Source organism: Kitasatospora sp. NEAU-69 (assembly GCF_057158765.1).
This window is the reverse complement of record NZ_JBWXUE010000019.1, coordinates 1-57,671: the sequence shown is the minus strand read 5'-3', so window position 1 is coordinate 57,671 and position 57,671 is coordinate 1. Positions and strand designations below refer to the sequence as shown.

Sequence of the window (57,671 nt, the reverse complement as noted above, 5' to 3'; positions counted from 1 at the left end):
GCCGACCTGCGGCCGGTGGTGAAGGTGAAGCAGAAGGCCTTCGCGGAGGACGCACGCTTCGACGGCGCACGCCCCTACCTGCCCCCGCTCCAGGGAGCAGCCGGGGTCCCCGCCTGGCTGCTGCTCCGGGCATCGGCGCTCCTCACCCCCACCCGCGCGGCCGCCGCGGTCAGCAAGCTCGGACCCCGCACTCCCCCGGACGCCGTGGCGGAGGAGATCGCCCAGGACGTGGCGGAGGAACTCGCCCAAGCCCTCGGAGGGCTGGACGACGAAACCCTGCACGCCCTGGCACGTGCCCTCGCACCCGGCGCCCGCACGCTGGCGGCGTTCGACGCCGAGGACCGCCGCACCCGCGCGTGACGGCTGCTCAGGCGCGGGGGAAGGTCTTCAGGACCTTGCCCTTGGGGTCGGCGGCGAGGTAGCCGCCGTCGTAGTCGTCGGCGAGGTAGACGCGAATGGCCGGCGTGCTGTCAAACACGTCATAGGTGATCGTGATGTAGCGCGTGGTCGGGTTCGGCACGTTCAGGGTGTCCTGTGCCTTCTGCAACAGCGCCGGCAGGGCGTCCCAGTCGTAGTCCTGGAGGTCGACCGGTACGGCGTTGGGTGCGACGGGGCCGCCGGGCGTACGGATGGCCGCGCCGTTGCTGTAGATGGTCTGGTCGTACTCGTTCGGGTCGGCGGCGGTGGGCACCTGGGCGCTCGCGTGGTCGGGGTAGACGGTCAGGTCGATGACCTTGCCGGACAGGCCCATCGCCTGGATCACCGCGCGGATGCCGGCGGGTGTCAGGAGGTTCTGTGCTGCGGCGGGCGCCGCGGCATCGGCACCGGCACCGGCACCGGCGCTGGAACCCGAACCGGCACCGGCCCGGCTGGGGGTGGCGGAGGCTCCCGCGAGCGGCGTGCCGACGGGCGCGATCGAGACCGCGGGCGTGGTCGCGGCGCCGCTGGTGCCGCTGGTGGCGGTGATGACGGCCCGGTGCTGGAGCCAGAGCACGGAGCCGACCGTGAAGAGCGCGCAGAGGTAGACGACGCCCATCAGGGTCCGCCGTCGGCGGAGCGCGGGCTCGGGGAAGGCGCGCGAACGCGGCGGGGCGGGCGGCGCTGCGGCGCCCGGAGCGGCGCGGCCGGCCGGTGCGGGCGGGGGCAGGGGCATGCTCGGGACGGTCAGGACGTATGGGGTGCCCGGCAGTTCGGCGGCGGCGAGCGCCCGCTCCAGGTGGTCGGCGTCCGGGCGCTGCGCCGGATCCTTGGTGAGCAGGGCGGACAGCAGCGGGGCGAGCGGCCCGGCGTGCTGCGGGGGTGGCAGCGGCTCGTCGAGCACGGCGGCGAGGGTGGCCAGCACGGTGCCGCGGCGCAGCGGGTGGTGTCCCTCGATCGCGACGTAGAGCATCATGCCGAGCGACCACAGGTCGGAGGAGGCGTTGCCCTCCTCGCCGCGGACGCGCTCGGGGGCGATGTACTCCGGCGAACCGATGAGCGCGCCGGTCGCGGTCAGCGCGGTTGCGCCGTGCATCGCGGCGATGCCGAAGTCGGTCAGCACCGGGGTGCCGTCGGTGCGCAGCAGGACGTTGCCGGGCTTCACGTCCCGGTGCTGGATGCCGGCGCCGTGGGCCGCGCGCAGGGCGGCGAGCACCCCGCGGCCGATCCGGGCCGCCTCGGGCACGGTGAGCGGGCCCTGCGTCAGGCGGTCGTGCAGGCTGCCGCCGGTGACCAGCTCCATGACGATCCAGGGATGGGGATGCTCAGCGGTGTCGACGATGTGATAGACGGTCACGACGTTCGGATGCTGCAGACGGGCCAGCGCCTGGGCCTCGCGCAGCACGCGCTCACGCATCTCGCGGGCGGCCTGCGGATCCGCCGCGGCCGCCGCGGGGTCGAGCGGGCGGACCTCCTTGATCGCGACCTCGCGCTGCAGGGCGGTGTCACGGGCGAGCCAGACCAGCCCCATGCCGCCACCGCCGAGGCGTCTGAGCAGTTCGAAGCGGCCGTCTATGAGCCGTGCCTGCGGCCCCCCAGTGTTCATGGCGGTCATAGTAGGAGAAGCCGCCGACGACGGGTGCAGCACCACCTCCCCCGGCGCCGGTGCCTGACGGGCGGGCGGATGGACGGACGCGGCCATGACAGTCGAGTTGATGTGACGTCAAATGCCCATGTCAAAGCCCGCGTTGCAACGACTCGCACGTACGCGCTAACGTCTGCCACCTGGCTGGACCGGCTCGACCGCCTGAGTCCGCGTACTCAGGAGGGGTCTTGGAAGCCGACGGCTGGATCGCGCCGACCGACGAGGAGCAGCGCCTCTTCGAGGCGAAGCGCAACGACGACCTCGGGTCGTACCTCACCGTGCTCGCCGCCGCCGACGTGTTCGTCCCGTGCCGGCTCGACCACGCCGACGCCCGCTTGGCCGGCCAGTCGGTGCGCGGTACGTCGCTGGTGAAGAACAAGCGGTGGACCCGCATCTCGCTCGACGTCCACACCCGCGGGATGCTGCCCGCGCGGCGTCCTGACGGGGTCTTCTTCGACAAGATGATGTGGTCCGCCCTCGTCCCGTGGGTGGCCGAGACCAGCCCGGACTGGACGCTCGTCGTCAACCGCGGCAGCCGACTCGAGATGCGGCTGAAGGTGGGCGAGGTCGCGGCCTGGCTGAAGCGGAACCCGGATGCCATCGGCACCTGGCAGGACCTGCTCGGCACGGTCCGCACCATCAGGTCCGAACCGCTGGACGGCGACCTGGCCCGCGCGCTGGCCTGCGGCGCACAGCTGGCCGTGCTGGGCGCCCGGCCGTGGAACACGATGGGCGCCGACCGGCTCGACTACGAGCAGACGCGCGAGATGCTGCGCAAGTGGTGGAGCATCGAGACCGCCGCGCAGTGGCGCGCCCAGGTCGACCAGCTGCTCGACGCTGGGCGGCTCACCTCGGTAGACCGGGTGCTGGCGCTGCGACTGCAGTACGCCGGCCCGGCGGCGCCCTCCGCCGACCCGGCCGCCCTGACCGGGGCGGTCGCTGCCTGGTGCCGGCAGCACGGCACTTCGGACAGGGCCCGGGACGAACTGCTCGACGTGGCAGGCCTGGTCGGGCGCTGCGAGGGCTGGCTGCGCCGCGACGGCTTGCTCGCGCACGACGGCGTCATCCACACACAGGCCGCCTGGAACCTCGGCCGCGCGGTGAACATGGGCCTCTGGGGCCAGTCGGGCGGCTTCTGCGACCGTGACGGTGCCGAACGGATCGTCCGGCAGGCCGGCAGCGGGTGCGCGCAGAGCTACCCCAACTGGTTCGGCCTGTCCGCCGCTTACATCCTCGGCCGGGTGCTGACGATGGGCCGGAACGCGCCGGAGAAGATCTACCAGGAGTCGCTGGACGCCCACAACGCCCTGGTGCGGGCGCCGAACAGCCCGTGGCGCACACTGACCCTGCACTGACCGTCCGCGATGACGTAGTAGTTGGTGCCGGTCTCCTTCAAGGTGTGCGTGACGGCGAGGTTCCACAGGCCCATGTTCTGGTCGGAGCCGTTGGCGTAGGTGTAGCCGCCGCTCTGGTGGGCCCGGCCGGCCACGGTCTGGTCGTAGTTGTCGTCGGTGAAGCAGAGCGCGGCGGTACCGGTCGTGGTGGCAGTGACCGCGGCGGACTGCACGCCGATGCCGCCCGAGGCGTCGACGGAGGCCACGGTGTAGCTGTAACCGGTGCCGGCCGTCAGGCCGTTGTCGGTGTAGGTGGTGCCCGTGACAGCCGAGGTGTTGACCAACGTGCCGTTGCGGTACACGTCGTAGGACACCGCACCGGAGACCGCACTCCAACTCAGCGACACCGAGCTGTCGGTGGTGCCGGTCACCGCGAGCCCGGTCGGCGCGGGAAGCGTGGGAGTGGTCCGGTCCAGGCCGAAGAACCCGGCGGTGTAGTAGCTGGAGCAGATGGCGGCCAGGTAGTACGTGCCGGTGGTGCCGCACTGGTCGGCGCCCGAGCCGGGATCGACGGCCAGGCCGTGCGTCATGCCGGAGACCGAGTAGGTCTGCACGGCGGGCTTGCCGCTGGAGTCGTCGTAGCTGCTCTCGGTGGTGCCGCCGGTCAGGGACCGGGTGCTGGAGGGGGTCTGGCTGATGCCCCAGACGTTGGTCCAGCCGTCCGTGTTGTAGGTCAGCTCGGCCGGGTTGACCGTCGTGTCCGAGCTGCCCTGCCAGATCGCCACCCGCGGGTACGGACCGGTGTAGCCGGGGTCGGAGTTGCGGATCAGGTCGCCCCACTGCTGGGGAGTGTGACTCACGCTGCCCGAGGTGCAGTTGCTGTCGGTGACCCCGCTGGTGGAACACTGCGCGGCCGGCCCGGAGTCGATCGAGCCCGCGGCGAAGACGTCCGGGTAGTCGGCCAGCAGATCGGCGGTCATGCCGGCACCTGCGGACAGGCCGGTGATGTAGATCCGGCTCGGGTTGACGTGGTAGGCGGTCTCGGCGTACTGCACCATCTGGTAGATGGAGAGTGCCTCGCCCTGGCCGCGGCTGTCGTTCGACGGGGTGCCCCAGTCGAAGCAGTCGTCGATGGGGTTCGACAGGGAGGGCTGCTCGGGGAAGACGACCGCGAACTCGTCCGCGTCCGCGACCTTCGGCCAACCGGAGTGGCTGTAGTAGTCGTTGGCGCTCTGCGTGCAGCCGTGCAGCGCGAGCACCAGCGGCGCGTCGGACGGCAGGTTGGCAGGCAGGTAGCTGTACATGTTCAGGCTGCCCGGGTTCGAGCCGAAGCCGGTGACCTGCGTCAGCCCGGCGGCGCCGGCGGGGGTGGCCGCGCTGGCAGGGGTGGACGCGCCGGTGGCCCCGGCGGGGGTGGCCGCGACCACCCCCGAGGCCAGCAGCAGGGCCCCGGCGAGCAGGGCGCCGGACCGCCGCGCAATGCGGGCTCTGATGTCGTGCCTTCTCGATGAACTCACCATCGGGTACTCCTGGGTGGGAGAGTCGAGCACGCGTCGGTGAGGCGTCCGCGCACCCTGAATCGGATCAGGAACCGGTACCGGAGGCGGCGACGTCCTGCCCGGTGCCCGCCACGGCGGCGGCGCTGCCGGAGGAGGGTGCGACCTCTGCCAGGTCGCGGTGGCGGGTCTCCTTGGCGAAGAGCATCGCGACCACCGTGATCACCGCGGCGATCCCCACGTACACCGAGATCGGGGACGAGTTGCCGTACGAGGCGAGCAGCGCCACGGCGATCAGCGGGGCCGGGGCGCCGGCCGCGACCGAGGCGAACTGGGCGCCGATGGAGGCACCCGAGTACCGCATCCGGGTGCCGAACATCTCGGAGAAGAACGCGGCCTGCGGGGCGTACATCGCACTGTGGAACACCAGCGCGACGGTCACCGCGACGGTGATCATCGCGAAGCTCCTGGTGTCCACGAGGGCGAAGAAGGGCCAGATCCAGATGCCCACGCCCACCGCCCCGGCCAGGTAGACGGGCTTGCGGCCGACGCGGTCGGAGAGTGCGCCGAACAGCGGGATGAGACAGAACTGGATCGCCGAACCGATCAGCACCGCGTTGAGGGCGGTCTGCTTCTCGACCTTCAGGTGGTCGACGCAGTAGGCCAGGATGAAGGTGGTGACGACGTAGTAGGAGATGTTCTCCGCCATCCGGGCACCCATCGCGACCAGGACGTCGCGCCAGTGGTGGCGCAGCACCGCGACCACCGGCGGCTGCTCCCTGCCCTGCTCGGCCGTGCGGGTTTCGTCGTTCGCGAGGGCCTGCCGGAAGAGCGGGGACTCCTCCACCGAGAGACGGATCCACAGGCCGATCCCGACCAGCACGGCCGAGAGCAGGAACGGGATGCGCCAGCCCCAGGCGAGGGTGGTGGCATCGGTCTGCACGTTGGCCAGCAGGGTGAGGGCGCCCACCGCGAGCAGGTTGCCGAGCGGCGCGCCGCCCTGCGGCCAGGAGGCCCAGAAGCCGCGGCGCTCGGGATCGCCGTGCTCGGAGACGAGCAGCACGGCGCCGCCCCACTCGCCGCCCAGCGCGAAGCCCTGGATCACCCGAAGCGTGGTGAGCAGGATCGGCGCGGCGATGCCGATCGAGTGGTAGGTCGGCAGGCAGCCGATCAGCGCCGTGGCGGTGCCCATCATCAGCAGGCTGACGACCAGCAGTTTCTTGCGGCCGAGGCGGTCACCGAAGTGGCCGAAGACCAGGGCGCCGATCGGACGGGCGGCGAAGCCGATGGCGTAGGTGAGGAAGGCGAGCAGCGTGCCGGTCAGCGGGTCGGACTCGGGGAAGAAGAGCTTCCCGAAGACCAGGGCGGCGGCGGAGCCGTAGAGGAAGTAGTCGTACCACTCGATCGTGGTACCGATGAGGCTTGCGCCGACTACGCGGGCCAGGCCCTTCGGCCTGCCGGGCGCGTTCGCGGCACTGGGAGCGCTGGCCATGGGTTCACCGTCTCGGGGGGAGGGTGGGAAGGGTGCTGTCCATGGCGGTCACGGTAGAGACGACGGCGAGGGTCTCCCATGTGGCGGACGACCACAGCGACCAGGCCGGATTGGAGCGGTCTCCCATATCGCCAGGCCTCCGTGCGCCTCCCCTGCCGGCGGTGACGCCGGAGCGGGCGTCAGCGCCGGAGTGCTTCGAGGGGTTCGATGCGCGCTGCCCTGAGGGCTGGGTAGAGGCCGGCCAGGAGGCCGGCCAGGAGGCCGATCAGCGGAGCGGGCAGCACGGTGGCCGGCTCGACGATGGCCGTCCAGTTCTTTGGGTACTGAGTCTGCGCTTCACGGTTCCTGCTTCACGCACACGTCGGCCGAGGCCCCTCACCGGGCCTCGGCCGCTGCCCGAAAGGCACTTGATGAGTACGTTCGGACGGGGCGGCGTGTTCGTCCTCACGGTGGTGCCCCTGGTCGCCGCCATCATCGGCGGCGCCCTGTTCGACCTGCGTGCGAAGGCGGACCACAACCGCCGGCAGGCCTTGGCCGCCGCCGAGGAAAGCGCCCGTCGTTACGCGCCGAAGCTGCTGCCGGCCTTCAACGCCGGTCCGCAGACGACCGGCTCGCTGTCGCCGATCCCGTGCGCCGCGATGATGCCTCCCACCGCACCGAACACGCCGCTCACGGTGCGCTGAGACGTCAGCCGTGCTGCTGGGTCCGCAGGTTGTCCAGGAGCTCCTCGAAGCCGCCGATCAGGATGGTGAGGCCGGTTTCGAAGGCCAGGTCACTGATGTGGAGCGGGTCGATGGGGGCGGGGTCCGGGCCCTGGGCCAGGCCCTCGCTCTGCACCTGGCGGGGCAGGCCGAAGTCGAGGGCCGCACCGGCGAGGAAGTACTCGAGGCACTGCACGATCGACGCCAGGCGGTCCTCCGGCCAGCCCGCCTCGCGCAACACCGCGAAGGTGTTGGTGTAGCTCTGGAACGCGGCGATGGACTGCGTCGGGCGCATCACCAGCAGGGGAACCATGTTCGGGTGGGCGGCGAACGTGGCGCGGTAGGCGCGCGACCAGCTGTCGAGAGCGGCGGTCCAGGGGCGGATGGCGGGGTCCAGCTCCATCTCGGCGACGATGAGCTCGCTGACCCCGTCGACGATCTCGGCGCGACTCGAGACGTAGTTGTAGAGGGACGGGCCCTTGACGCCCAGCCGGGCCGCGAGGCGGGTGGTCGACAGAGCCTCGGCGCCCTCCTCGTCGACCAGGGCGAGAGCGGCTCGCATGATCCCGTCCCGGGTCAGCAGCGGCCGTGACGGCCTGCCCATCGCACCCTCCTCCCGCCGTCCTGGTCCGTCCACCCCGATGTTGGGCTGCGAACACGGACTAGTGTACGTTCTCGCCAGGCGAAACTACTGGCTCTAGTTTTAGCGGGCGCCAGGTGGATGCTTGGCCGACGGCGGACTTCGGCCACCACCCACATGCTCCCCCGACTTGCCGGAAGCCACTACGGGTTGACTCGTGGTGGACCTTCGCCGACGCCGTATCTGGCATGCCCCTGACACTTCGTCCGCATGCCAACCGTCCCCTTGTCCGCCTTTCGCCGAAGGTGACCCTCCGTATGTCCATACGCACCCTCGCGCTGCCCGCGCTCGCCGCATCCGTTGTGCTCTCGCTCAGCGCCTGCGACCCGACCGCGCCGGCCGCGCAGCCCGCCAACCCCTCCAACGCGGCCGCCCTGGCCGCGCCCGCCACGACCGACGGGAACCCGTCGGACGCGGCCGCCGCCTCCGGAAGCCAGCGGGTGACCCTGGTGACCCCGGTCGCCGACCGGACGCCGGTCGGGTCGGCAGCCGGCGCGCCGAGCGGATCAGCCGTCGCCACGCCGTCGAGCGGCCCGACCGCCGCCGGAACGACCGCCGCCGGCACGTCCACGCCCACCCCGACACCTCCACCGACGCCGACCGGCCCGGCCCTGGCCGGGGCACCCACGCCGACCTCGGCACCGACCGGCTCGACCCCGTCCGGGGCGCCCACCGCGGCCACCACCCCCGACCTCAAGCTGGACTCCTACGACCAGCAGAGCGGCAAGGCCGTCCTCGCCGTCGCCGACACCGGCGGCTCGGGCAGCCCGAGCCCGGCGGCCTCGGCCGCAGCGGCTGCCGCCGCCGTCCGGCCCGGTGAGCTGATCGACAGCCCGCCGTCCGCAGCCGCACCGCACGGAGCGCTGCTCGCCGTCACCGGCGTCGAGCCGGCCGCCGACGGCAAGGTGACGGCCACCACCCGCCCGGCCACCATCTCCGAACTCCTCGGCCAGACCTGGGCCGACATCAAGAGCGCCCTCGACCCGCACAAGATCCAGGTCACCCCCAAGCTCAAGGACCTCAAGGCCTCCTACGTGCCGAACCCCGACGGTGGCAACGGCTCCGCCTCGGGCGCCCTGGAGCTGGACGCCAACGACAGCATCCCGCTGCCCGGCGGGGCCACGGCCACGCTCAACGGCTCGTTGGAACTCGACCCCAGCGTCACCTTCTCGTACCACGGCACCACCGGGATCCTCGGTGCCGACCAGGCCAAGGTCGGCTTCGACCTCGGCGCGCACGCCAACTGGCACCTCACCGCGAGCCTTTCCGGCTCCACCGGCCAGGTGAAGATCCCGATCGCCACCCTCACCGCCACCCCGACCGTGATGGTCGGTTCGGTGCCCGTCGTGATCACCCTCAACCTGACCGTCTACGCCGAGGTCAGCGCCGACGGCACCGTCACCGTCGACACCACGCAGCAGGTCGACGGCGACTGGGCGATCCACGCCGACTACACCAAGGCGGCCGGCTGGACCTCCGCGACCGAACCCGTCACCACCAAGGTCTCCCCGGTCAAGGCGACCTTCACCGGCACCGCCGACGTGCGCAGTGGCCTGGTCGCGGACGGTTCCGTCGCGCTCTACGACAGCCTGGGCGTCAAGGCCACCATCGAGCCCTACCTGCGGGCGGCCGTGGACGGCAAGGTCAGCGTCGACAGCAGCGGCGCCGCCCCGGTCGTCACCGGCACCGCCGGCCTCTACGGCGGCCTCGACGTGAACGGGGACGTGATGGCGCGCATCGCCATCCTGGGCACCCCGCTGCTGGAGAAGGACCTGCCGTTCAAGCAGTACCACGACGAGTGGCCCATCATCACCCGCTCGGCGGGCAACACGACGCCGAACACCACTGCCACTCCCGTCGGCTGACGGTCAGTCAGATCGGTCATATCCGTCGAGCCCGGGCGCAGGAAACCGCGCCCGGGCTCGGCTGCAAAAGCTCTGACAGCGCCGGCCTGCACACCCGTCATCGCTAGGCGCCCGTCATCGCCGCCGTCGGATCCTGGTACACGGCGTCCAGTGCCAGCAGCGCGCCGCCCCGCGCCGTGCTCGCCAGGCCGAGCCGGGAGAGGACGATCTCGCTGCCACCGGCGTCGGGGGCCATCACCTGCTGGTGCACCTGGGCGGTCACCGCGTCGATCAGGTGCTCGCCGAAGTAGGCGAAGTGGCCGCCCAGGATCAGGAGTCGGGGGTTGAGGATGTCCGCCAGCAGTGCGAGGCCGGGCGCCAGGTGGTCGGCGATCAAGCTGAGCGCCTCCAGGGTGCGCGGGTCACCGGCGTGCGCGCGGTTGCGCAGCTCGGCGAGGCGCCGGCCGAGGTCGATCGTCGGATCGCGGACCAGGTCCGCCGGGTCGGCCGCGTAGCGCAGCAGCGCCTCCCGCCCCACCGTGGTCTCCCAGCAGCCGCGGCGCCCGCAGGCGCAGAGTTCGTCCGAGGGGACCAGGCGCAGGTGTCCGACCTCGCCCGCGTATCCGCCGGTACCGCGCAGGAGTTGACCACCGGCGATGATGCCGACGCCCACGCCGGTCTGGCCGGTGACGTAGACCAGGTCGCGCACGTTGCCGGCGGCGGCCGACACGTACTCGGCCAGGGCGCCGAGCTTGGCGTCGTTCTCCAGGTGCAGCTGCGGGGTGTCGGGGCCGAGCCGGTCGTGCAGGCCGGCCAGCGCCGGGACTTCTCGCCACCCGATGTTGGAGGCGTACTTGACGACCCCCGCGTCCATGTCGACGGCACCGGGGGTGGCCAGGGTGATGCCGACGATGTGGCCGCCCGCACCGCGCACGGCGGCCATCCCCTGCGCGGTCAGCCGGGCCACTGCGTCCAGCGCCGCCTCGGGGCCGACTGCGCGTACGTCCAGCGGCGTGCGGCGCTCGAACGTGACCTCGCCGCGCAGGTTGAGGGCGAGCAGGCTGATGTAGTCGACGTTGATCTCGGCGCCCAGGCCGTGGACTCCGCCGCCGTCCACGTCAACCGCCTGGCCGGGCCGGCCCACGGTGCTCCGGTCGCGTTCGGCCTCGCCCTCGCGGACCAGGCCGCCGTCGACCAGTTCGGCGATCAGGTGGGAGACCGTGGCTTTGGGCAGGCCGGTGTCCTCGGCGATCCGGGCCCGGGAGCGCGGGCCCTCGTCGCGCAGCAGCCTCAGCACCATGCTCAGGTTCGCCCGTCTGGACGCGGACCGGTCCCGCGCGACGGCCGGGCGCGCCATGGCCAGCTCACGGACGCCCGTGCCCTGCAGTGCCTGCTTCACCAGGGTCTCCTCTCCTCTGTGCAGACCAGCCTATTGACTTGACCAGTATTAGTTCGAACAATAGCCGAACGAATCCCCCGTGCTCGTTTTTGTTCAGACATGATCGAAACTTCGCCGTTCCCACCACGAAACTTCAGGAGAGCCCCGTGCACGCAAGATCCCGCTCCCTGGCCGCCGCCACCGTGGCCCTCACTGCTGTGCTGCTCGCCGCCGGCTGCTCCTCCGGCGGCTCCGGCACGAAGGGCTCGGCGGCTGCGGCCGGCTCCGCCGGCGGTGTGGTGAAGCTGGACTTCTGGGGCTGGGCCCCGGGGTACGACCAGTCGGTGGCCGCGTTCAACCGGACCCACCCGGACATCCAGGTCACCTTCGACAAGACCGCCTCCGGCTCCAAGGGCGGCTACACGAAGATGCTCACCGCTGCCAAGGCGGGCAACGCCCCCTGCCTGGCGCAGGTCGGCTACGAGACGCTGCCCAGCTTCGCCGCCGCGGGCGCGCTGACGGACGTCACCAGGTTCGCCGCCACCGCCAAGGCACAGTTCGCCGACTGGACCTGGAAGCAGGTGACGATCGGCGGCCAGACCTACGGCATCCCGGTCGACACCGCACCGATGGCGCTGATGTACCGCAAGGACCTGTTCGCCAAGTACGGCATCACCACCGCGCCGGCCACCTGGGACGAGTACGCGGCCGACGCCGCCAAGGTGCACGCCGCCGACCCGAGCGTCTACCTGGGCGACTTCGGCAACGACGCCTACAACTACGCGGGCCTGGCCTGGCAGGCCGGCGCGGGCTGGTTCGGCACGTCCGGCGACCAGTGGCAGGTGAACGTCAACAGTGCCGGCAACCAGAAAGTGGCCGGCTACTGGCAGGGCCTGCTGGACAAGAAGCTGCTCAAGACCGACCCGAGCTACGACCCCTCGCTCTACAGCGACATGGCCGGCGGCAAGGTGCTCTCCGACGTCAACGCGGTCTGGGACGCGCCGATCATCGCCAGCAGCGTCAAGGACGGCTCGGGCCAGTGGGCCGTCGCGCCGATGCCGGTGTGGGACGCCGCCAACCCGGTCTACGGCAACGACGGCGGCTCGGCCACCGCGATCCTCAAGGGCTGCGGCCACGCCAAGGAGGCCACCGAGTTCGCCACCTGGATGAGCACCGACGCGGACAGCGTCAGCAACCTGATCAAGGTCACCGGCATCTACCCGGCCGCCACCTCCAGCCTGTCCAACGCGGCGCTCTCCGCACCGGACGCCTTCTACGGCGGCCAGGCCATCTTCGACGTGTTCAAGGCCGAGACCGCACACATCAACACCGACTGGCAGTGGGGCCCGACCATGACCCAGACCTCCACCGACCTCGGTGATGGTCTCGGCCAGGCCGGCACCGGCGGCACCACGCTCCCCGACATGCTCGCCACCGTGCAGACAAAGACGGTGGCCGGGATGAAGCAGCAGGGCCTGAGCGTCTCGGGCAACTGACCGGCCGTCGCACCAACCGCGCCCGACCCCGCGCCCGACACCGCGCCCGCCCCCCGCGTCCGCCCCCCGGAAAGGCAGCACATCCATGACCACCGCTCTGCGCGAGCGGGCAGCCGGCAGGAGCAAGGCCACCGGCGCCACCCGCCCCGGTCGCCGCAGGCGAGGGCGTCCCGTCGCCCTCTTCCTCGCCCCGTTCCTGGTGCCGTTCGCGGCGCTCTACCTGGCCCCGATCGGCTACACGACCTACCAGAGCCTGTTCCGGATGCACCGCTCGGGCCTGGGTCTGACCGCACCCACCCAGGTCTTCGCCGGGCTGTCCAACTACGCCACCGCACTGGGCGACGCGGACTTCCGCGGCTCGCTGCTGCGGGTGCTGCTGATCGGCCTGGTGCAGGTGCCGCTGATGCTGCTGTTCGCACTCGGCCTGGCCCTGCTGCTGGACGCCAAGTCGACGCTCTTCAAGCGCTTCTTCCGACTGGCCTTCTTCCTGCCCTACGCGCTGCCCGGCGTGGTCGGCGCCATCATGTGGTCCTACCTCGTCGCGCCCGGGCTGAGCCCGATCAGCGCCGCCGCCCGCCACCTGGGCCTGCACCTCGACCTGACCTCGAACGCCATGCTGGCGCCCACCATCGGCAACATGCTGACCTGGGGCTGGACCGGCTACAACATGCTGATCATCTACTCCGCCCTGCAGGCCATCCCCGCCGAACTCAGCGAGGCCGCCACCATGGACGGCTGCTCGGCCTTCGGCATCGCCTGGCGGATCAAGGTGCCGCTGGTCCGCCCGGCGCTCGTGCTGACCACGGTCTTCTCCATCATCGGCACCGCCCAGCTCTACAACGAGCCCGCCATCCTGCACAACGTCGCCCCCAACCTGTCCAGCACCTACACCCCCATCTACACCGCCTACGACGCCGTGAACGCCAACAACTTCAACGCCGCCGCGGCCGAATCGGTGATCCTCGCGCTGCTCGCCTTCGTCCTCTCCTTCGGCTTCCTCAAGCTGGTCCAGCGCAAGGGAGCCGCGCTGTGAGCGCCACCTCGACCCGCCCCGCAGACAGGCCGGCGGCCCGGCCCGCGCCCCGGCCGGCGCTCGCCCGATGGCTGAGCCTGGGCGTCCTGCTGGTCACCTCGGTCTACTTCCTGGCACCGGTCTGGTGGCTGCTGGTCTCCTCCACCAAGACCAACACCGACCTGTTCAGCGGCAACGGATTCTGGTTCGCCCGCTTCGCGCTCTTCGACAACGTCCACCAGGTCTTCGCCCAGCAGGGCGGCATCTACTGGCAGTGGCTGGGCAACAGCGCGCTCTACGCCGTCGGCGGCGCGACGGTCAGCACCCTGATCTCCGCACTGGCCGGCTACGCCCTGGCCAAGTACCGGTTCCGCGGACGGGAGTTCACCTTCAGCTCGATCCTCGCCGCCGTGCTGGTCCCGCAGCCGCTGCTCGCCGTCCCGCTCTACCTGATGTTCTCCCAGATCCACCTGGTCAACACCTACTGGGCCGTGCTGCTGCCCAGCATGGTCAGCCCGTTCGGCGTCTACCTGGCCCGGATCTACGCCGGCTCCTCGGTCCCCGACGAGATCATCGAGGCCGGACGGATCGACGGCGCCGGCGAGTTCCGCATCTTCGCCACCATCGCGCTGCGGGTGATGTCCCCGGCCCTGGTGACCATCTTCCTCTTCCAGTTCGTCGCGATCTGGACCAACTACCTGCTGCCGGTGCTGATGCTGGCCAACGACCACCTGCAGCCGGTCACCGTCGGCATCGTCGGCTGGCAGGCCCAGCGTGGGATCGGCCCCAGCGCCGTGCCGTTCAACATCGTGATCACCGCAGCCGCGATCTCCGCGATACCGCTGGTCGTCCTCTTCCTGTCCCTGCAACGCTTCTGGCGTTCCGGCCTGACCGCCGGCAGCACCAAGTGAGGAGCCCCCGCGTGTCCGCGAGGTACCACCTTCGCTTCCAGCTCCACCCCACCCCGCAAGCCGCCCAACACGCGCGGGAGCTGGCCAGGTTCTGCGGCGATGCCGGCATCGACGAGGTGGTGCTGCTGCTCGGCGCCGAGGAGCTCTACACGGGCCACCCGACCGGCCCGGCCGAGAACCTGCTGTTCGAGACCGCGGCGACCGCGACCACGATCCTGCGCGAGTCCGGGCTCGACGTCAGCCTCAACCCCTGGGTGACCACCGGCCACGCCGACCGCGGCCGCGCCGACCGGCTCGGCTTCGCGCCCATGGTCGACCCCGAGGGCACCGCCGCCACCGCCCAGGCGTCCTTCGCCTGCCCGCGCTGGCGCAGCTGGCTGGCCGGCCAGTACGCCCGCTACGCCACCCTGGACCTGCGGGTCCTGTGGCTGGAGGACGACTTCCGCTACCACAACCACTCCCCCCTGCACTGGGGCGGCGGCTTCGAACCCCTGATGCTGGACCGGTTCGCGGCAGTGGCCGGAAAGCCGGTCACCCGTGAGCGGCTGGTGACCGCCATCACCTCGCCGGGGGAACCCCACCCGTGGCGCGCTCTGCTGCAACAGGTCTGGCGCACAGCCCAGTTGGAGACCGCCGAGCTGGTCGCCAACGCGGTCGCCAAACAGTCCGGCGGGCGCGTCCAGCTCGGCCTGATGAGCTCCGAGCCGGGCGTCCACTCGGTGGAGGGGCGCGACTGGCCGGCCCTGTTCCAGGCGCTGAGCGTCGAAGGCCGGGTCGCCCACCGCCCGCACTTCGCCCGCTACGGTGACGCACCCGGACGCGAACTCAGCTTCTCCGTCTGGATGCTGGAGACCCAGCGGGCCCTGCGACCGGCGCACGCCACCAGCGAACCCGAGATCGAGAACTGGCCGCACACCGCCTGGTCCAAGTCCGACACCCAGACCTGGTCCGAGCTGGTCGCCGCCCAACTCGCCGGATCCGACGCGATGTTCCTCAACGTCCACCCGATGCAGTCCGGCCGGGCCCAGCGTTTCCCGCGGGTCGCCGACCTGCTGCGCCGCAGCCGCCCCGCCCTCGACTGGGTCGCCGAACGCCAACCACGCTCACCGCGCACCCACGGGGTCGGCCTGCCGGTCCCCCAGGACGCGGCCGCGCACGTGCGCACCAGGACCGGTGGCGAGCTCGCCGAACTCGCCGTCGACGCCGGCCCCGCCGCCGACCACCTGCTGCGCTACGGCGTCCCGGTCACCGCCGGCCACGCCCCCGTGCAGGCGGTCTTCGGTCAACTCGCCTGGGCCTTCGAGGACTCCGAGGTCGAGCGGATGCTGGCGGGCGGACTGCTGCTGGACGGAACGGCCGCCGAGGTGCTCACCCGGCGAGGCTTCGGCCACCTGCTCGGGATCACCGGGTGCGAGCTCGTCGAGCGCGAGAACACCGACCCGGCCGGTCCGTACGCCCTGGAGTACGTACTCGACGAGGACGCGTACCTGAGCGTCAACGTCCAACCGGCGATGGCCCTGCTGACCCTCGCCCCCGAGGCCGAGGCCTGGACCGGCATCCGGACGCCCGGTCAGGAGCACTGGGGCCCGGGCAGATTCGTGTTCCGCAACGCACTCGGCGGCCGCGTCGCGGTGCTGGCCGCGACCGCACCCCAGCTGCTGCCGTACGACGATGACGGCCAGCGCCTGCTGCACGCCATGGTCCGCTTCCTGGAGGGCGAGCGACCCAGCCTGCCCCTGGTGAGCGGCGGCCCCCACCTGATCCCGCACCTGTCCCACACCGAGCGCGGCTGGCTGCTCGCCGTGGCCAACGGCAGCGCCGACCCGGCCCGGCCGCGGATCGCGTTCCCCGTACCCCCCGGGGCGCCCGGCGCCACCCTGCTGGCCCCGCTCACCCCACCGACCTCGGCCCGTATCACCGCGCACCGCAGCGGGCTGAGCCTCGACCAGGACCTGCCGCACCGCGGCTGGCTGGTCGTGGACTGGCACTGACTCCACCCTAAGGAGAATCCGTGTTCCCCCCACCCCGCACCACCCTGGTCGCGCTCCTCACCAGCGCGGCCCTGAGCCTGGCCGGCCTCGCCGCCGTCCCGGCAGCCGCCGCTCCCACCACCACTCCCACTGGCGGGTACAGCGTCAGCGTCGGCGCCCCGGTGCCGTTCGGCCAGGTGATGGACAGCCCGGCCTCGCCGTACATCGACAAGGACGGCACCTTCCACTACCAGGAGTCCCAGGCCATCTACGGCGTCAAGGACCCGCGCAGCTGGAACTTCTTCACCGGCACCGACTTCGACTCCGCCGTCGCGGACAGCGCGCTGGACAACGCGGTCAACCCCGCCAACTCCAGCGACAAGAACAACGACACCACCTGGCGCTGCAACAACAGCCCCACCGGGCTGACCGCGACCTACGCCCCCGCAGGATCGAGCTACGCCCAGAAGAACTACTGCGACCTGATCGGCACCTGGGTCGACCCCGACACCGGCGACTGGTACGGCCTGGTGCACAACGAGTTCACCCCCTCACCGTTCAACGACGGCCTGCACTACGACGCCATCGACTACGCGGTCTCCACCGACCAGGGCCACACCTGGACCATCAAGGACCACGCCGTCACCTCGCCGTACAGCACCCAGCGCGGCGACACCACCCAGTTCCCCGGCCAGACCTACTACTACGGCGACGGCGACCAGCGGCTCTTCGTCGACACCGCCTCCGGCTACTTCTACGTCTTCTACGGCTCCCGCGTGATCGACAAGAACGGCAGCTGGACGGCATTCTACGAGCACGCCGCGCGGGCGCCGATGAGCGCCAAGATGGCGTCCGGCTCCTGGCAGAAGTGGTACGACGGCTCCTGGTCCCAGCCCGGGCAGGGCGGGCTGGAGAGCAACATGGTGCCGGTCGACTCGACCAACAGCACCGGCTACACCCCGCCCTCGGCGGAGTACAACCCAGCCAACACCGGGAATTCCGCGCAGCAGATCGCCGCCGGCCTGATGCCGCCGACCTCCCCGCTGTTCGTCATGAACGTCAGCTACGACGCCTACCTTGGCCTGTACATCGGCGAGCCACAGGCCGTCGACCAGAGCGGAAACGCCCCGCAGCAGTTCTACGCCACCAAGGACCTGGCCACCCAGAAGTGGAGCCTGCTCGGCGACACCGGCAGCTACCACACCGCCTCCTGGTACCGCTCCTTCCTGGACGGGGTCAGCCGCACCAGCGGCAGCATCGTCGGCAAGACCTTCCGCTCCTACTGCTCGTTCGGCTGCTCCAACGGCTCCAGCGGCGAGTACACCGACGTCACCGTCGACACGCCGTCCCCGGCGGCGCCGGTGGACACCACCAAGACCTACCGGATCGCCAACGCCGACGGCCGGGTCCTCGCCCAGTCCTCCGGCGGCTCCGCCACCACCTCGCTCGCCGCACCCACCGGATCCGCTCTGGAGGGCTGGAACTTCACAGCGAACGGCGACGGCTCCTACCAGATCGTCAACTCCGGTACGGGCAAGCTGCTCGGCGTCGACTCCGCCCACACCGCCGGCCGCGCCTGGGGCGCCAAGCCGACTGTCACGGCGGCGGGTTCGGGCGGCCCGTCGGTGGGCCAGCAGTGGTTCCTGATCCCCGGCAGCCCGACGGCCGGCGGCCTGCACCTGGTCAACCGGTACAGCGGCCTGGTGCTCGGACTCTCGTCGAACGGCGGGCGCCTCGCCGAGACCACTCCCACCCGCAGCTGGACCGACACCACGGGCAGCGCGGTCGGCGGTGCGCGCACAGCCGCCGAGCAGACCCTGACGTTGACCCCGACCGGCTCGGCGGCCCTGAACGGCACCCACACGCTGACCATCGCGGGCCAGGCGCTGGACGACCCCAACCACTCCGTCACCGCCGGCACCCAGCTCATCACCTGGGCCGCCAACGGCGGCAGCAACCAGAACTGGGTCTTCACCCAGCAGTCCGACGGCTCCTACCAGATCACCAACGGCCAGTCGAAGCTCTGCCTGGATGTCAGCGGCGGCTCCACCGCCGCCGGTGCCCAGGTGATCCAGTGGACCTGCACCGGTGGCAGCAACCAGCGCTGGCTGGTGACCGCGGTGAGCGGCGGGTACGCCCTCGCCTCCCAGAAGAGCGGTCTGCTGCTGACCACCGCCTCCACCGCCGACGGCTCGCTGGTCACCCAGCAGGCCGACACCGGCTCGGCACTGCAGCACTGGAGCATCAGCTGACCCTGCTCCCCGGATAGTCGAGGAAGTCTGACGCGCCCGGCGGGATTCACTCCCGCCGGGCGCGTGGCAGCGGCTGCTCGGCCCAGATGGTCTTGCCGGTGCCGGTGTGCCGCGTGCCCCAGCGCTCGGTGAGCTGGGCGACCATCATCAGGCCGCGTCCGCCCTCGTCGAAGATCCGGGCGCGACGCGGGTGCGGTGCGGTGCTGCTGGCGTCGGAGACCTCGCAGATCAGCGTCCGGTCCTTGATGAGCCGCAGCTGAATGGGCACGGCGCCGTAGCGGATCGCGTTGGTCACCAGCTCACTCACGGCGAGTTCGGTGACGAAGGCCAGCTCGTCCAGCTCCCACGCGTGGAGCTGCGCGGTCGTCCGCGCCCGGACCTCGGCGACGACGGCCGGATCGGCGGGCAGGTCCCAGCAGGCGACGTGCCCGGCGTCCAGAGCATGGGTGCGGGCGACGAGCAGCGCGACGTCGTCGGCGCACCGCTCGTCGAGCATCGCCTCCAGGACGGCATCGCAGAGGATGTCCAGGTCGGGGGTGGTGTCCAGGCCGGGGGTGGTGTCGAGGTCGGGGGTGCTGTCGTGTGGGGGGACCGGGCCCGAGAGGGCCGTGCGCAGCGCGTTCAGGCCGGTGTCGATGTCGCGGCCGCGGGCTTCGATCAGCCCGTCGGTGTACAGCGCGAGGAGGCTTCCCGCGGGAAGCTCGGTTTCGACCGACTCGAACGGCAGCCCGCCCAGGCCCAGCGGCGGGCCGGTGGGGAGTTCGATGAAGTCCACGGTGCCGTCAGGGGTCACCAGGGCGGGCCAGGGGTGGCCGGCACTGGCGAGCGAGCACCTGCGGGAGATGGGGTCGTAGACCGCGTACAGGCAGGTGGCGCCGAGTTCTCCGGGTGGCAGGTCAGCGCACTCCTGCCCCGTGCCGAGCCGGACGACCAGGTCGTCCAGGTGGGCGAGCAACTCGTCCGGGGCCAGATCGACGTCGGCGAGGGTGCGTACGGCCGTGCGCAGACGCCCCATCGCAGCGGAGGCGTGGATGCCGTGGCCGACGACATCGCCGACGACCAGCGCGACCCGGGCGCCGGAGAGCGGGATCACGTCGAACCAGTCACCGCCGACACCGGCCTTCGAGCCGGCGGGCAGGTAGCGGCCCGCGACGTCGACGGCGGCCTGCTCGGGCACCCCCTGCGGCAGCAGGCTGTGCTGGAGGGTGAGGGCGGTGGTGTGCTCGCGGGTGTAGCGGCGGGCGTTGTCGATGCAGACCGCTGCCCGCGCCGCCAGTTCCTCGGCGATCTCCAGGTCATCCTGCCCGTAGGGCGCGGCGGATGCGGCCAAACGGGTGAACAGGACGACGCCGAGGTTCACCCCACGCGCCCGCAGTGGAACCGTGAGCAGCGAGTGCGGCTGGTGCCGACGTATCCAGGCCGCCCGGTCCGGGTCGTGGGCGAGCCAGTGGGCGATCTCGGGGTCGGTGATCCGGTGGGCGGTGCCGCGGCCGCCGGCCAGGCAGCGGGCATGCGGTGAGGACTCCGGATAGCGGGCCGGCTCGCCGACAGAGACAACACCCGGCACCTCGGAGCGGACGGCGACCCGGCGCAGCACCAGGCCCCCACCGGTAGGGATCGGCGCCGGCTCGTCCCCCTGCAGCACGGCGTCGAGCAGATCCACCGAGACGAAGTCCGCGCAGGCGGGCACGGCCACGTCGGCCAGCTCCTGGGCGGTCCGGGCCACGTCCAGGCTGCTGCCGATCCGCCTGCTGGCCTCGTCGAGCAGCGCCAGACGTTCCCGAGCCGCCTGCTGCTCGGAGAAGTCGAGCACGGTCTGCTGCACGGCCTGCACCAGCCCTGCCTGGTCCTTGACCGGGGTGAAGTGGACGGTCCAGGCATGCGGGAAGGCATCTCCCGGCACCTGCACGCAGTTCTCGATCTGCTCCGGCCTGCCCGTCCCCGCCACTCGCTCGACGCTGCGCTGCGGAACCTCGAACAGGGGATCCGGCAGGTGGTCCGTGATCCGGAGCCCGCGAAGCTCCCCCTCGGTGGCCGCGAGCTGCTGCGACATAACCGTGTTGACGCGCAGGAACCTGCCGTCGGTGTCGTAGATCGCCACCGCGAACGGGGACTGGTCGAACGCCCAGTGGACCAGCGGGTCACTGTCGCGGTCGTCCCCCTGCCCCAGCGGGGCGGCCTCGAACAGCCAGCCGACCCGCCCGTCACCGGCGGACAGCGGACGCACACAGAGTCGGCAGTCCACCGGCTCCCCGTCGCGGTGGCGCAGAACCACCCGGCCGACCCAGCGTTCCTGTTCCCGGTCGGCCAGCCGCTCGCGGGCCGAGCGCGGCAGCGGCGACGCGAGCAGGTCCGCTGCCGGCCGGCCCGCAGCCTCGGACGCGGAGTACCCGAGCAGCCACTGCGCGCCGGCGCTCCAGCCCGTCAGCACTCCGTCCGGAGCCGCCGTCGCCACGGCCGCACCCGTGAGGAGAGAGCCACTGGGCCGGCTGCCGCCCACCGTCGGTGGGGCCATGGTGATCATCTCGCTTCGCCCGTCCGTCGACTCAAGGATTCCCCGGGCACGGCGCAACTTCACCTCGGAGCCACCGGCGCTCGACCTCCGGCGCGATCCCGTTCGATATGACGCCGCTCACACCGCACCCTCACCCTCCGCGATCATTACTGGTCAGTAGGGTGCGCCATCTCCCTGCGACCACCGGTGGCCGAATTCGTCAGTAGACCGTCATTGTTGCCATCCAGCGCCGGATACAGACTGTGACCGTGCAGCAGCGACGGGTTGTGGTGGTGGTCTATCCAGGTGCGCAGGCACTGGACATAGCGGGGCCGATCGAGGTGTTCGACACCGTGAATCGCAGGCTCCCCGAGGCGGGTGTCCGCTATCGGATCGAGTTCGTCTCCGCCGATGCGCCGCTCGTGCGGACCTGTTCGGGCATGGTGATCGCGGCGGAGCCGCTCGACGCGGGAGACGGCCCGATCGACACCCTCCTCGTCCCGGGCGGCTGGAGCCTGCGGGACGCCTTGGCGGACCGGGAGCTGGTCGCCTGGATCCGGCAGGCGGCCGCCCGGTCGCGCCGGGTCGCCTCGGTGTGCGGCGGGGCGTTCCTGCTCGCCGAGGCGGGCCTGCTCAAGGGGCGGCGCGCCACGACCCATTGGGCCTTCTGCGAGGAGATGGCCCAGCGGTACCCGGACGTGACGGTGGACAGCGAGCCGATCTTCGTCTGGGACGGCCGGTTCGTCACCTCGGCCGGGGTGTCCACCGGGATCGACATGGCCCTGTCGCTGGTGGAGGCCGATCACGGCGCGGCCTTCGCGCTGGAGGTGGCGCGCTACCTGGTCCTCTTCTTCAAGCGCAACGGCGGGCAGTCGCAGTTCAGCGCCATCCTCGATGCCCAACTCGCCGATCGCGCACCGATCCGAGCCGCGCAGGAGTGGATCCTCGAGCACCTCGAGGATCCACTGCCGGTACCCGAGATCGCCGAGCGGGCCAATATGAGCGTGCGGAACTTCGCCCGGGTGTTCCGGCGCGAGGTGGGCACGCCGCCGGGCCAGTACATCGAACAGATGCGGATCGCCCGGGCCCGCAAGCTGCTGGAGACCACCGAGCTGCCGGTCGCTCAGATCGCCCGCCGCTGCGGGTTCCCGGCCCCCGAGACGTTCTTCCGCTCCTTCGGCCGGGCCCTGGAACTGACGCCGAACGAGTACCGCCACCGCTTCCAGACCATCTCGCCGTCCGGCCACATCGTCCGGCCCGGCCCGTCCGACAGGAGCACCGCATGACTGCCGAGGTCCGGCTCGTCGACTACCTGGCGAGGGAGCTGGCCAGGGCCGGCGTCAGGCACGTGTTCGGCGTCGGTGGCGCGAACATCGAGGACCTGTACGACGCCCTGCACGCCACCGGCGACGTGATCCGCACCGTCGTGGCCAAGCACGAGTTCTCCGCCGCCACCATGGCGGACGGGCAGGCCCGGGCGACCGGGCGCCTCGGCGTCGTCGCCGTGACGTCGGGGGGCGGAGCGGTGAACCTGATACCGGGGCTGGCGGAGGCGCACGCCTCGCGCGTGCCGGTGCTGGCGTTCGTGGGGCAACCGCCCACCGACTCGGAGGGGCGCGGAGCGTTCCAGGACTCCAGCGGCAAGGCGGGCTCCTTCGACGCGCGGGAGCTGTTCGCCCCCGTGACCCGGTTCTGCGCCCGGGTCGATGACGCGAACGCGATTCCGGAGCTGCTGGCCCGGGCCATCACGGCAGCCCACAGCGACCCCAAGGGGCCGGCCGTGCTGCTGCTGCCCAAGGACGTGCAGCAGGCGCTGGTCGAGCTGCGGGACCCGGCGCCGGCCGCGCCGCGGGCCCGTGCCGGTGCCGGTGCCGGTGTGCAACCGCACGTCGAGGACGGCACGGTGGAGGTGCTGCGCAGCGCGGGGCGCGTCCTGGTCATCGCGGGCGAGGGCGTCGCCTCGGCCGGCGCGCGGGCGGAGCTGGCCGAGCTGGCACGGCGGCTCGGCGCCTGGGTGGCGGTCACCCCGGACGCCAAGGACGTGTTCGACAACCACGACGCCCGGTTCGCCGGAGTGGCCGGGGTGATGGGTCACGAGAACGTCCGGCAGTGCCTGCGGCAGGCCGATGTCTGCCTGCTCGTGGGCACCCGGCTGCCGGCCATGGCCCGCGGCGGACTGGAGCAGGAGCTGGCCGGGGCCTCGGTGATCTGCGTCGATCCCGAGCCGCCGTTCGTGCCCGGGGTCTCCGTTCGCGGGGATCTGCGGGAGGCCCTGCGGCTGCTGGCCGCCCGCCTGGGCCCCGGTGCGCGCCCGGCTCCCGAACACACCGGCCCCTCCCCGCTGCCGACCCCGCGACCCCCTCGCAGTCCTGTCCCCCTGGAGGTCCCGCGCACCTCCTACGCCGCGGCGGTGGCCTCGGTCGAGGCCGCTCTGCCACCTGACGCACACGTCTTCGTGGACGCCGGAAACGCCGGGGCCAGCGCGATCCACCTGCTCCCCGCCCCGCGCGAGGGCCGCTTCGTGGTGGCCGTCGGCATGGGCGGCATGGGCTACACCTTCGGTGCCGGTATCGGCGCGGCGCTGGCCACCGGGCAGCGCACCTACGTGATCGCCGGTGACGGTGCGTTCTTCATGCACGGCATGGAGGTCCACACCGCGGTCGAGCACGCCGCGCCCGTCACCTTCGTGATCTTCAACAACAACGCCCACGCCATGTGCGCCACGCGTGAGCAGCTGTTCCTCGGGGCGGCGAACCCCGTCAATCTGTTCCGCCCGGCGGACATCGCCGCGGGCGTGGCACACATGTTCCCCGGCCTGGACGTGACGCGGGCCGAGGACGCCGCACAACTGCGCCAGGCGCTGCTGCGGAGCAACGCGGGCAACGGTCCCGCCTTCGTCACGCTGGATTTCGACCCCGCCGAGATACCACCGTTCCTTCCCTTCCTGACCACCGCCGGCCGGCTGCCGGCCGAGAACGAGGAGACCACCCATGAGCGCGGACCAGTCCGTGTTGGCTGACATACCCGGCCTGACCAGGGTCGAGAACACCGGTCTGGACCAGCTGATGGCCCGCTGCGCCGAGCTGACCCGGCCCGCCTACCCGCACGGCGAGGTCTACGGGAAGTACTGCACGATCCAGGAGTACGTCGACTGCCCGCCGGAGCAGGCCTACGAGTACCTGAAGCAGGGCCACCACCTGGAGGAGTGGACGTTCAGCCTGCGGAACTTCGGGCCCACCGACACCCCGGGGCTCTGGGTCGGTGACGACCGCCTGGAGGAGCAGACCCGGATCTTCTGCCGGGTGGAGACCAGCGCCGAGGCCATGACGGTGGATTTCCACTGCTCCTGGGACCAGGGTGACGAGCTCTGGATGGTCTACCTGATGCGGGTCCTGCCGGCCCAGCTGGTGTTCGGCAAGCCCGGCTCCGTGATCACCTGGACCAACTGCCGGCACCCGTACTACGACGCGAACCCCCACCCCGGCCTGGCGCCGCGGGTCGACCGCCCGTGGGTCGGCGACTACTGGGACCTCTTCTACGCGGGCCACACGGTGGAGATGGGCAACCTCAAGGCGATCCTGGAGCACCGCCACCGCAACGGCCTGCCGATCAGCTCCTCCCCCGCCACGGCGGTGGTGCGGTGACCACGGTCAGCCTCACCGACGTCGCCGGCTACCTGCCCGGCGAGCCGGTCCCGGCCGAGTTCTACACCGAGTACCCCGGCGCGGAGGAGAAGCTCCGCGACAACCCCATGTTCCGGGTGCCCCCGATGCGGCACCACGTGGCCGCGGACGAGAGCAACGTGGACATGGTCGAGCGCGCGGTCGCGCCCCTGATCGAGCGGCACGGCGCGGCCGAGATCCGCTCCGTGGACGTCCTGCTGATGCACAGCCAGCTGCCGGACACGCCGTTCGTCGGCGCCGGGACCGAGGTGGCACGCCGGCTCGGGCTGAAGCCGCAGTGGCTGATCGACGTGGCCAACGCGGGCTGCGCGTCCTTCGTCCACATGCTCGAACTGGCCCGGCAGATCCTCACCACCACCGACGCCAGGACCGCGCTGATCTGCAACGCGCAGAGCGCCGCCGGTCAGCTGTTCACCCAGCCGGACGTACGGCGGCTCGCCCAGGCCGCGATCCCCGGGGACGGCTGCGGGGTGGGGTACGTGACCACGTCGGGAGCGTCCCCGGTCCTCGACCTGGTCACCCGCCACATCAGCGACTACGGCGGCGACATGACGGCCGTGCTGGACGACGGCCGCAAGTACTGGGAGCCCGGCGAGTCCCAGCTGCGGATCGGCTTCACCGAGGCCGCCATCGCCAGGGTCCTGGAGCGTGGCAACCGCCTGGTGCCGGAAGTGGTCACCGACCTGTGCCGGCGGCTCGGGGTCGGCACCACCGAGATCGACCTGCTGGTGACCAACCAGCCCAACCGCACCTTCCTCCACAACTGGCGGGAGGCTCTGCGGCTGCCGGTGGATCGCCACGCCGACACCTTCGACAGCTGCGGGAACCTGTTCGGTGCGGCGATACCCATCACCCTCGACCGCGCCATCCGCTCCGGGCGGCTCAAGGACGGCGACCTGGTGGTGCTGGGCGGCTTCGCCCACGCGGGCGACTACGCGGGCGCAGCCGCGATCCGCTGGGGCACCGGCTGACGCGGACTCGCGTTTCGCCCGCTGTGGAACCGGGGCGGCGGCCCGGAGCTGGGTGCTCCGGGCCGCCGCCGCTGCTGCTGCTGGTGCTGCTGCGAGTCGTGACTGGGGCGTCGTGCTCAGTACTGGGTGCTCACGGTGACACCGCTGAACGCGGTCTCGCCGTAGAGGCTGATGTAGCGGTAGCCGGCGGTGGTGTTGGTGACGGTCAGGCTCTGGTCGGTGGTGCCGTAGGTGACCGAGCCGTTGGTGTAGGCGTTCGGCGTGGCCCAGGTGCTGGGGTTGTAGAGCAGGTAGGCCGTGCCGGTGCCGCCGGAGCTGTTGATCTTCAGCGTGGTGGTGCCGGCCGGCAGGTAGATGTAGTAGTAGTCCAGGTTCCCGGCGGTCGCGGACTGGTTGGCCCGGAAGCAGTTCTGGCCCAGGACCCGGGTGTCGGCGGCCGTGCAGGCGGTGAGGCTGCTGACGGTGACGGACTGGGTGATGCTGCTGGTCTTGCCATTGCTGTCGGTCACCGTGAGGCTGACGGTGTAGCTGCCGGCCGCGCTGTAGGTGTGCGACGGGTTCTGGCTGGTGGAGCCGGTGCCGTCACCGAAGTTCCAGGCCCAGGACGAGATGCTGCCGCTGCCGGCCTCGGTGGACTGGTCGGTGAACTGGACGGTCTGGGCCGCGGGAGTGGCGGTGAAGGCGGCGGTCGGGCTGCCGCCCACCACGCAGGCGCCGGCGGCGCAGGCGTCCAGCCAGGTGTTGAAGTCGGCGTCGTAGGCGGTGCCGATGGAGTTGTAGGCCGCGTAGCCGCCGGTGTAGTCACCGGTGCGGAAGTGGCTCAGCATGCTCTGGATGACGTCCGGGTGCTTCTCGAACATGTACCGGACCGCCAGGTAGCCCCACGGGTAGGTGCGGGTCTGGTCACTGTTCTGGTACGTGTTCTGGAAGAGCGTGCTGAGCGCATAGGTGTGCAGCGGGGCCACGGCCACCGCGCCGGTGTCGGTCATGTTCCGGTAGCTGTACGAGACGTACTCGGCCACACCCTCGATCCACCACACGTCCGGGACGACGGTCTGCTGGGTGAAGTTGCCCTTCATGTCCAGCCGGCCGTCGAGCGCGTGGGTGTACTCGTGGTTGAGGTTCCAGACGCCGGCGGTGAAGCCGTCGTTGCCGTTCTGGTAGGTGATCGAGATCGGCTGGTTGGCGGGGTTGGTCGGGTCGCCGATCAGGGTGATGCCGCCGTTGTTGGTGGCGATCCCGTAGATGCCGCCCGCGTAGATCTGGTAGTCCTGCGGGGAGGCGAAGACCACCATCTGCAGTGAGTTCTCGTACTGGCCGGGGATCGGGCCGTTGTCCTTGACCAGGTTGTGGACGAAGCCGTCCTCGTTCTCCAGGCTGGTGCAGACGGCCGACAGGTCGGCTGCGGTCAGGCTCTGGGCGAGGATGCTGTGGGTCGCGTCGCAGGTGTGACTGATCGGCAGCGCCGCGGCCTTGAGCTGCTGCGGCAGATTGCAGACGCCGTAGAAGGAGCAGTCGGTCGGGTCGTAGTAGGCGGCCATCCCGGCGACGCCGACCCAGAGCGCGGAGGTCGGGCCGGTGATCGAGGAGATGCCCATCAGGCCCTTGATCAACGGACGGACGGTGGCCACCAGCGCCGGGTGCTCGATGAACCGGGCGGTCTCCAGACCGGCGTTGGACGCCAGGAAGGAGTTGCCGGTGCCCAGCAGGTCCCTGTGGTTCAGCGCGAAGCCGTCCAGCGTGTTGATCAGGCTCGGGTCCGCGGTCACCGCGGCGACGTAGGCCGGGTTCTGGTGGCCGCGGAAGATCGGGGTGTACACGGAGTTGACGAAGTTCACCATGTACCAGGAGGAGTTGTACGAGCTGTTGTAGCCGTTCAGCACCTGCTTGTACGTGTTGATGTAGCGGGCCTGCAGGTTGGCGCTGTCGCTGAGGATCATCGCCTCGCCGCCGACCTGGCCGTTGCCGTCGCTCACGTCGGCGAGGTGCGGGCTGGCGACGAGGGTGTCGAGGCCGGCCTGCACCGCGTTGGTGAGCGAGGCGTCGTAGCTGCCGACGTCCGCGGAGTCGTAGTACTGCACGTAGTAGCCGGCCTGCAGGAAGTACTCCAGCTGGAACAGGCCGGTGGAGTTGTCGCCGGCGTAGGACGAGGCGGCGCCCTGGAAGCCGTTGGCCACCGCGATCATCTGGCTCTCCTTGAACACACCGGCGGCGGTACTGCCGGTGGTGAGGAAGAGCGAGCTGATGCAGTCCTGGCTGGAGCCCTCGATGAAGCCGACCAGAGCGGAGCCGGTCCGACCGCTGAAGTCGGCCGGGGTACAGGAGGTGGTGGCGGCCGCAGCGCCCGCCCGGGACCCGGCGAGCCTGGCCGCAGGCGCCTTGGGGGCGGCGGACTGCGGTGCACGCGGCGGGAGTTGGGCGGGGGCGAGCCCGCCGTTCTGCACGGTGGAGCGGTCGTTGGTGCTTGCTATGCCGCCGGTCGGCGGCAGACCACGATTGGGGTTCGCGGCCTGGGTGACCTGCCGGCCGGGCTTCACCGTCGCGTCGGCAAAGCTCGGGACGGCGGCGAACCCGGCGACGGCCGTACTCGCCGCGGCGAGTACGGCCATGATTGCGGGCAGCCGAAATAACTGACGCATCGTCACTCCATGGTGGGGGACCAGTGGATGCGGCCTCGGGCACAGATCGTGGAGGCGTTGTCAGGGACGGTCTCACGCGCCATGCAGCAAATCAATAAGATGTGACATGTTATGTGTCTATCTTGGCGCTGTTCTCGGCTTCAGATCGCCCATATCCGTCCGAACCAGGATTTGTCCGACTCGGCCGAGCCCGGGTTCCGGAGCCCGCCGCATCCTCGCCGGCCGCCCGCATGAGGCGTGGGGAAGCCGCGAATTTGTGAGATCAGCGATCGGTCGTCTAATGTTTCTGCACGGCAAGGGCCTATAGCTCAGACGGTTAGAGCGCTTCCCTGATAAGGAAGAGGCCACAGGTTCAAGTCCTGTTAGGCCCACCTGTAGAGACCGCAAGGTCAACGGCCCGGTCCCCCTCCTGGGGGGCCGGGCCTTCTGCATGCCCCACTCGAACTGTTGCGCAAGGGGCTTCTGAGGTCATTGCCCCCATGGACCTGACGTCATCTCCACGCAAGGACACATCCGTCCACGCAGACCGCACATCTCGGCCATAGGATTCCGGGTGACCCGCACCTGACATCGGCCGTGGGTCCATGCCCTCGCGCCGAGCAGTGCCCGAACGTCGACCCCATTTCATCGACACGAAAGGCAACACGATGCGTCTCCGCAAGGCACTGTCCGCGACGATCGCGGCGGCTGCCGCCGCCGCTGCACTTCTCGCCCCGACCTCAGCCAGCGCCGCTCCGACCGATGCATGGCGCCCGTGCAACGGTGGCTCGCCGACCAACCAGATCTTCCGAGGCGGCACGACCATCTCGTCCGGCGAGCGGGTCTGCGTGGCCGCGTACCAGCTGGTCATGCAGTACGACGGCAACCTCGTCATCTACGACAACGCCGGCAACGCGCTGTGGGACAGCCAGACCGAGGGCTTCCCGGGCGCCTACGCCATCATGCAGAACGACGGCAACTTCGTCGTCTACCAAGGCAGTCAGTGGCTCTGGAACTCGCGTACGGGTGGCAACACCGGGCGGTACTACTACCTGTGCTTCCAGACCGACGGCAACCTCGTGGTGTACGCGCCGCTGCCCAACCTGATCAACTGCAACTCCGACCGGATGTGGTGGAGCGGCACCTGATGCGGTAGCTCGTCACGCCGAGGCGCTCCTCTCCCACTGTCGGGGAGGAGCGCCTCGCGCTGTGGCCGGCGGGACGCGGCGTTCACTGGGGACGGACGATCACGACCGGGCACTCTGCGTGCTGAGCGCACTGCTGGCTCACCGAGCCCAGCAGCGCGCGGACGAAGCCGCCGTGCCCCCGGTTGCCGATGACCAGGAGTTCGGCGCCCTTCGACAGGTCCAGCAGCACGCTGGCGGGGTCGCCGAGCAGCAGTTGCTCGTTCACCTCCGCCGGCCGGTCCGGTCCCAGCACCTCATCCAGCTCCTGGGCGAAGCGCCGCTGGGCCATCACCTGGTCGAAGGAGGTATCGACCACGGGCGCCGACCATCCATACCGTGACGGGGGCTCCCACACCCCCACCGCATCGATGCTCGCGCCGATCAGCTGCGCCTGCCGGACCGCCCATCGCAGCGCCGCGTGCGAGGAGGGCGAGCCGTCGATGCCCACCACGACGCGGCGGGCCGAGCCGTTTCCGTCCACGCCCGTTCACCCCTTCGTTCCGGTTCCGCTCCGCTCCTTCCACGCTGCGCCTTCTGCGCCGAGTCCGCCAGCAGACGGGGGCGCGGGTGGGTTACCGGGCGCTTTTCCGGGCGGGTTACCGGGCGGGTTCTCCGGGTGGTTTTCCCCACCCCGGGACGCCGGGCAGCTCCATCGTTCCCGGCCGGCCGCGCCGGAAGTATTGGGGGCACCGGGAAGCCCCCGGGAGCGCAGCCGAGCGAGGGAAGACTTCGATGACGAACCTGCAGTCGCGCCGCCGCACCACCCACCGGCTCTCCGCAGCCGCCGCCATGCTCTGCCTCGCGGTGGTGGCCGGCACCGCCACCGCGACGGCGGCCGACCAGGAGACGGCACGAGCACAGCGCGGCAGCGTGGTCTCCGTGACGCCGCTGGCCTCGCTGGACGCCGGGCAGGCCACCGCCTACGTCCAGGGCATCGGCTTCGCCACCCCGGCCGAGCAGGACGGGGTCGAGGTGGACCGGGTGGTCTACCGGACCATCACCCCCGAGGGGCGGCCCACCACCGCGAGCGGGGTGCTCGCGCTGCCGCGCGATCCGGGGCCGCGCGCACTGGCCACCGTCGAGTACACACACGGCACCATGGCCTACCGGGGCGAGGCACCGTCGGTGGCGGACGGACCCGACCGGGCGGCGGCGGTGATGTTCGCCGGGGACGGCTTCGCCGCGGTGGCGCCGGACTACCTCGGACTGGGGGTCGGGCCGGGCACGCACCCGTACCTGGACGTGCGCTCGGAGACCACGGCCTCGGTGGACCTGCTGACCGCCGCCCGCGCGGTCGAGGCCGGACGCGGCACGAGAGCCGACGGCCGAGTCCTGGTGACCGGGTTCTCGGAGGGCGGGGCGGCCGCGATGAGCGTGGGCCGGGCGCTGCAGGAGGGCAGCGTCCCGGGGTACCGGCTGACCGCGCTGGCCCCGGTCAGCGGGCCCTACGACCTGGCGGGCAGCGAGCTGCCGGCCGCGTTGAACGGTGGCCTGCTCGGCTCGCACGCCGCGTTCTACGCAGCCGACCTGGTGGTCGCGTGGAACCGGCTGCACCCGCTCTACGCCTCCCCCGCCGAGGCCTTCAAGGCGCCGTACGACCGGACGGTCACCGCCCTGTTCGACGGAGACCACACCGACGAGCAGGTGGCCGCCGCCCTCCCGGACAGCCTGCAGCAGCTCTTCACCCCGGCCTTCCTCGCACAACTCCAGCACCCCACCGGCGAGTTCGCGCGGATGTTCCAGGCGGCGGACAGCGTCTGCCGGTGGTCCCCGCAGGCACCGGTCCGCCTCTACGACGCGGACGGCGACCGTGACGTGGCGCCCGCCAACACCCACACCTGCCAGACCGAGCTGGCGTCCGCCGGGGTGTACGCACCGGTACTGGACGCCGGCGCCACCGACCACAACGGATCGGCGCTGGCCTCCTACCCCCGCATCCGCACCTGGTTCGCCACCCTCGCCGGGCACTGAACCGCAAGCCGCAAGCCGCAGGCGCGCGTGCGCCTGCGGCTTGCGGGTTGCCACGTGTGGGTTGGTCAGGACTTCAGGAGAGGACGGTCCAACTCTGGCCGGCGGCGGACGAGTTGGACGGGTTGGTCATGCCCGTGGAGCCCGCGGTGGTGCCGGCGACGTCCAGGGTCAGGCCGTTGCCCACGTTGGTGATGGTGAGGGCACCGCTGCTGTTCTGGGCGACCTTCCACTTCTGCCAGGGGTTGTTGGCCGAGGGGTTGAGCAGGTAGGCGGCGCCCACTCCGCCGCCGGCGGCGAGCACGGTGTGCGACTGGGCGGCGGTGTAGCAGTTGCTGGTGATCGTCACCGTGCCGTCCGAGTTCGGGCTGAACTGCCACTGCTGCGCGGCGTTGCCGCTCTGGTAGGCGTTGATGTCGGAGTTGCCGCCCACGTTGGCGTAGCAGCCGCCCTGGACCTCGAGCGCCTGGCCGCCGGTGCCACCCGCGCTGATCGCGTGGTACTTGCCGTCGCCGACGATGCTCGCCTGGCCGGTGCCGCCGCCGGTGCCACCGCCCGTGGTGTTGCCCGCGCCGGCGATGATGTAGAGCGCGGTGCCGTGCGCGGGGATCCAGTTGCCGCCGATGGTGCCGGTGGTGGTGCCGGTGGCGCCGCTCCAGATCTCCCGGTAGTTGTAGCTGGAGCCGGTCAGGCCGAGGGCGGCGAAGCTGGCGCTGGGCATGGCCCAGTTGTTCGGGTCCTGGTTGACCAGGGCGACGGCCAGGTTGCCGTTGGCCAGGGTGCGCTTGAGGATCACCGGCGCGGTGGCGGAGGCCGGCGGGCTGCCGACCAGGGTGGCGGGCTTGGCCAGGCTGTCCTGGTCGATGGCGATCACGTCGGGGTTCTTCATGATGGCCAGGGCGGAGGAGTTGATGCCGGTGGACCAGGTGTAGCCGTTCGCGCTGTGCTGGGCGTCGGCGGCGTTGCGCAGGTCGGCGCCGGAGATGAGCGGGGCGGCCATCATCGAGAGGATGGACATCTCGGTCTGCGACTCGGTGTCGGTGAACGGCTTGTTGCCGGGATAGGTGTCGGTGACGCCCCAGACGCCGTTCACGTCCTGCCAGCCAGTGAACATCATGTCCATGTCGTTCCAGCTGCCCTGGCGCACGTTGCCCGGGTACTGCAGGGCGGCCCGGAGCTGGCCGTTGTAGAGCACGCCGCTCAGGTCACTGTCGCGGTCGCCGCCGATCCGGCACATGTTGGCGACCTGGCCGCACCAGACGCCGGTGGGCGCGTAGCCGGGGGCCTGGTGCGCAGGGGTGGGTCCGGCGGCCTGGATCACCGGGTCGGTGCGCGCCGGGTCGTTGGCGTTCAGCAGGTAGGGGATGCCGGTGTGGGCGGGCTGCGCGGACAGGCTGAGGGTGACCTTCGGCTTGCCCTGGGCCGCGGTGGCGGCGTCCAGCGCGCGCTGGAAGGTCTGGGTGCGGGCGTAGATGGACTCGGTGAGCTCCTTGCCCTCGCCCTGCGGGTAGTAGGCGTAGCCGTCGGGCCCGGTGATGGTGGGGCCGTACGGACAGTCGTCGTACTTGACGAAGTCGACGCCCCAGGAGACGAAGTCGGTGGCGTCGGTGCTCTCGTGGCCCAGGCTGCCGGGGTGGCCCTGACAGGTGGTGTACGTGTCGGTGGCGTACAGGCCGAACTTCATGCCCTTGCTGTGCGCGTACCAGGCCAGGTACTGGATCCCGTTGAGGCTCTGGCCGTTGACGGTCTGCGAGGGGAAGTTGGTCGGGTCGGGCGTCAGGTGTCCGCTGGTGGTGTCGTTCCCGGTACCGTCGGTGCCGGAGACCGGGTTGCCGTTGTTGTCGTAGAGCTGCATGGCGTTGTCGGCGGTCTTGGCGAAGTCCGTGGTCTGGCCGTCGCGGTGACGCACCGACCAGCCGTCGTCGATGGTGACGGTGTTGTAGCCGGACTGCACCAGGCCGTTGGCGGACATGAAGTCGATGGTCTGCTTGACCTGCTGCTCGTTGACCTGGGTGCCCAGGCTGTTCCACGAGTTCCAGCCCATCGGCGGGGTGAGGGCGTTGCCGTTGTTCAGGGCGGCCGCGGTGGTGGCGCCGCTCAGGGTGAGGGCGCCGAGGCCGGAGGCGGCCAGGGCCAGCGAGGCCAGGGCGCCGGCAAGGCGGTGGACGGGAGTGCGCATGCGGGACTCCAACATGGGGGATCTGGCCGGACGCCGGCGGGTGGGTGGACCCGGGGGCATGGCGGCGTGCTCGGTGAGCGCGCGTCGCCGGCGCGGCACAGCGTGGGGGGGGTGACGTGCCGTCGGATCTGAACAGCAGTGCCATACGATATTGCACCTATCAAGGTCCGACAAGAGTCAACGCATTCACTCATTTCCGATCAGATTGCGATGCCGTCAGGCGGGCGCAGCGGGCGGGTGGCGGGCCGGGCCCGGTACTAACGTGGATAGGACGATGACCGGAGCGGTCCCGGAGGAGCCATGACCGATGCCGAGAAGCCGCCGCACGATCCGGGCCCAGATCACGACCCCGACGCGGGTCCCGGCCCCGACGCGGGTCCCGGCCCGGACGCGGGTCCCGGTCCGGACGCAACCCGGCGCTGGCTCGCCCGGCTGGCATACGCGGCCGCGCTCGGCGCCTTGGCGCTGCTGGTCCTGGGCGGCCGCAGCAGTCTCGCCGTGCTGGCCACGGGTCTGCTCGGGCTCGTGGTGGCCCTCGCCTCGCTCTGGTGGTTCCTGAGCAATCGAGGCGCGCTGCGCTGGGTCTGCGCCGGCGTCGCGGTCGCCGCACCGGTCGCCGTCATCGTCGTCTACATCGCCCACAGCCGGCTGACGGACATCATGCTGGTCCTGCTGCTGGCGGCGATCGCGGTTGCCGCCGCGAGGGCCGCCCTGACACCGGCCCGGCCCTCCGGCATGCCCGAACGCGAGATGCCGCCCCCGGCCCGACCGTTTCTGATCATGAATCCCCGCTCGGGCGGGGGCAAGGTCGAGCGGTTCGCCCTGGACGTCAAGGCGGCCGCCCTGGGCGCCGAGCTGGCCCTGCTCGACGGCCCCGGACAGGTCGATGTCGACGCGCTGGCACGCAGGGCGGTGGCGGACGGGGCCGACCTGCTCGGGGTCGCGGGCGGCGACGGCACCCAGGCGCTGGTCGCGGGCATCGCGGCCGAGCACGACCTCCCGTTCCTCGTCGTCTCGGCGGGCACCCGCAACCACTTCGCGATGGACCTCGGGCTGGACCGGGACCGGCCCGACACCGGCCTCGACGCCCTGCGCGACGGCGTCGAGCTCTGCCTGGACCTGGGACTGATCGGCGGGCGGACCTTCGTCAACAACGCCTCCTTCGGTGCCTACGCGGAGGTCGTCCGGAGTCCGGACTACCGGGACGACAAGCGGGGCACGACGCTCCGGCTGCTTCCCGACATGCTCTCGGGTCGGCGCGGACCGCAGCTGCGCGTCCGGATCGACGACGAGGTGGTCATCGACGCCCCGACGGCGCTGCTCGTCAGCAACAACCCGTACGGGCTCGGGGATCCGATCGGACTGGGTCAGCGGGCCCGGCTCGACACCGGCGTGCTCGGCGTCATCGCGATCACGGTCGACAGCGCCGCGCAGGCGGTCGAGCTGCTCCGCGGCCGCCACGCCGGCGGACTGCGCACGATGGTCGCCCACGAGGTGGTCGTCGAGTCGGACACCCCCGAGGTCGCGGTCGGCATCGACGGTGAGGCCGTGCTCATGCCCACGCCGGTACGGCTCACCATCAGACCGCTGGCGCTGCGGGTCCGGGTGCCCCGGGAGCGGCCGGGCGTGCCGCGCGTCAAGCCGCCGATCGACCTGGCGGTGCTGCGCCACCAGGCGCTGACCATGGCACGTCTGGCCGGCACCGGCGCGTCCCCGACGGGGCTCAGCGGTTCATGACGGCGGACACCGCAGACACCGCAGGTACCGAGGACAACGCGGACACCGCGGCGGCGCTCGCGATGCCGATCACCACCCCGGCGGCCACGTCGCCCGGGTAGTGCACCCCGGTGTGTACCCGCGAGTACCCCACCACACAGGCCAGCGCACCGAGCGGCGTGGCGGCGGCCGGGAGTTCGGATCCGACGGTGATCGCGAAGGCGACGGCGGCCGCGGTGTGCCCGGACGGAAAGGACGCCGACACCGGCATCGGGACGTACCGCTCCGGACTGCTCCCGCTCCCGGCCCGATCCGGGCGCGCGCGGCGCACCAGCTGCTTGGCGGCCAGGTTGGCCGTGGCCGAGGCGACCCCGAGGGCGGCGGTGCCGAACAGCGCCGCCCGCCGCGACCGCCCCCGGCGGAGCGCCAGCAGGGCGGCGACGGCGAGCGAGATCTTGGAGTGGTCGGCCGCGGCGGACAGGCGCCGCAGGCCGGCGTCGAGCGCGGGGGTCGCGGTGGTGGCCACCGCGGCGTACACGGCCCGGTCGATGGCCGTGACGTCGTTCAGGATCGCGCGGGCGCCGAGCATCCCCGGACCCCTCAGACGTCGTGCCGACGGATCACGCACAGCCCCCAGATGACGAAGGCGCAGGTGGCCATCACCGTGATCGACCAGACCGGGTAGTACGGGATGGACAGGAAGTTGGCGACGATGAGCACGCCTGCCACGATCACACCGAGGATCCGGGCCCAGACGGCGAGCCTGAAGAGTCCGACGGCCACCGCGATGGCGAGGACTCCCAGGAGCAGGTGGATCCAGCCCCAGCTCGTCAGGCTGAACTTGAAGACGTAGTTCGGGGTCCGCACGAACACGTCGTCCTCGGCGATCCCCATGATGCCGCGGAACAGCGCGAGGAAGCCGCTGATCAGCAGCATCACCGCCGCGAAGACGACCAGGCCGCTTGCCATGGCCTGGGAACCGCCGCCGCTCCCGGGCGCTGATGACGTCGTACCGGGGGTCGCTGGGGTCGATGGCATACCGGTCGTCTCGATTCCGGGGCAGGGCGGGGCGGCGCGGGGTGAACGTGCGTCGGTGCCTTCATCCTCGAAGCCGGTACGGGCCGCCGCCAGGTGCGCGGCCCGAAAGGGTGAGCGCCCGCCCGCTCGCCGGGGAAGCAGCCCGGAGCGGCGAGCACCTTCTGCGGTGCTCGCCGCTCCGGGCTGCTTCCCTTGCGGGACTGGTGGGGCTGATGGGACTGATGGGGTTGGTCAAGCCGGTGGGGCCGGCGGTGCAGGTGCGGCCGGCGGCGCTGCTGCCGGTGCCGCTGACGTGGCCAGCGGGCCGGCGCTGCGGACCGCCTCCTCCTCGGGGAGTCTGCCGCCGTAGACGACCAGGGCGTAGATGGCGACGAAGTCGAGGACGAGGATCGACACCGACCAGACCGGATAGGACGGGATGAAGGCCATCTGCGCGAAGGCGTTCAGGATCAGCACTCCGACGCCGAACCACCGGGCCACCGGCACCCGGGCCAGGATCCCGACGACGGCGAAGCCCTGGGCGATCGCCAGCGCGAGCATCGCCCAGCCCCAGGCGCGCAGGTCACCGAAGATGTAGTGCGCGTTCTGGGTGAAGACGTGCGAGTGGTTGATCGCCGCGATCCCGTCCAGGCCGTTGAACAGCGCCAGAACCGCCAGCATGACGGCCGCGAAGGTCAGCATCCCCTGGCCCCGGGCGACCGGTGACTGGAACGATCCGACTCCTGCGTGGTGTTGCACGGTTGCCATCGAAAACTCCTCTGTTGCACCCGCCCCTGCTGCATCGCTACACCGCTGCACCGCTGCACTGGCGCCCTGTGCCAGCCTCCTCCCGGGCGGCCGGGCGCGCACCACCCCTGGCGGGTGATTCGGCGGACGGAGTCGACGGCTAGGGCGACAGGCCCCGGCGGCCCGGTCAGTGGCCCAGGCCTGCCTTGGCCGCCACGATCACGAGCCCGAGCACCAGGTTGACCATGGCCTCCACACCCGCCTGACGCCGCGAGGCGCCGGCGTGCAGCGCCCCGAGGTAGGCCCAGGAGACCTGCTGCGCCACGGCCACGGCCAGGGCGAACCACGCCGTGGCGGGCAGGCTCAGCCCGAGCAGCGGGCTGACCAGCACGACGACGGCGGGCAGCACCGCCGCCTCGACGATCGACCACTCACCGCGCCCGACCCGGCGGATCTCGCGCCGGTCGAGCGGCTGCCCGGCCGTCCGCTCCCCGGCAAGGTGCGCGTAGACGTGGGCGACCCAGAACACCAGACCGGTGACGAGCAGCAGCACAGCGGTCTCGATCCGGGGGAACTCGCCCAGCGCGCTCGCCGCGGCGATCACCGAGGCGGCCAGCAGGGAGCCGTAGACAGCGCCCGCGTAGTCCGTGCGCGAGGACGGAGCGCCGTCCGTGCCGCGTCTGTGCAGCCATGGGAGTACCTGGTTCACCGGCTCACCGTACAAACGCGCGGCGCGTGCGGCGGGCACGCCACGCGTGGGGGCGGCCGCGTCAGTCGCGGGCAGTCCCCGCCCGCCGCGGTCAGTCCCGCCCGCCCGGCAGCGTCCGCAGCGTCTGCAGCAGGCGCAGCACCACGGCGTACAGGGCTGACACGGCGATCAACAGCACCACGATGGCGAGCAGCCGGCTGGCCGCGATGCTCAGGTCCGTGATCAGCGCCGTCACCAGGACGCCCGCGATGAGCAGCACGGACACGACGGTCCGCAGGGCGACCGCGGTGGCCCCGGGGCGCAGGATCCAGCGCCGGGCCGTACCGGTGGCGGCGCCGGGGGCCGGTCCGCTGCCGGACGGCAGGTAGTAGACCGTGGCCCGCGCCGCCAGCCGGGTCGTGGCGCGGCGGTACATCTCGGCGCTCGCCGGGATCCAGATCAGCGGCACCACGCACCCGGCGAGCACGATGGTGAGAACGCCGCACCAGACGGCCAGTTCCCGACCACGCCCGGCCGGCTTGTCCCCCGCGGTCAGCAGGCCGATCAGGTAGGCGAGCCGCCGCACCGAGACCCACCAGCCCGTCCGGACCACCGGCTCCGCACCGCTCGGCTCGCCGGTCGCCGCACTGCGCGGCTCCGCCGCCTCGAGCAGTTCCCTGGCCGCTGCCGGCGTGCGGCTGACACCCTGCAACACCAGCAGGTCGGCCGCCAGCGCGGCGGGCTCGCGATGCGGCTCGGCCAGCGCCGCGAGCTCCAGCACCATCCGGATCTGCGCGCACAGAGCCGCGACGAACGCGGCCGGCCACAGCACCATGAACGGTCCGCCCAGAAAAGCGCCTTCGAGCACCGACGCGCGCACGCCGTCGGCGACCGCCCGTTCCCGCTGCCGCACCGGGTCGAGCGCGGGACGCTCGCCCCGCAGCGCCGCCGCTGCCGCCTCGGCGCCCGGCCCCAGCAGCCGCACGCCTTGGACGGCCATGGCCTCCGGCATGTGACGGGGGTCCGACCTGGCCACCCCGAGCAGGGTCCGCACCGGCCCGGGGGCCTGAGCCGCTGGTCGCCGACGAGCTCTCACGCGTCCCAGGCTAGGCCGTGTCTCATAATTCGCGTCGGATCAGCGCGCGGCGTTGGGCGCCCGGCTGGGCGTGCCGGCGAAGCGTCCTCGTACTGGGCCGTACTTGGGCGTTTCGCCGGTGCGTCCAGGCGGGATGCCCGGCGTCGTGCGCCCGGCGGGAATTATGAGACACGGCCTAGGCCTCCAACGGTGTTCCACCCGTGCCGTCGAATTCCGGCCCAAGTGGTCAGCCGTTGAGCCAGTCCTGGTAGCGGGTCGGTGCCAGGCGGGCGCCGGGGCCCGGGGTGAGGACGTCTCCGCGGACGGCGGCGAACAGGCCCGCCTGGTCGTCGACGACGACAGGGCGCCCGTCGCCCCGCGCGGCCAGCGTCATGCGGCCGATTTCGTCGAGCGTGAACGTGTCGGGGCCCGCGATCTCGAGAACCCCGCCGAGCGGCGTGCCGGTGGCGACGTCTGCGAGGACGTCGACGATGTCGCGGCTGGCGATCGGCTGGAGCAACGTCGCGGGCAGTCGCACCTCGGTCTCGTCCGAGGTCCACGACATGGTCGGCTCCATGAACTCGAAGAACTGTGTGGCGCGCACGATCGAGTAGGGCGTCGGACCGCCGCGCAGCAGTTCCTCCTGGAGCGCCTTGCCGCGGTAGTAGTCCAGTTCGGCGACCCGGTCCACACCGACGATGGACAGAACCACCTGGTGGCGCACCCCGGCCCGCTCGCCTGCGGCGAGGAGGTTGCCCACCGTGGTCCGGAAGAACTCGATCGACCGCTCGTCGAACGTGGGGGAGTTGGTCACGTTCACCACCGCCTCCGCGCCGGCGAGCGCTGCGTCGAGGCCGGCCCTGGTGAGCAGATCGACGCCGGAGGAGAGTGAGGCGGCGGTCACCTCGTGGCCTCGCGCGGTCAGCTCGGTGGCGAGCTGCGAGCCGATGAGTCCGGTGCCGATGACGGTGATCTTCATGGTGCGCCTTCCTTCTTGTCGTGGTGACCGTCGCGGTGACTGTCGCGGTGGCTGGAGATCTGCACCCGGGCCGATTGCCAGCGCGACCGCATCTGCGCCACCACGTTGTCCCACTGACGCCGGACCTCGTCGTCGGGCGGCCGGTCGCCGGCGCGGATCCGGTTCAGCTCCTCGTCCACCTCCCGCCCGAGCGCCGCCGAGCCGACGACGACGAGCATGATGCCGAAGAGCGCCGAGATCATCGCGAAGACCGCGCCCACCGGGCCGTAGCGGGTGGCGTAGGAACTGAACAGATGCGGCAGGTAGACCGCCGCGCCCACCGAATAGACCGTGGTGAGGACGGCGCCGAGCACCCCGAACTCCAGCAGGTCGTGCCAGTCGACCCGCTTCGCGGTGAGCACCCGGCCGCTCCAGACGAAGAAGGCACCGGTCAGCGGCGCCACACACAGCGAGGCGGCCAGCTCGAAGTGGCCACGGCCCAGGAGGGCCCGGATCCAGCCGGCGAGCAGCAGGTACGTCGCCAGGCCGAGCACCCACCGCAGGCCGTTCGGCGTGTTGCGCACGCTGAGCGGCTTGAGCTCCCAGGTCTGCTCGAACAGGCGCTGCGCCGCACGGGTGAAGCTGAGCACCGAGATCAGCAGGAACACCGTTCCGACGATATCCAGGCTGGTGCTCGCCCCGACGGCCGGCGAGAAGAGCTCCCGGACGGCGTCGGCCCCTCCCCCGCTGAGGCCGTAGCGGTCGATGATCCGATCCGCGACACCCCTGACCCCGGCGTGGGACAGCAGCGAGCCGCTGAGGATCGCGAGCGGGACCAGCGCGGTCAGCGCGCTGGAGGCCAGCGCCATCGACCGGTCGAAGCCGACGACCCGCTGGAACCGGTTGACGACGCGCAACGCGAACGCCGGACGCAGCCAGAACGTCAGCGTCCTGACCACGCGCTCGCGCTCGATGCGAACCGTCCCGCCTCCTCGGCTCCCGCAGTCTCCGTGACAGGGGCGACCCTAACCCGGGGGCGGCGCGCCGGGAGGCTCCGACGCGTGGTGTGTCGGAGCCTCCTGTGTCGGTCAGTGCGCCTGCGGCGGCATGGCCGCCAGGGCGTCCTTCGCGATGGTCCGGGCCTCGGGCTCGCAGTCGGGGTAGTAGTAGCGGACCAGGAGGACGGAGACGACGAGGTTGGCGGCCCGCACGGAGAGCAGGCAGGAGTCGTCGGAGTTCTCCCAGTACGCCTCGTCGCCGACGCCGAGGCCGGTCTCCCGGGGAAGGCCCTTGGCGCCGTCGTCGAAGTCCTGCTGGGTGCCGCGGGTGGCGTTCTTGCCGGAGGCCGAGCGGCGCAGGTCCCAGGTGACGGTCGCGCTCGGCGAGGAGAACCAGCCGTCCGCCGAGCGCGAGTCCTTGGGGAACCAGTTGCACTCGGTCTTCGCGGTGTCGGTCTGCTCGTTGGCGACGTCCTTGTCCGGCCTGCGCTGCTCGTTCAGCGGCAGCTTGGGCCCGGCCTCCGCGCAGACCGGCATCGTCACATAGGTGTCGGCGGGCCCGCCGACGCTGCCATCCTTGTGCAGCAGCAGGTAGCCGCCGACGCCGAGCCCGGCCGCGAGCACCGCGCCGACCGCCGCCCACGTCACGGCGCGCCGGCTGCGGCGGCGCGGTGGCGCGGTGGGGGCGTCGGGCGCAGGGGCATCGGAGACGGGGGCACCGGAGACGGGGGCGTCGTACGCGGTGCGCAGGGCGGTCGGCGGCGGCGCGGGGGCTTCGGCGGCCCGCAGCAGCAGCGTCCGCTCGGCGCCGCCGTCGAGCAGGCGCTCGGCACGGGCCCGCTGTTCGTCGACCATGCCGTGCACGGCGGCCGGCCACGGCCGGGCGGCGGGGGCCACCGGGCCGAGCAGGGCGAGCAGTTGGGCCGGCGTGGGCCGGTCGGCCGGGTCCTTGGCCAGGCAGCGGGCGACGATGGCGTGCAGGGCCTGCGGCAGACCGCTCAGGTCGGCTTCGGCGTGCACGAGGTTGTAGAGCGTCTGGAGGGCGGACGGGCCGGAGAACGGACTGCGGCCGGTTGCCGCCAGCACGAGGACCGAGCCGAGCGAGAAGACGTCGCTCGCCCCGGTCAGCTCCCGGCCCTCCGCCTGCTCGGGCGACATGAACGGGGGCGAGCCGACCACCCAGCCGGTGCCGGTGAGTTCGGTGGCGTCCACGCCCTCCGCCGCCCGCGCGATGCCGAAGTCGATCACCCGGGCGCCGTCCTCGGCGAGCAGCACGTTCTCGGGCTTCAGATCGCGGTGGACCAGCCCGGCCCGGTGGATCTCGCCCAGCGCCGTGGCCAGACCGACCGCCAGCCGGTGCAGCGCCGGCGGCGGCAACGCCCCCGCTCGCTCGACGGCCGCTCCCAGCGACGGGCCGGCCACGAACACCGATGCCAGCCAGGGTTGTTCGGCGTCCGCGTCGGCGTCGAGGACGGCCGCCGTGTACGCGCCCGACACCCGCCGCGAGGCCTCGACCTCGCGCCGGAACCGCGACCTGAAGCCGTCGTCGGCCGCGTGCCGGGCGTGCACCAGCTTCACCGCCGCCGGCCGGCCGTCCGGCGCCACGCCGAGCAGGACGCGGCCCATGCCGCCCCGGCCGAGTTCGGTGAGGAGGACGTACGGGCCGGCCTTCTCCGGCACCGGGTGCGAGGCGCTCACAGGTCGGCCACCGCCGTCAGGCTCTGCCGGGCCATGTCCTTCGTCAGGTCCTCACACGCGCCCTTCGGGTAGTGGATGCCCTTCACCGCGATGAACACGTAGAGGTTGACGTCGCGGGCGTACAGCACGCAGTTGCTCTCGTCCGTTTTGGTCAGCCACATGCCCTCCTGACCGACGCCGAGGCTCGCGTCGCGCCGGGTCTCGCCGCGGATGTAGAACTCCTCGTAGTACTGCTTCGCCTGCGCCGCGCCGGTGGGCCCGCCCGGCCGGGAGGTGAAGAGCTCCCAGCTGATGGAGATGTCGTCGCCGGAGCGGGAGTCCCAGTAGCAGTCGTTCTCCGGATGCGTGCCGCCGCCGGTGTCGTCGGGCTTCTGGAGGACACCCGGGATGTTGCCCTTGGCGGTCCCGAAGGCGGCCGGGGGCTTCATGCTGAGGCCGGCCTGCGTGCAGGTCGGGACGGTCTTGGTGTACTTGTCCGCCACCAGGGAGAGCGGGGTCGAGCCGGGGGTCGGCACGGCCTCGGGGTAGACCGAGTAGTACACGTTGGCCGGGCCGATCATCAGGACCGCGGCCGCCGCCGTCACCAGCACCGCGCCCACCACGAGCGCGGCGCGCCGCCACCGCCGGCGCCGGGGCGACACGGGTGCGGGAGCCGGGGCAGGGGCAGGAGCGGGAGCGGGAGCCGGCGTAGGAGCGGGTGTGGGCGTGGGCGTGGAGACCACGACGGCGAGCACGGGCTCCGGGTCAGCCGTGGCCGCGAGCCGGGCCGCCGCGCTCCGGCGCTCCGCGATCTGCCCGTACACCGAAGCCGGCCAGGGCCGCGCGGATGCGGCCGGCGCCCCGACCATCGCCAGCAGCTGCCCGGGGGTCGGCCGCGCGGCCGGGTCCTTCGCCAGGCACGGCGCGATGACCGCGCGCAGTCCGGGCGGCACGGCGTCCAGGTCGGGCGAGCTGTGCGCGACGGCGTGCATCAACGCGAGCGGCGAGTCCCCGGCGAACGGGCTGCGCCCGGTGGCGGCGGTGACCAGCGTGACGCCGAGGGAGAACATGTCGCCGGCCGGGCCCGGCTCCTGACCGAGCACCTGCTCCGGCGACATGAACGCGGGCGAGCCGATCACCGCGCCGGTCCGGGTCAGCTTCGTCTCGTGGTCGGCCGCGCGGGCGATGCCGAAGTCGATGACCCGTACGCCGTCCTCGGTCAGCAGCACGTTCGACGGTTTGAGGTCCCGGTGCACGAGGCCCGCGCGGTGGATGTCCTGCAGGGCCTGCGCGAGCCCGGCGGCGAGCAGCCGTACCGCGTCCTCGGGCAGCGCGCCGCCCTCCTCCAGCGCCTCGCTCAGCGAGGGGCCCGGCAGGAAGAGCGAGGCTAGCCACGGCGTCGCGGCCTCCGGGTCCGCGTCCACGACCGGCGCGGTGTAGGCCCCGGAGACCCGCCGCGAGGCGTCCACCTCCCGCCGGAACCGCGAGCGGAACCCCGGATCCTCCGCGAGGTCGGCGTGCACGCGCTTGACGGCCACCAGCCGCCCGTCCCGCGCCACCCCGAGCAGCACCTGTCCCATGCCGCCCTGCCCGAGCACCCCGACCGTCCGGAACGGCCCGATGTGCGTCGGGCCGTCAGTTCCCAGCATCCTCATGCCGAATCAGCCCTCCCCCTGGACAAGGAGGATCTTACTGACACCCCGGCTCGGCCCGTCCGGCCCCTTCGGCCCCCGGGACGCTCCGCCGGGTGTCAGTCCCCGTGGCCGGGCAGCGGTTCACCGCACCGGCTGCAGTAGCGGGCCGAGAGTTCCGTGCTGACCCGGCCGCAGGCGGTGCAGACCCGGTCCAGCAGGCACGGCGCCTCGCCGCCTTCGCCCCCGGCGCTGCCCGCGCCCCCGTCAGCGACCGTGGCGAGCTGCGCCGCCCCGGTCGCGTTCCTGATGCTCAGGCCGGGGCGCCGCTGGTGGACGGTGAGGTAGACCAGACCCTGCGGGCCGGCGCTCAGCGCCCGGCGGGAGGAGCGCGGCAGCCAGAACAGGCTCCCGGCTGCCAGCGTGAGGGCGCCGGTGCGGGAGCTGATGACTCCGCTGCCTTCGAGCACGAGGAACAGCACGTCGAGGTCGTTCTCGGCGTGCTCCGGCACGGTCGCGTCCGGCGGCAGTCGGACCAGGTTCGCGTCCAGCTGACGGCCGGGCTCGGCGAGCCGCCAGAGCGCCCCGCCCTGGCCGGCGGCCGCCTGCGCGGCGGCCTCGGCCAGGTCGGCGAGCATCAGCGGGGTCGGCGAGCCGTCCGGCGTGGTGTCAGGCGTGCTGTCGGACGTGGTGCCGGGCGGGCCGGGCGCGCCCGGGGTTTCGGGGGACATCGGGGGCCTCAGCGCAGCCCGGCGAAGAGGTCGTTCTCGGGCAGCGCCGCACCGGTGGTGTCCCGGACCCGGACGAACGTCTCCACGCCCATCAGCTGCGTGAACCGTTCCTTGCCCATCTTCAGGAAGAAGATGTTCTCGCTCTGGCTGGCGTGCGCGACCAACGCGTCGAACTTCTGGCTGCCGAACTCGGTGGTGTCCACCCAGGTGGTGATCTCCTCGTCCGGGAGTCCCATGACGGGCCCGGCCTCCGCTTCGGCCTCGGCCGGCTCCTCCCAGTCCGCGCCCAGCTCGCGCATGATCCTGCCGAACTCCTTGAACATCGAGCGCGGCGCCGTCGTCCAGTACGTCTTCGCCGCCAGCCCGGTCCGCTCCAGCGCCGCCATGGTGATCCGGTTCGCCTGGATGTGGTCGGGGTGGCCGTAGAAGCCGTTCTCGTCGTAGGTCACGACCACGTCGGGCTGGTAACGCAGCATCAGTTCGGCCAGCTTGGCGGCCGCCTCGTCCACCGGCGTGCTCCAGAACGAGCCCGGCGCCTCGTTGGCCGGCCAGCCCATCATCCCGGAGTCGGCGTAGCCGAGCATTTCCAGGTGGGTGACGCCCAGGACCTCACAGCTCGCTTCGAGTTCGGTGCGGCGCATCGCCGCGACGGCGGCCGGATCGTGCCCGGGGTCGCCGGGCTTGACGCCACCGGGGCCGTCGCCGCAGCCGCCGTCGGTACAGGTGACGAGCACGGTGCGCACGCCCTCCTTGGCGTAGCGCGCGAGCACACCGCCGGTCCCGGTGGCCTCGTCGTCCGGGTGGGCGTGCACTGCCATCAGCGTCAAAGGCCGGTCAGCCATGGAATCCATCCTCCGGTCGGTGGGGTGATCAACACCAGTCTGCGGCACGGCGGTACCCGACCGTGCACAGGACCGCCGATTCCGGCCGCTGCCCGTCCCACGGCGCGGGTACGGTGAAGGGACACCGTCGCCGAACAGGGAGAACCCGCCCGTGTCCCTCGAGCACCTCATCGCCGCCGCGCCGACGCCCCGCCTCGGGCTGGGCCTGGCCGCGCTGGGCCGGCCCGGCTACATCAACCTCGGCCGGACCGAGGACCTCCCCGCCGAGCGCACGGTGGCCGCGATGCGTGAGCGCGCCCACGAGGTGCTCGACAGCGCCTACGCGCAGGGCGTGCGCTACCTGGACGCGGCTCGTTCCTACGGCCGCTCGGAGGAGTTCCTCGCCGAGTGGCTCGAACGCCGGCCGGACGTCCGGGACGTCGTGATCGGCAGCAAGTGGGGCTACACGTACACCGCCGACTGGCGGGCCGACGCCGAGGTGCACGAGGTCAAGGACCACACCCTGCAGACGTACGAGCGCCAGCTGGCCGAGAGCCGGAGCCTGCTCGGCGAGCGCCTGGACCTCTACCAGATCCACTCCGTCACTCCCGAGAGCCCCGCGCTCGGCGACACCGCCCTGCACCGCAGGCTGGCGCAGCTCGCCGCCGAAGGCGTGACGATCGGCCTGTCCACCAGCGGCCCGCGCCAGGCGGACGCGATCCGTGCCGCGCTCGCGGTGACCGTGGACGGCGCGCCGCTCTTCCGCAGCGTGCAGGCCACGTACAACCTGCTCGAACCATCGGCGGGCGAGGCGCTGGCCGAGGCGCACGAGGCCGGATGCCTCGTCATCGTCAAGGAGGGCATGGCCAACGGACGCCTCGCCGGGCGCCCCACCGACCCGGCGGCGTCGGCGCTGCTGCGCGAGGTGGCGCGGGAGGCGGGCACCACGAGCGACGCGGCCGCGCTGGCCGCCGTCCTGCACCGGCCGTGGGCGGACGTGGTGCTGTCCGGCGCCGCCACGGTCGGGCAGCTCACCGACAACCTGCGGGCCGGCTCGGTGCGGCTGGACGCCGACCAGCTCGCGCGGCTCGCCACCCTGGCCGAACCGGCCGGCGCGTACTGGAAGCACCGGTCCGGGCTGCCGTGGATCTGACGGTCCGCCAGGAGCTGGTCGCAGGGCTGGTCCGGTGGCCGGCCGGGTGACCGGTCAGGGGCTGACGGACCGCCGGGAGTCGGCCTGGGACTGGTCGGGGAACGGCACGGCTGCGATGCCCGGTCCGCCGGCCCCCGCGGCGGCAGCCTGGGGCCGGGCCTGGCTCCGGGCCTCGCCCGGGCGGCGGGCCGGGACCAGGTAGGCCGAGACGCTGCGCAGCTTCTCGCAGGTCTCCTCCAGTTCGCGGGCCGGCACCGACTGGCCCACGATCCCCGCACCGGCGCGCAGCCAGGCCCGGCCGGCCTGTTCGAAGACGGTGCGCAGCACCAGCGCGGCGTCGAGCGAGCCGTCGGCGTCCAGGGCCAGCAGCGCGCCGCCGTACATCTCGCGGGCCTGCGGTTCGTGGCGGCGGATCGCCGCCACCGCGGCCGCCTTCGGCACGCCCGAGACGGTGATCGCCGGGAAGAGCGCGGCGAAGGCGTCCCAGCAGTTCCGGCCCGGGGTGAGCCGGCCCGAGAGCCGCGAGGCCAGGTGCTGCACGCTGCCGCGCTCCTTGACGACCATGTCCTCCTCCACCACGACGCTGTCGGCCTCGCACACCGCGTGCAGCTCCGCCAGCGCGGCGACCACCGAGATCCGGTGCTCGTGGATCTCCTTCGGGTCGCCGAGCAGCTCGGTGCGCAGTCGCCGGTCCTGGGCGGCGGAGGCGGTGCGGGCCCGGGTGCCGGCCAGCGGCTGGGTCTGCACCCGCCCGTCCGCGCCGACGGTGACCAGCACCTCCGGGCTGAAGCCAGCCGCGCGCAGCCCGCCGAGGTTGAGCAGGAACGAGCGGGCCGGGGTGTTGTGGCGGCGGCCGAGCACGAAGGTGTCGATGAGGTCGATCTCGTACGGCACCGGCACGACCCGGCTCAGCACCACCTTCTCCAGCGATCCCGCGGAGATCTCGGCCACCGCCTCGGCCGCCAGCTTGCGGTACTGGTCACCGTCGAAGCCGAGGTCCAACTGTGCTGCTGTGACGGATGGTTCGGGTTCGGGGAGCGGATCGTCCAGCAGCGCGGCCAGCTGCGGCAGCGCCGCCGGGTCCACGCTGCGGAGCCGGGCCCGGCCGGCCGTGATCGCGACCTCGTCGCGGGGCACGATCAGGTGCAGCAGCGGGCGGGCCGAGCCGTCGGGGCGCCGGCCGGCCCGGGCGGGGTCGGCGAGCTCGAACGCGGCCCAGCCGTAGGCCCGCCAGCCGTCGACGGGCAGCGTGGCGAGCAGTTCGGCGACCGTCCGGAGCGGCTCGCCGTGCCAGGCGACGCTGCGCCGGTCGGCACCGCAGACGGCGTGGACGTGGCTCTCGTCGACGGTGAGCTCGGCCAGCACCCCCCGGCAGAACGTCCAGGTGCCGGGCCGCTCGTGGACGAGATGGCTCTCCTGCCGGTGGGCCGTCGCCAGTCTCGCGACAGTGAGCAACGGGTCGTGCGGTGCGTGGGCCTCGGTCTCCCGGTAGTACTGACGCAGGGTCATGGCTTCTCCCTCACTGCTGTTCGCGCACTGCTGTCGGCTCACTGCGGAGTCTCACTACGGCGTCTCGTGGCGGAGTCTCGCGGCGATGTCGTCGGCGAGGGCACGCTTGTCGACCTTGCCCGCGCCGGTCCGCGGCAGTGCGGCCACGATTTCGAGCCGGTCGGGCAGCTTGTGCACGGCCAGCCCCCGGTCGCGCAGGAACCTGGTCAGCTCGCCCGGAGTCGGCGGCTCAGCCCGTGGCACCACGTAGGCGCAGGTCCGCTCGCCGAGCAGCTCGTCCGGCATGCCGACGAGCGCCGCCTGGGCGACCTGCGGGTGCGCCGCGAGGTGGTCCTCGACCTCGGCGGCCGGGACCTTCTCGCCACCGCGGTTGACCACGTCCTTGATCCGGCCCTCGACGATGACGTGACCGGTCGGGGTGAGGCGCACCAAGTCCCCGGTGCGGTAGTAGCCGTCGGCGGTGAAGGCCGTCGCGTCGTACTCGGGCGCGCGGTAGTAGCCGCGGACCGTGTACGGGCCGCGCACCAGCAGCTGGCCCGGTGCGCCGGGGGCCACCTCGCGCTCGTCGCCGTCCACCACCAGCAGCTCGTCCGCCGCCGAGAGCGGACGGCCCTGGGTGGTGACCACCAGCTCGTCCGGGTCGTCCGACCGGGTGAAGCAGAGCAGGCCCTCGGCCATCCCGAACACCTGCTGGAGCCGGCAGCCGAGTTCCGGCCCGACCCGGGCGGCGTCCGCTCGGCTCAGCCTGGCGCCGCCCACCTGGAGCAGGGACAGGCTCGACAGGTCCGGGCCGGGCGAACCCGCCTCCGCGAGCCAGAGTTTGAGCAGCGGCGGGGTCAGCGCGGTGATCGTGACGCGCTCCCGCTCGATCAACCGGAACACCCGGCCGGGCGTGGCGTCCGCTGCCAGCACGACGGTGCCGCCGGCCGCCAGCGTGCCGAGCACGCCCGGGCAGCCGAGGGCGAAGTTGTGCGCGGCCGGCAGAGCGGCCAAGTAGACGGTGTCCTGGTCGAGTTCGCACACCGCCGCGCTCTGGACGATGTTGTAGTGGTAGTCCCGATGGGTCCTGGGGATGAGCTTCGGCGCGCCGGTCGTCCCGCCGGAGAGAAGCAGCAGTGCGAGGTCGGCCGGGTCGGACGAGTCGGACGGCTCGGCGGGGAGCGGCCCGGGGTCGGCCGCCTGCGCGGCGCCGTCCGGCAGAGCGCCGCCGTCTGGCAGCGCGGTGCCGTCGAGGAGGCGGAAAGCGTCATCGGCAGTGCGGCACTCGCGGCGGCCACCGGACGGGTCGGCTGCGACCAGGACGTGACGCAGTCCGGGATTTCCCGCCCGCACGGCTTCGGCGAGCGCCGTGAATTCAAATCCGGCATGCCTGCGGGGGATCGCATAGCCGACGGCATCCGCCATCTTACAGAGGTGATCGATCTCATTCTTCCGATGCGCGGGAAGAGCGAGTACCGGAATCACTCCGAGGCGGAAAAGGGCGATGATAAGAAGTATGAATTCCACACAGTTTGGCAGCTGAACCACCACCCGATCCCCCATTCGGAAGCCCAGCCGGTCGAGCTGCCGAGCCAGCCGATCCACCCCTTCGGCCAGCTCGCCATACGTGACGACATCACCGCTCGGGGCTACAAGTGCCGTGCAGTCAGGGTGAGTCGGGAACCGCGAGCGCAACATCGCGTCAAGTGTGCCAGCGCTGGATTTCATACATAGTCCGAATATTCTACGAATGGTCGTCTGGTGCCCCGCCGCCGGCGAGCTCATGATCGCCCAGCGGTCGAACTCGCGTCACGATAGCAGGAGATGGCATTCACTCCGCCATGACTCCGGCTTTGCCGGTACCGCGATGACTGGTGTATTAGTTCTGGGGCGCACAATCTATCTGCGATGGGCGAGGGATGATTTCACCGGATCATGGGACTTCGGCAGTCGGCAGCGCGACAGAGCCATCCGCAGAGCCATCCGCCTACCCGCGAGTTGCCGTGGACGCGATCAGGAATGCGGTGGCCGAGCTGCTCGGCTGCGAGCCGGAGAGCCTGCGCGAGGACGACGATCTCGCCGAGCAGGGCATGGACTCGATCCGGCTGATGAGCCTGGCCGGCTGGCTCGGCCGGCACGGCGCCCGCGTCGACTTCCTCGATCTGGCGGAACACCCCACCCTGGCGGCCTGGTCGGCGCTGGCCGGCGCCCGGCTGCCGGACGTCCGGCTGCCCGATACCCACGTGCCGGGGAGCCGAACGTCGGATGCGCCGACGTTGGACGCTCGGCTGCCAGACGCTCGGACGCCGGGTGAGCCGTTCGCACTGACGCCCGTTCAGCACGCGTACTGGATCGGCCGGCGCGACGACCAACCGCTCGGCTCGGTGGGCTGCCACGCCTACTTCGAGTTCGACGGCCACGCGGTGGACCCGGACCGGCTCGAAGCCGCCGTCCACGCGGTCATCGCGCGGCACGGCATGCTGCGGGCCCGGTTCCTGGACGACGGCACCCAGCAGATCATGCCGACCAGCCCGTGGACCGGCCTCACCGTGCACGACCTGCGAGGCGCCGCCGACCCGGCGCAGCCGCTCGCGGCCGTGCGGGAGGCGCTCTCCCACCGCCGGCTGCGCGTGGAGCTCGGCGAGGTGATCGACGTACAGCTCTCCCAGCTGCCCGACGCGGCCACCCGGATCCACCTCGGCATCGACCTGCTGGTCGCGGACGTCGAGAGCATCAGGATCGTGCTGGCCGACCTCGCGCACGCCTACCGCACCGGCTCGCTGCCCCAAGCAGAGCCGGGCCAGGGCGAGTTGAGCTTCCCGCAGTACCTGGCCGACCGCCAGGCCCGACGCGCCGACGCGCACGGGCGAGCCCGGGCGTACTGGCAGGACCGCCTCGCCGAGCTGCCGGACGGCCCGGCGCTGCCGCTCGCCGCCGACCCCGCCCGGCTGGGCGCGCCCCGCTTCACCCGTCGCCGCCACCGGGTGGCGCCGCAGGCCTGGCAGCGGTTCTGCGACCGCGCGCGCCGGGGCGGCACGACACCGGCGATGGCACTCGGGGCCGCGTACGCCGAGGTGCTCGGCGCCTGGAGCGAGCATCCCCGATTCCTGCTGAGCCTGCCGCTGTTCGACCGCGACACCGTGCACCCGGGCGTGCCCGGCATGGTCGCCGACTTCACGAATCTGCTGCTGCTCCCGGTGGACCTGTCGGCCGGTTCGTCGTCCTTCCTCGATCGCGCCCGTGCGCTGCAGGCCGAGTTCCGGGCGGCCGCCGCCCACAGCGCCTACTCCGCCGTCGAGGTGCTGCGCGACCTCGCCCGCGCGCACCCGGACGAGCCGCGGCGCGCGCCGGTGGTGTTCGCCTGCACGCTGGGCAGCGAGCTCGTGCCGGACGGCGTCCGGCACGAGCTCGGCACGCTCGGCTGGATGATCTCGCAGACGCCACAGGTCTGGCTGGACCACCAGGTGTACGAGTCGGACGGTGGCGTCGACCTGTGCTGGGACTCGGTGGACGCCCTGTTCCCGCCCGGCCTGCTGGACGACATGTTCGCCGCCTACCAGGAGCTGGTCGATCGCCTGTCGGCGGCGGAGGCCGACTGGACCGCGCCGGTCCACACGGCGCTGCCGGAGCGCCAGCGCGCCGTCCGCGAGCGAGCCAACTCGACTGCCAGGCAGCTTGATTGCCGGACGCTGCACGCGCCGTTCTTCACCCGCGCGGAACAGCACCCCGATCGCCCGGCACTGTTCTGGGGCACCGGGTCGGCGATGAGCTCCGGAACGATCAGCCACGGAACGATGAACTACGGAACGCTGGCGCGGCGCGCGCTCGGTGTGGCGGGCGCGCTCGTCGAGCACGGGCTGCGCGCGGGCGAGCCGGTGGCGGTCTCGCTCCCGCGGGGCGCGGACCAGATCGCAGCGGTGCTGGGCGTGCTGGCGGCCGGCGGCGCGTACCTGCCGATCGGGGGCGACCAGCCGGCCGAGCGGCGCGGGCGGATCCTGCGACGTGCCGGAGTCCGGCTGATGCTGGCCGACTCGGCAGAGACTGCGGACGCGGCCGTGGCTACTGTGCTCCCGGTTGCCGCCGCGTGTGAGCACCCGCCGCTCGCCGGACCGCGGCCGGTGGACCCGGGTGCGCCCGCCTACGTGATCTTCACCTCGGGTACGACCGGCGAGCCCAAGGGCGTGTCGGTCGCCCACGCGGCGGCCGCCAACACCGTGGACGACGTCAACGAACGGTTCTCGGTGGGCCCGGCCGACCGGGTGCTCGCGGTCTCGGCACTCGACTTCGACCTGTCGGCCTACGACATCTTCGGCCTGCTGTCGGCCGGTGGCGCACTGGTGCTGGTCGGCGAGGCCGAGCGGCGCGACCCGCGCGCGTGGGCGGAGCTGATCGAACGTCACCGGGTCACCGTGTGGAACTCGGTGCCGTTGCTGCTCGACATGCTGCTGAGTGAGACGTCGGCCGGATCGACTTCCGGGGGGCGGCCGGCGGTGGAGGGGCTGCGGCTGGCGCTGCTGTCGGGTGACTGGATCGGCCTCGACCTGCCCGGCCGGCTCGCCCGGCAGAGCGGCTCCGGCTGCCGGCTGATCGGCCTGGGCGGTGCGACGGAGGCCGCCATCTGGTCGAACCTGTACGAGGTGACCGAGGTCGCGGCAGACTGGACGTCCATCCCGTACGGATTCCCCCTGAGCAACCAGCGCTTCCGCGTGGTCGGCCCGAACGGCGCCGACCGCCCGGACCGGGTCCCCGGGGAGCTCTGGATCGGCGGCGCGGGGGTGGCGCTCGGATACCTGGGCGATCCCGGGCTCACGGCCGACCGGTTCCCCACCCACCAGGGCGAACGCTGGTACCGCACCGGCGACCGCGGACGCTACTGGCCGGACGGCACCCTGGAGTTCCTGGGCCGGCTCGACCAGCAGGTCAAGATCCGCGGCGTCCGGATCGAGCCCGGCGAGATCGAGGCCGCCCTCGCCGCCCACCCCTCGGTCGGCCACTGCGCGGTCACCACGGTCGGCAACGCCGGGGCCCGGAGGCTGGTAGCGGTGGCCACCCCGGCCACGTCGGCCGTCCCGGCTGCTCCGGACACCGCAGCCACCCCAGCCGCCTCGGCCGTGCCGGTCGGCCTGCCCGGTCAGCGCCCGGCGGCCAGCGGCGAGTCCCCCGGCAAGGCCGGGGATGAGCGCGAAACCGAGGCCGGGAGTGAACACGGGGGTCTGGCCAAGGGTGAACGCATGACCCAGGCCGCAGGTGAGCGCGAAGCCACCGCCCAAGGTGAGCGCGAAGCTCTGCTCGTGGAATCGGTGCTCGGGCGGCTTGCGGTGCGGGACGGGGGTGTCGGTGCGGCCGCCGCCTCGCTCTCCGAGGTGGCACGCAGGTGGGGGGCACCAGCCGAGTGGGAGGCGCTGATCCGGGTCTGGTTCGACTGGCTCGTCGCCCGTGAGGTGCTCACCGGAGACCAGGACGGCTACGCCGCCGGGCCGCGGCTCGACACCGCCTGCCGCCCGACCACCGACCCCGGCCATCTCACCGCCGTGGCCGCGCAGTTGGAGCACCGACTCGACGACCTCGCCGCCATCGTCCGTGGTGACCTCGACCCGCTCGTGCTGCTCGACGACCCCGTCCTCGCGCCCTCGGCACTCGCCGCCACCTCGCCGGCCGCACTCGCCGCACTGGCCGCCGAACTCGGTACGTCACCCGAACCACTCGCCATCGCCCTGCTCGGTGCCGAGCACACCGCCCGCCGCCTCGCCGCAGGCACCGAGCACCGATTCACCGTCCTCGGCCCCGACACCCGGCCACCAGCGGACCGGATCGAACACCGCCGCCTCACCGGCCGGTTGCTGCCCGAGGACCTGCTCGCCCGGTTCGACCTCGTGATCGCCGACGACACCCTGCACGCCTACCCCGACCCCGCGACCGGGGTCGGCCTCGCCGCGCTGCTGCTCGCCCCCGGCGGCCGCCTGCTCGCGGTGGAGCGGACCGAGCTGTCGCCGCTGGCGCTGATCGCCGCCGCGCTGCCCACCCGGGGCTACCGCACGCTCGACCCGGTGCGCCGCGAGCGCCGCACCCCGCTGCTGCCGGCCGGGGAGTGGCGGCGGCTGCTGGCCGCCCACCGCCTCTCCACCATCGAACACCAACTACCCGGCGGCCGAGTCCTGTTGCGCGCCGCCAAGAGCGCCGAGCCCACCACCGACGGCGGCCTGCCGACCGGCGCCGCGCTGCGGGAGTGGCTGGCCGCCCGGCTGCCCGCCGCGATGGTGCCCGACCAGGTGTTCGGCATGCCCGCGCTGCCGCTCACCGCCAACGGCAAGCTGGACCGCGCCGAGCTGACCCGGCTGCTGCCCGACCCCGGGGACGCCGCTGCCGCCGGCGAACCGCCGCGCGGCCCGGCCGAGCAGGCGCTCGCGCTGGCCTGGCGCGAGCTGCTCGGCACGGCCCGGGTCGGCCGGGCGCAGAACTTCTTCGGCCTCGGCGGCGATTCGCTGCTCGCCACCCGCCTGGTGAGCAGGCTCCGGGCGAAGGGCTTCGCCGTCGAGCTGTCCGACGTCTTCGCCTTCCCCGTGCTGAAGGACCTCGCGGCGCGCGTCCGGCCCCCGCAGGCTGCGGCGCCGGGCCCGGCGGTCGTCGCCGATCCCGAGCACCGCCACGACCCGTTCCCGCCGACCGACGTGCAGCGCGCCTACTGGACCGGCCGGCGGGCCGGCCTGCCGCTCGGCGGCGTCGGCGCGCACTACTACACCGAGTTCGACGGCACCGGCCTCGACCTCGGCCGCCTGGAGAAGGCCTGGAACCAGCTGATCGCGCGCCACGAGATGCTGCGCACGGTCTTCGACGAGCAGGGCGACCAGCGCGTCCTCCCGGACGTCCCCACCCTCGCCGTACCCGTCGCGCACGCGCCGGCCGGCTCCGCCGAGCAGACCCTCGCCGAGCTGCGCGCGGCCATGTCGCACCAGGTCCGCGATCCGGGCTCGTGGCCGTTGGTGGACCTGCGCGCCGTGGTCTACGAGCGCGACGGCGAGCAGCGGGTGCGGCTCGGCGTGAGCCTGGAGAACATCCTGCTGGACGGCCGCAGCATGGTCATCGTGCTGGCCGAGCTGGCCCGCCTGTACCGCTCGCCCGGTGCCGAACTGCCGCCGGTGGACGGCCTGTCGTTCCGCGACTACCGGCTCCAGGTCACCCCCTCCCCCACCGAGACGGACGCCGCCCGCCGCTACTGGACCGACCGGCTCACCGATCTGCCACCGGCGCCCGGACTGCCGCTGGCCGTCCACCCGTCCACGGTGACCGAGCCGCGCTTCGTCCGGCGCAGTGGACTGCTGCCGGCGGACCGCTGGCAGGCGATCGCCGGCCGGGCCCGGGCGCACGGCCTCACCCCGTCGGCAGTGCTGCTCACCTGCTACGCCGAGGTGCTGGGCTTCTGGAGCTCGCAGCCGGACCTCACGGTCAACCTGACCCTCTTCGACCGGCAGGACGTCCATCCGGCGATCGACGACATCCTCGGCGACTTCACCTCGCTGCTGCTGCTCGCCTACCAACCCGAGCCCGGCGCCGGGTTCCTGGCCCGCACGCAGGCCCTGCAGCACCGCCTCGGCCAGGACCTCGGCCATCGCGCCTGGTCGGCGGTCCGGGTGGCGCGCGAGCTGGCCAGGGCGGACGGCGTCGCGGAGCGGGCCATGCCGGTGGTCTTCACCAGCGCGCTGGGCACCCCGCAGGACCTCTCGCTGGACCTGTCCGACTGGCTGCTGCCGAAGGTCTGGGGCATCTCGCAGACCCCGCAGACCTGGCTCGACAACCAGGTGTACGAATCGCCCCGCGGCCTGCACTACGACTGGGACGCGGTGGAGCAACTGCTGCCGCCCGCCGTGCTGGACGCGATGTTCGGCGCCTACGGCCACCTGCTCGGCTGGCTCGCCGAGGCGGAGGCCGACTGGTCGGCGGCCGTGCCCGACCTGCTGCCCGCCGAGCAGCGCGCGGTGCGGGCCGCCGTCAACGCGACTGCCGGGCCGCTACCCCGCACCACGCTGCACGGCCCGTTCTTCGAGCGGGCCGAGCGCGAGCCGGACCGGACGGCCTGCGTCTGGGAGGGGGGACGGCTGGGCTACGGCGAACTCGCGCTGTGGGCGCGGCGGATCGCCGGCCGGCTGCGCGCCGACGGCGTCCGGGACGGCGACGCGGTGGCGGTGCACCTACCCAAGGGCCCGGAGCAACTCGCGGCGGTGCTGGGTGTGTTGGCGGCCGGAGCAGCGTACGTCCCGATCGGGGTGGACCAACCCGCCGCGCGGCGCGAGCGGTTGTACCGCAACGCGGGGATCAGCTGCGTGCTGACCGCGGCGTCAGCTGCGCCGCACACCGAGCCGGTACCCGATGGCGTCACGGTCCGGTCCGTCGCGGACTGCCTGGACTTCGAGCCGTTGGCGGGGCCGGTGCCGGTCGCCCTCGACGCGCTCGCGTACGTCATCTTCACCTCCGGCTCCACCGGAGAACCCAAAGGCGTCGAAGTCACCCACCAAGCCGCCATGAACACCATCACCGACATCAACCGCCGCTACCACGTCGGCCCCCACGACCGCCTCCTCGCCCTCTCCGCCCTCGACTTCGACCTCTCCGTCTACGACATCTTCGCCACCCTCACCACCGGCGCCACCCTCATCCTCATCAACGAAAACGAACGCCGAGACCCCGAACGCTGGATCCACCACGCCAACACCCACCAGGCCACCATCTGGAACAGCGTCCCCATGCTCCTCGACATGCTCCTCACCACCACCCAAACCACCCCCCTCACCGCCCCCCTACGCCTCGCCCTCCTCTCCGGCGACTGGATCGGCCTCGACCTCCACCCCCGCCTCACCCGAACCCACCCCCACTGCCGACTCATCGCACTCGGCGGCGCCACCGAAGCCGGCATCTGGTCCAACCACTGGGAAACCACCCACATCCCCCACCACTGGACCTCCATCCCCTACGGCCACCCCCTCACCAACCAGCAATACCGCATCACCGACACCCACGGACACGACCGCCCCGACCACGTCCCCGGCGAACTCTGGATCAGCGGCCACAGCCTCGCCACCGGCTACCGCAACCAACCCCACCACACCACAACCAAATTCACCCACCACACCGACGGCACCCGCTGGTACCACACCGGCGACCTCGGCCGATACTGGCCCAACGGCACCATCGAATTCCTCGGCCGCACCGACCACCAACTCAAAATCAACGGCCACCGCACCGAACCCACCGAAATCGAAACCACCCTCGAAACCCACCCAGCAGTACG

General features: G+C 72.1%; 40 protein-coding genes, 1 tRNA gene and 1 pseudogene (1 of these 42 running past the window's edge). 19 read left to right on the top strand and 23 right to left on the bottom strand.

Annotated features, from left to right (window positions below; all coding sequences use genetic code 11):
* On the top strand, positions 1–360 hold the final stretch of the coding sequence (locus tag AC060L_RS22000) for an RNA ligase family protein (protein ID WP_483800560.1). The gene continues 669 nt to the left of window position 1, outside the view; only the last 360 of its 1,029 coding nucleotides appear in the window; its start codon lies beyond the left edge, outside the window; the stop codon is at positions 358–360.
* Between the two features lie 7 nt (positions 361–367).
* Here AC060L_RS22000 and AC060L_RS21995 read toward each other — a convergent pair whose 3' ends face one another.
* Positions 368–2,023, bottom strand: coding sequence for a serine/threonine-protein kinase (locus AC060L_RS21995; RefSeq protein ID WP_483800559.1), 1,656 nt, complete (start codon positions 2,021–2,023; stop codon positions 368–370).
* 227 nt (positions 2,024–2,250) lie between these two features.
* Between AC060L_RS21995 and AC060L_RS21990 the strand changes: the two genes are divergently transcribed.
* Positions 2,251–3,417: a DUF1266 domain-containing protein gene (locus AC060L_RS21990; RefSeq protein WP_483800558.1), complete on the top strand. Its 1,167-nt coding sequence runs from the start codon at positions 2,251–2,253 to the stop codon at positions 3,415–3,417.
* Here AC060L_RS21990 and AC060L_RS21985 read toward each other — a convergent pair.
* The 3 genes and pseudogenes from AC060L_RS21985 to AC060L_RS21975 all read right to left on the bottom strand — a co-directional run.
* Positions 3,339–4,916 (bottom strand): extracellular catalytic domain type 1 short-chain-length polyhydroxyalkanoate depolymerase, encoded by a 1,578-nt coding sequence (locus tag AC060L_RS21985; RefSeq protein ID WP_483800557.1) that lies wholly within the window; start codon positions 4,914–4,916, stop codon positions 3,339–3,341. The genes AC060L_RS21990 and AC060L_RS21985 overlap by 79 nt on opposite strands.
* 64 nt (positions 4,917–4,980) lie before the next feature.
* Positions 4,981–6,384 carry an MFS transporter gene (locus tag AC060L_RS21980; protein ID WP_483800556.1) on the bottom strand — a complete coding sequence of 468 codons (1,404 nt, stop codon included), beginning with the start codon at positions 6,382–6,384 and terminating at the stop codon, positions 4,981–4,983.
* A gap of 179 nt (positions 6,385–6,563) precedes the next feature.
* A pseudogene (locus AC060L_RS21975) lies at positions 6,564–6,701 on the bottom strand (ABC transporter permease); the annotation flags it as partial.
* Positions 6,702–6,794: 93 nt separating this feature from the next.
* On the opposite strand from AC060L_RS21975, the gene AC060L_RS21970 reads away from it, so the two are divergent.
* Positions 6,795–7,067, top strand: coding sequence for a hypothetical protein (locus AC060L_RS21970; protein ID WP_483800555.1), 273 nt, complete (start codon positions 6,795–6,797; stop codon positions 7,065–7,067).
* Between the two features lie 4 nt (positions 7,068–7,071).
* Here the strand turns inward: AC060L_RS21970 and AC060L_RS21965 are convergent, their stop codons facing one another.
* Positions 7,072–7,689 carry a TetR/AcrR family transcriptional regulator gene (locus AC060L_RS21965; protein ID WP_483800554.1) on the bottom strand — a complete coding sequence of 206 codons (618 nt, stop codon included), beginning with the start codon at positions 7,687–7,689 and terminating at the stop codon, positions 7,072–7,074.
* A gap of 293 nt (positions 7,690–7,982) precedes the next feature.
* On the opposite strand from AC060L_RS21965, the gene AC060L_RS21960 reads away from it, so the two are divergent.
* Positions 7,983–9,590 (top strand): hypothetical protein, encoded by a 1,608-nt coding sequence (locus AC060L_RS21960; protein ID WP_483800553.1) that lies wholly within the window; start codon positions 7,983–7,985, stop codon positions 9,588–9,590.
* Between the two features lie 103 nt (positions 9,591–9,693).
* On the opposite strand, the gene AC060L_RS21955 is transcribed toward AC060L_RS21960, so the two are convergent.
* Positions 9,694–10,968: an ROK family transcriptional regulator gene (locus tag AC060L_RS21955; protein WP_483800552.1), complete on the bottom strand. Its 1,275-nt coding sequence runs from the start codon at positions 10,966–10,968 to the stop codon at positions 9,694–9,696.
* A 146-nt stretch (positions 10,969–11,114) separates the two neighbouring features.
* Between AC060L_RS21955 and AC060L_RS21950 the strand changes: the two genes are divergently transcribed.
* The 5 genes from AC060L_RS21950 (at position 11,115) to AC060L_RS21930 (ending at position 18,588) form a co-directional block, all read left to right on the top strand.
* Entirely contained in the window at positions 11,115–12,443 is a 1,329-nt protein-coding gene (locus tag AC060L_RS21950; RefSeq protein ID WP_483800551.1) for an extracellular solute-binding protein, read from the top strand.
* A gap of 85 nt (positions 12,444–12,528) precedes the next feature.
* Positions 12,529–13,476: a carbohydrate ABC transporter permease gene (locus tag AC060L_RS21945; RefSeq protein ID WP_483800550.1), complete on the top strand. Its 948-nt coding sequence runs from the start codon at positions 12,529–12,531 to the stop codon at positions 13,474–13,476.
* The gene (locus tag AC060L_RS21940; RefSeq protein ID WP_483800549.1) at positions 13,473–14,366 is read left to right on the top strand and encodes a carbohydrate ABC transporter permease; all 894 of its coding nucleotides are present in this window, start codon (positions 13,473–13,475) and stop codon (positions 14,364–14,366) included. The genes AC060L_RS21945 and AC060L_RS21940 overlap by 4 nt, the downstream gene beginning before the upstream one ends.
* Positions 14,367–14,377: 11 nt before the next feature.
* Complete coding sequence (locus AC060L_RS21935; protein ID WP_483800548.1) at positions 14,378–16,357, top strand: hypothetical protein; 1,980 nt, start codon at positions 14,378–14,380, stop codon at positions 16,355–16,357.
* A 20-nt stretch (positions 16,358–16,377) separates the two neighbouring features.
* Positions 16,378–18,588 (top strand): RICIN domain-containing protein, encoded by a 2,211-nt coding sequence (locus AC060L_RS21930; protein ID WP_483800547.1) that lies wholly within the window; start codon positions 16,378–16,380, stop codon positions 18,586–18,588.
* Between the two features lie 46 nt (positions 18,589–18,634).
* On the opposite strand, the gene AC060L_RS21925 is transcribed toward AC060L_RS21930, so the two are convergent.
* On the bottom strand, positions 18,635–21,103 hold the full coding sequence (locus AC060L_RS21925) for a SpoIIE family protein phosphatase (RefSeq protein ID WP_483800546.1): 2,469 nt from the start codon (positions 21,101–21,103) through the stop codon (positions 18,635–18,637).
* A 248-nt stretch (positions 21,104–21,351) separates the two neighbouring features.
* Here AC060L_RS21925 and AC060L_RS21920 point away from each other — a divergent pair, with 248 nt between their 5' ends.
* From AC060L_RS21920 to AC060L_RS21905, 4 genes are read left to right on the top strand one after another with little or no spacing between them, the layout of a single operon-like run.
* Positions 21,352–22,368 (top strand): GlxA family transcriptional regulator, encoded by a 1,017-nt coding sequence (locus tag AC060L_RS21920; RefSeq protein WP_483800545.1) that lies wholly within the window; start codon positions 21,352–21,354, stop codon positions 22,366–22,368.
* Positions 22,365–24,101, top strand: coding sequence for a thiamine pyrophosphate-binding protein (locus tag AC060L_RS21915; protein ID WP_483800544.1), 1,737 nt, complete (start codon positions 22,365–22,367; stop codon positions 24,099–24,101). The genes AC060L_RS21920 and AC060L_RS21915 overlap by 4 nt, the downstream gene beginning before the upstream one ends.
* Complete coding sequence (locus AC060L_RS21910; RefSeq protein WP_483800543.1) at positions 24,073–24,726, top strand: SRPBCC family protein; 654 nt, start codon at positions 24,073–24,075, stop codon at positions 24,724–24,726. The genes AC060L_RS21915 and AC060L_RS21910 overlap by 29 nt, the downstream gene beginning before the upstream one ends.
* A complete protein-coding gene (locus AC060L_RS21905) occupies positions 24,723–25,736 on the top strand; it encodes a ketoacyl-ACP synthase III family protein (protein WP_483800542.1) in 1,014 nt (337 codons plus the stop codon). The genes AC060L_RS21910 and AC060L_RS21905 overlap by 4 nt, the downstream gene beginning before the upstream one ends.
* A gap of 116 nt (positions 25,737–25,852) precedes the next feature.
* Here AC060L_RS21905 and AC060L_RS21900 read toward each other — a convergent pair whose 3' ends face one another.
* Positions 25,853–28,375, bottom strand: coding sequence for a collagenase (locus AC060L_RS21900; protein ID WP_483800541.1), 2,523 nt, complete (start codon positions 28,373–28,375; stop codon positions 25,853–25,855).
* 297 nt (positions 28,376–28,672) lie between these two features.
* Between AC060L_RS21900 and AC060L_RS21895 the strand changes: the two genes are divergently transcribed.
* Positions 28,673–28,746 (top strand) — tRNA-Ile (locus AC060L_RS21895).
* Between the two features lie 276 nt (positions 28,747–29,022).
* Positions 29,023–29,502, top strand: coding sequence for a hypothetical protein (locus AC060L_RS21890; RefSeq protein WP_483800540.1), 480 nt, complete (start codon positions 29,023–29,025; stop codon positions 29,500–29,502).
* A gap of 82 nt (positions 29,503–29,584) precedes the next feature.
* Here AC060L_RS21890 and AC060L_RS21885 read toward each other — a convergent pair whose 3' ends face one another.
* The gene (locus AC060L_RS21885; RefSeq protein WP_483800539.1) at positions 29,585–30,022 is read right to left on the bottom strand and encodes a universal stress protein; all 438 of its coding nucleotides are present in this window, start codon (positions 30,020–30,022) and stop codon (positions 29,585–29,587) included.
* A 251-nt stretch (positions 30,023–30,273) separates the two neighbouring features.
* On the opposite strand from AC060L_RS21885, the gene AC060L_RS21880 reads away from it, so the two are divergent.
* Positions 30,274–31,512 (top strand): alpha/beta hydrolase family protein, encoded by a 1,239-nt coding sequence (locus tag AC060L_RS21880; protein ID WP_483800538.1) that lies wholly within the window; start codon positions 30,274–30,276, stop codon positions 31,510–31,512.
* Positions 31,513–31,585: 73 nt separating this feature from the next.
* On the opposite strand, the gene AC060L_RS21875 is transcribed toward AC060L_RS21880, so the two are convergent.
* Complete coding sequence (locus AC060L_RS21875) at positions 31,586–33,688, bottom strand: alpha-galactosidase (protein ID WP_483800537.1); 2,103 nt, start codon at positions 33,686–33,688, stop codon at positions 31,586–31,588.
* A 300-nt stretch (positions 33,689–33,988) separates the two neighbouring features.
* Here AC060L_RS21875 and AC060L_RS21870 point away from each other — a divergent pair, with 300 nt between their 5' ends.
* Positions 33,989–35,425 carry a diacylglycerol/lipid kinase family protein gene (locus tag AC060L_RS21870; RefSeq protein ID WP_483800536.1) on the top strand — a complete coding sequence of 479 codons (1,437 nt, stop codon included), beginning with the start codon at positions 33,989–33,991 and terminating at the stop codon, positions 35,423–35,425.
* Here the strand turns inward: AC060L_RS21870 and AC060L_RS21865 are convergent.
* The 11 genes from AC060L_RS21865 to AC060L_RS21815 form a co-directional block, all read right to left on the bottom strand.
* Positions 35,412–35,993: a phosphatase PAP2 family protein gene (locus AC060L_RS21865; protein ID WP_483800535.1), complete on the bottom strand. Its 582-nt coding sequence runs from the start codon at positions 35,991–35,993 to the stop codon at positions 35,412–35,414. The genes AC060L_RS21870 and AC060L_RS21865 overlap by 14 nt on opposite strands.
* Before the next feature lie 11 nt (positions 35,994–36,004).
* Positions 36,005–36,373, bottom strand: coding sequence for a DUF7144 family membrane protein (locus tag AC060L_RS21860; RefSeq protein WP_483800534.1), 369 nt, complete (start codon positions 36,371–36,373; stop codon positions 36,005–36,007).
* Between the two features lie 300 nt (positions 36,374–36,673).
* Positions 36,674–37,189: a DUF7144 family membrane protein gene (locus tag AC060L_RS21855; RefSeq protein WP_483800533.1), complete on the bottom strand. Its 516-nt coding sequence runs from the start codon at positions 37,187–37,189 to the stop codon at positions 36,674–36,676.
* Positions 37,190–37,355: 166 nt separating this feature from the next.
* A complete protein-coding gene (locus AC060L_RS21850; RefSeq protein ID WP_483800532.1) occupies positions 37,356–37,877 on the bottom strand; it encodes a hypothetical protein in 522 nt (173 codons plus the stop codon).
* Positions 37,878–37,968: 91 nt separating this feature from the next.
* Positions 37,969–38,868 carry a hypothetical protein gene (locus AC060L_RS21845; RefSeq protein WP_483800531.1) on the bottom strand — a complete coding sequence of 300 codons (900 nt, stop codon included), beginning with the start codon at positions 38,866–38,868 and terminating at the stop codon, positions 37,969–37,971.
* A gap of 310 nt (positions 38,869–39,178) precedes the next feature.
* Entirely contained in the window at positions 39,179–39,910 is a 732-nt protein-coding gene (locus AC060L_RS21840) for an SDR family oxidoreductase (RefSeq protein WP_483800530.1), read from the bottom strand.
* Positions 39,907–40,848: a YhjD/YihY/BrkB family envelope integrity protein gene (locus AC060L_RS21835; RefSeq protein WP_483800529.1), complete on the bottom strand. Its 942-nt coding sequence runs from the start codon at positions 40,846–40,848 to the stop codon at positions 39,907–39,909. Before AC060L_RS21835 ends, AC060L_RS21840 begins: the two co-directional genes overlap by 4 nt.
* 129 nt (positions 40,849–40,977) lie before the next feature.
* Positions 40,978–42,585 carry a serine/threonine-protein kinase gene (locus tag AC060L_RS21830; protein WP_483800528.1) on the bottom strand — a complete coding sequence of 536 codons (1,608 nt, stop codon included), beginning with the start codon at positions 42,583–42,585 and terminating at the stop codon, positions 40,978–40,980.
* On the bottom strand, positions 42,582–44,219 hold the full coding sequence (locus tag AC060L_RS21825; RefSeq protein WP_483800527.1) for a serine/threonine-protein kinase: 1,638 nt from the start codon (positions 44,217–44,219) through the stop codon (positions 42,582–42,584). Before AC060L_RS21825 ends, AC060L_RS21830 begins: the two co-directional genes overlap by 4 nt.
* Before the next feature lie 95 nt (positions 44,220–44,314).
* Positions 44,315–44,833: a cupin domain-containing protein gene (locus AC060L_RS21820; RefSeq protein ID WP_483800655.1), complete on the bottom strand. Its 519-nt coding sequence runs from the start codon at positions 44,831–44,833 to the stop codon at positions 44,315–44,317.
* Between the two features lie 101 nt (positions 44,834–44,934).
* Complete coding sequence (locus AC060L_RS21815; protein ID WP_483800526.1) at positions 44,935–45,768, bottom strand: PIG-L family deacetylase; 834 nt, start codon at positions 45,766–45,768, stop codon at positions 44,935–44,937.
* 151 nt (positions 45,769–45,919) lie between these two features.
* On the opposite strand from AC060L_RS21815, the gene AC060L_RS21810 reads away from it, so the two are divergent.
* Positions 45,920–46,900, top strand: coding sequence for an aldo/keto reductase (locus AC060L_RS21810; RefSeq protein ID WP_483800525.1), 981 nt, complete (start codon positions 45,920–45,922; stop codon positions 46,898–46,900).
* Positions 46,901–46,954: 54 nt separating this feature from the next.
* Here AC060L_RS21810 and AC060L_RS21805 read toward each other — a convergent pair whose 3' ends face one another.
* Positions 46,955–48,409, bottom strand: coding sequence for a salicylate synthase (locus AC060L_RS21805; RefSeq protein WP_483800524.1), 1,455 nt, complete (start codon positions 48,407–48,409; stop codon positions 46,955–46,957).
* Positions 48,410–48,463: 54 nt separating this feature from the next.
* Positions 48,464–50,086: a (2,3-dihydroxybenzoyl)adenylate synthase gene (locus AC060L_RS21800; protein ID WP_483800523.1), complete on the bottom strand. Its 1,623-nt coding sequence runs from the start codon at positions 50,084–50,086 to the stop codon at positions 48,464–48,466.
* 305 nt (positions 50,087–50,391) lie between these two features.
* On the opposite strand from AC060L_RS21800, the gene AC060L_RS21795 reads away from it, so the two are divergent.
* The coding region (locus AC060L_RS21795) for an amino acid adenylation domain-containing protein (protein WP_483800522.1) at positions 50,392–57,671 on the top strand (7,280 nt) is incomplete at its 3' end.

What these genes read in the sequence shown, in the direction of transcription:
- AC060L_RS21995 (WP_483800559.1), bottom strand. Translation starts at nt 2,023, where the DNA reads ATGAACACTGGGGGGCCGCAGGCACGGCTCATAGACGGCCGCTTCGAA.
- AC060L_RS21985 (WP_483800557.1), bottom strand. Translation starts at nt 4,916, where the DNA reads ATGGTGAGTTCATCGAGAAGGCACGACATCAGAGCCCGCATTGCGCGG.
- AC060L_RS21980 (WP_483800556.1), bottom strand. Translation starts at nt 6,384, where the DNA reads ATGGCCAGCGCTCCCAGTGCCGCGAACGCGCCCGGCAGGCCGAAGGGC.
- AC060L_RS21970 (WP_483800555.1), top strand. Translation starts at nt 6,795, where the DNA reads ATGAGTACGTTCGGACGGGGCGGCGTGTTCGTCCTCACGGTGGTGCCC.
- AC060L_RS21965 (WP_483800554.1), bottom strand. Translation starts at nt 7,689, where the DNA reads ATGGGCAGGCCGTCACGGCCGCTGCTGACCCGGGACGGGATCATGCGA.
- AC060L_RS21960 (WP_483800553.1), top strand. Translation starts at nt 7,983, where the DNA reads ATGTCCATACGCACCCTCGCGCTGCCCGCGCTCGCCGCATCCGTTGTG.
- AC060L_RS21945 (WP_483800550.1), top strand. Translation starts at nt 12,529, where the DNA reads ATGACCACCGCTCTGCGCGAGCGGGCAGCCGGCAGGAGCAAGGCCACC.
- AC060L_RS21925 (WP_483800546.1), bottom strand. Translation starts at nt 21,103, where the DNA reads ATGGCCCCACCGACGGTGGGCGGCAGCCGGCCCAGTGGCTCTCTCCTC.
- AC060L_RS21915 (WP_483800544.1), top strand. Translation starts at nt 22,365, where the DNA reads ATGACTGCCGAGGTCCGGCTCGTCGACTACCTGGCGAGGGAGCTGGCC.
- AC060L_RS21910 (WP_483800543.1), top strand. Translation starts at nt 24,073, where the DNA reads ATGAGCGCGGACCAGTCCGTGTTGGCTGACATACCCGGCCTGACCAGG.
- AC060L_RS21900 (WP_483800541.1), bottom strand. Translation starts at nt 28,375, where the DNA reads ATGCGTCAGTTATTTCGGCTGCCCGCAATCATGGCCGTACTCGCCGCG.
- AC060L_RS21890 (WP_483800540.1), top strand. Translation starts at nt 29,023, where the DNA reads ATGCGTCTCCGCAAGGCACTGTCCGCGACGATCGCGGCGGCTGCCGCC.
- AC060L_RS21880 (WP_483800538.1), top strand. Translation starts at nt 30,274, where the DNA reads ATGACGAACCTGCAGTCGCGCCGCCGCACCACCCACCGGCTCTCCGCA.
- AC060L_RS21875 (WP_483800537.1), bottom strand. Translation starts at nt 33,688, where the DNA reads ATGCGCACTCCCGTCCACCGCCTTGCCGGCGCCCTGGCCTCGCTGGCC.
- AC060L_RS21870 (WP_483800536.1), top strand. Translation starts at nt 33,989, where the DNA reads ATGACCGATGCCGAGAAGCCGCCGCACGATCCGGGCCCAGATCACGAC.
- AC060L_RS21865 (WP_483800535.1), bottom strand. Translation starts at nt 35,993, where the DNA reads ATGCTCGGCGCCCGCGCGATCCTGAACGACGTCACGGCCATCGACCGG.
- AC060L_RS21860 (WP_483800534.1), bottom strand. Translation starts at nt 36,373, where the DNA reads ATGGCAAGCGGCCTGGTCGTCTTCGCGGCGGTGATGCTGCTGATCAGC.
- AC060L_RS21855 (WP_483800533.1), bottom strand. Translation starts at nt 37,189, where the DNA reads ATGGCAACCGTGCAACACCACGCAGGAGTCGGATCGTTCCAGTCACCG.
- AC060L_RS21845 (WP_483800531.1), bottom strand. Translation starts at nt 38,868, where the DNA reads ATGCCGGAGGCCATGGCCGTCCAAGGCGTGCGGCTGCTGGGGCCGGGC.
- AC060L_RS21840 (WP_483800530.1), bottom strand. Translation starts at nt 39,910, where the DNA reads ATGAAGATCACCGTCATCGGCACCGGACTCATCGGCTCGCAGCTCGCC.
- AC060L_RS21825 (WP_483800527.1), bottom strand. Translation starts at nt 44,219, where the DNA reads ATGAGGATGCTGGGAACTGACGGCCCGACGCACATCGGGCCGTTCCGG.
- AC060L_RS21820 (WP_483800655.1), bottom strand. Translation starts at nt 44,833, where the DNA reads ATGCTCGCCGACCTGGCCGAGGCCGCCGCGCAGGCGGCCGCCGGCCAG.
- AC060L_RS21815 (WP_483800526.1), bottom strand. Translation starts at nt 45,768, where the DNA reads ATGGCTGACCGGCCTTTGACGCTGATGGCAGTGCACGCCCACCCGGAC.
- AC060L_RS21805 (WP_483800524.1), bottom strand. Translation starts at nt 48,409, where the DNA reads ATGACCCTGCGTCAGTACTACCGGGAGACCGAGGCCCACGCACCGCAC.
- AC060L_RS21800 (WP_483800523.1), bottom strand. Translation starts at nt 50,086, where the DNA reads ATGTTGCGCTCGCGGTTCCCGACTCACCCTGACTGCACGGCACTTGTA.